38 protein-coding genes (1 of these 38 running past the window's edge) are annotated in these 57,671 nt (G+C 58.6%); 7 read left to right on the top strand and 31 right to left on the bottom strand.

The genetic code is table 11. The features are described from left to right. The 5 genes from IEX36_RS16745 to IEX36_RS16725 form a co-directional block, all read right to left on the bottom strand. A protein-coding gene (locus IEX36_RS16745) for an SLBB domain-containing protein (RefSeq protein WP_188760725.1) crosses the window boundary here: on the bottom strand, positions 1-753 show its start. The gene continues 2,037 nt to the left of window position 1, outside the view; the window shows 753 of its 2,790 coding nt (coding positions 1-753); it begins with the start codon at positions 751-753; its stop codon lies beyond the left edge, outside the window. A gap of 208 nt (positions 754-961) precedes the next feature. Beyond that, positions 962-2,404: an Asp-tRNA(Asn)/Glu-tRNA(Gln) amidotransferase subunit GatA gene (gene gatA / locus IEX36_RS16740; RefSeq protein WP_188760765.1), complete on the bottom strand. Its 1,443-nt coding sequence runs from the start codon at positions 2,402-2,404 to the stop codon at positions 962-964. A gap of 11 nt (positions 2,405-2,415) precedes the next feature. Beyond that, a complete protein-coding gene (gene gatC / locus IEX36_RS16735) occupies positions 2,416-2,742 on the bottom strand; it encodes an Asp-tRNA(Asn)/Glu-tRNA(Gln) amidotransferase subunit GatC (protein WP_188760724.1) in 327 nt (108 codons plus the stop codon). Further along, complete coding sequence (locus tag IEX36_RS16730; protein WP_229669088.1) at positions 2,739-3,065, bottom strand: DciA family protein; 327 nt, start codon at positions 3,063-3,065, stop codon at positions 2,739-2,741. The genes gatC and IEX36_RS16730 overlap by 4 nt, the downstream gene beginning before the upstream one ends. Positions 3,066-3,121: 56 nt before the next feature. Then, positions 3,122-3,859: a sugar transferase gene (locus IEX36_RS16725; RefSeq protein WP_229669087.1), complete on the bottom strand. Its 738-nt coding sequence runs from the start codon at positions 3,857-3,859 to the stop codon at positions 3,122-3,124. Positions 3,860-3,973: 114 nt separating this feature from the next. Between IEX36_RS16725 and rfbC the strand changes: the two genes are divergently transcribed. Then, entirely contained in the window at positions 3,974-4,813 is an 840-nt protein-coding gene (rfbC, locus tag IEX36_RS16720; RefSeq protein WP_308422331.1) for a dTDP-4-dehydrorhamnose 3,5-epimerase, read from the top strand. A gap of 47 nt (positions 4,814-4,860) precedes the next feature. On the opposite strand, the gene IEX36_RS16715 is transcribed toward rfbC, so the two are convergent. From IEX36_RS16715 to bglX, 8 genes are all read right to left on the bottom strand, one after another. Beyond that, the gene (locus IEX36_RS16715; protein ID WP_188760723.1) at positions 4,861-5,418 is read right to left on the bottom strand and encodes a D-glycero-alpha-D-manno-heptose-1,7-bisphosphate 7-phosphatase; all 558 of its coding nucleotides are present in this window, start codon (positions 5,416-5,418) and stop codon (positions 4,861-4,863) included. Next, positions 5,415-6,326 carry a dTDP-4-dehydrorhamnose reductase gene (gene rfbD / locus IEX36_RS16710; protein WP_188760722.1) on the bottom strand — a complete coding sequence of 304 codons (912 nt, stop codon included), beginning with the start codon at positions 6,324-6,326 and terminating at the stop codon, positions 5,415-5,417. Before rfbD ends, IEX36_RS16715 begins: the two co-directional genes overlap by 4 nt. After that, positions 6,327-7,202 (bottom strand): glucose-1-phosphate thymidylyltransferase RfbA, encoded by an 876-nt coding sequence (gene rfbA / locus IEX36_RS16705; protein WP_188760721.1) that lies wholly within the window; start codon positions 7,200-7,202, stop codon positions 6,327-6,329. It abuts the gene before it with no gap. Continuing rightward, a complete protein-coding gene (gene rfbB, locus IEX36_RS16700; RefSeq protein WP_229669086.1) occupies positions 7,199-8,314 on the bottom strand; it encodes a dTDP-glucose 4,6-dehydratase in 1,116 nt (371 codons plus the stop codon). Before rfbB ends, rfbA begins: the two co-directional genes overlap by 4 nt. Positions 8,315-8,435: 121 nt before the next feature. Next, complete coding sequence (locus IEX36_RS16695; RefSeq protein ID WP_188760719.1) at positions 8,436-11,432, bottom strand: glycosyl hydrolase family 28-related protein; 2,997 nt, start codon at positions 11,430-11,432, stop codon at positions 8,436-8,438. 14 nt (positions 11,433-11,446) lie between these two features. Further along, positions 11,447-12,847: a glycoside hydrolase family 30 protein gene (locus tag IEX36_RS16690; RefSeq protein WP_188760718.1), complete on the bottom strand. Its 1,401-nt coding sequence runs from the start codon at positions 12,845-12,847 to the stop codon at positions 11,447-11,449. A 111-nt stretch (positions 12,848-12,958) separates the two neighbouring features. After that, positions 12,959-14,182 (bottom strand): glycoside hydrolase family 5 protein, encoded by a 1,224-nt coding sequence (locus IEX36_RS16685; RefSeq protein WP_188760717.1) that lies wholly within the window; start codon positions 14,180-14,182, stop codon positions 12,959-12,961. 182 nt (positions 14,183-14,364) lie between these two features. Then, positions 14,365-16,677 carry a beta-glucosidase BglX gene (gene bglX / locus IEX36_RS16680; protein ID WP_188760716.1) on the bottom strand — a complete coding sequence of 771 codons (2,313 nt, stop codon included), beginning with the start codon at positions 16,675-16,677 and terminating at the stop codon, positions 14,365-14,367. A 330-nt stretch (positions 16,678-17,007) separates the two neighbouring features. Between bglX and IEX36_RS16675 the strand changes: the two genes are divergently transcribed. Then, complete coding sequence (locus tag IEX36_RS16675; RefSeq protein ID WP_229669085.1) at positions 17,008-18,069, top strand: LacI family DNA-binding transcriptional regulator; 1,062 nt, start codon at positions 17,008-17,010, stop codon at positions 18,067-18,069. Between the two features lie 9 nt (positions 18,070-18,078). Here IEX36_RS16675 and IEX36_RS16670 read toward each other — a convergent pair whose 3' ends face one another. From IEX36_RS16670 to IEX36_RS16630, 9 genes are all read right to left on the bottom strand, one after another. Further along, positions 18,079-19,845 (bottom strand): CRTAC1 family protein, encoded by a 1,767-nt coding sequence (locus IEX36_RS16670; protein ID WP_308422330.1) that lies wholly within the window; start codon positions 19,843-19,845, stop codon positions 18,079-18,081. A gap of 2 nt (positions 19,846-19,847) precedes the next feature. Then, positions 19,848-21,032: a tetratricopeptide repeat protein gene (locus tag IEX36_RS16665; protein WP_188760715.1), complete on the bottom strand. Its 1,185-nt coding sequence runs from the start codon at positions 21,030-21,032 to the stop codon at positions 19,848-19,850. A gap of 88 nt (positions 21,033-21,120) precedes the next feature. Next, positions 21,121-24,534, bottom strand: a complete 3,414-nt coding sequence (locus IEX36_RS16660; RefSeq protein ID WP_188760714.1) for a TonB-dependent receptor — start codon at positions 24,532-24,534, stop codon at positions 21,121-21,123. 457 nt (positions 24,535-24,991) lie between these two features. Next, a complete protein-coding gene (locus IEX36_RS16655) occupies positions 24,992-26,092 on the bottom strand; it encodes a VWA domain-containing protein (protein ID WP_188760713.1) in 1,101 nt (366 codons plus the stop codon). After that, positions 26,076-29,225 (bottom strand): hypothetical protein, encoded by a 3,150-nt coding sequence (locus IEX36_RS16650; protein ID WP_188760712.1) that lies wholly within the window; start codon positions 29,223-29,225, stop codon positions 26,076-26,078. Before IEX36_RS16650 ends, IEX36_RS16655 begins: the two co-directional genes overlap by 17 nt. Before the next feature lie 367 nt (positions 29,226-29,592). Continuing rightward, positions 29,593-32,682, bottom strand: coding sequence for an efflux RND transporter permease subunit (locus tag IEX36_RS16645; RefSeq protein WP_188760711.1), 3,090 nt, complete (start codon positions 32,680-32,682; stop codon positions 29,593-29,595). Positions 32,683-32,709: 27 nt separating this feature from the next. Continuing rightward, positions 32,710-33,888: an efflux RND transporter periplasmic adaptor subunit gene (locus IEX36_RS16640; RefSeq protein ID WP_188760710.1), complete on the bottom strand. Its 1,179-nt coding sequence runs from the start codon at positions 33,886-33,888 to the stop codon at positions 32,710-32,712. Next, positions 33,885-35,204, bottom strand: coding sequence for a TolC family protein (locus tag IEX36_RS16635; RefSeq protein ID WP_188760709.1), 1,320 nt, complete (start codon positions 35,202-35,204; stop codon positions 33,885-33,887). The genes IEX36_RS16640 and IEX36_RS16635 overlap by 4 nt, the downstream gene beginning before the upstream one ends. Positions 35,205-35,276: 72 nt before the next feature. After that, the gene (locus tag IEX36_RS16630; protein ID WP_188760708.1) at positions 35,277-35,612 is read right to left on the bottom strand and encodes a hypothetical protein; all 336 of its coding nucleotides are present in this window, start codon (positions 35,610-35,612) and stop codon (positions 35,277-35,279) included. 224 nt (positions 35,613-35,836) lie between these two features. Between IEX36_RS16630 and IEX36_RS16625 the strand changes: the two genes are divergently transcribed. From IEX36_RS16625 to IEX36_RS16615, 3 genes are all read left to right on the top strand, one after another. After that, complete coding sequence (locus IEX36_RS16625) at positions 35,837-39,331, top strand: TonB-dependent receptor (RefSeq protein WP_188760707.1); 3,495 nt, start codon at positions 35,837-35,839, stop codon at positions 39,329-39,331. Between the two features lie 273 nt (positions 39,332-39,604). Further along, positions 39,605-40,687 (top strand): transporter, encoded by a 1,083-nt coding sequence (locus IEX36_RS16620; protein ID WP_188760706.1) that lies wholly within the window; start codon positions 39,605-39,607, stop codon positions 40,685-40,687. Positions 40,688-40,847: 160 nt separating this feature from the next. Next, entirely contained in the window at positions 40,848-41,375 is a 528-nt protein-coding gene (locus IEX36_RS16615) for a TlpA family protein disulfide reductase (protein WP_188760705.1), read from the top strand. Positions 41,376-41,446: 71 nt separating this feature from the next. On the opposite strand, the gene IEX36_RS16610 is transcribed toward IEX36_RS16615, so the two are convergent. The 5 genes from IEX36_RS16610 to IEX36_RS16590 all read right to left on the bottom strand — a co-directional run bounded on the left by IEX36_RS16610 (position 41,447) and on the right by IEX36_RS16590 (position 50,359). After that, entirely contained in the window at positions 41,447-42,601 is a 1,155-nt protein-coding gene (locus IEX36_RS16610; RefSeq protein ID WP_188760704.1) for a phosphatidylinositol-specific phospholipase C1-like protein, read from the bottom strand. 148 nt (positions 42,602-42,749) lie between these two features. After that, the gene (locus tag IEX36_RS16605) at positions 42,750-46,214 is read right to left on the bottom strand and encodes a TonB-dependent receptor (RefSeq protein ID WP_263365015.1); all 3,465 of its coding nucleotides are present in this window, start codon (positions 46,212-46,214) and stop codon (positions 42,750-42,752) included. A 701-nt stretch (positions 46,215-46,915) separates the two neighbouring features. Beyond that, entirely contained in the window at positions 46,916-47,785 is an 870-nt protein-coding gene (locus IEX36_RS16600; protein ID WP_188760703.1) for an inositol oxygenase family protein, read from the bottom strand. A 174-nt stretch (positions 47,786-47,959) separates the two neighbouring features. Then, positions 47,960-48,976, bottom strand: coding sequence for a LacI family DNA-binding transcriptional regulator (locus IEX36_RS16595; protein WP_188760702.1), 1,017 nt, complete (start codon positions 48,974-48,976; stop codon positions 47,960-47,962). 90 nt (positions 48,977-49,066) lie between these two features. Further along, positions 49,067-50,359: a GRP family sugar transporter gene (locus IEX36_RS16590; RefSeq protein WP_188760701.1), complete on the bottom strand. Its 1,293-nt coding sequence runs from the start codon at positions 50,357-50,359 to the stop codon at positions 49,067-49,069. Between the two features lie 386 nt (positions 50,360-50,745). On the opposite strand from IEX36_RS16590, the gene rpmB reads away from it, so the two are divergent. Continuing rightward, positions 50,746-50,934 (top strand): 50S ribosomal protein L28, encoded by a 189-nt coding sequence (rpmB, locus tag IEX36_RS16585; RefSeq protein WP_188760700.1) that lies wholly within the window; start codon positions 50,746-50,748, stop codon positions 50,932-50,934. Positions 50,935-51,001: 67 nt separating this feature from the next. On the opposite strand, the gene msrB is transcribed toward rpmB, so the two are convergent. Then, positions 51,002-51,415 carry a peptide-methionine (R)-S-oxide reductase MsrB gene (msrB, locus tag IEX36_RS16580; protein ID WP_188760699.1) on the bottom strand — a complete coding sequence of 138 codons (414 nt, stop codon included), beginning with the start codon at positions 51,413-51,415 and terminating at the stop codon, positions 51,002-51,004. A 32-nt stretch (positions 51,416-51,447) separates the two neighbouring features. Further along, positions 51,448-51,981, bottom strand: coding sequence for a RidA family protein (locus tag IEX36_RS16575; RefSeq protein WP_308422329.1), 534 nt, complete (start codon positions 51,979-51,981; stop codon positions 51,448-51,450). Here IEX36_RS16575 and IEX36_RS16570 point away from each other — a divergent pair. After that, positions 51,980-52,387: a YidB family protein gene (locus IEX36_RS16570; protein WP_188760698.1), complete on the top strand. Its 408-nt coding sequence runs from the start codon at positions 51,980-51,982 to the stop codon at positions 52,385-52,387. The genes IEX36_RS16575 and IEX36_RS16570 overlap by 2 nt on opposite strands. A 70-nt stretch (positions 52,388-52,457) precedes the next feature. Here IEX36_RS16570 and IEX36_RS16565 read toward each other — a convergent pair whose 3' ends face one another. Further along, the gene (locus IEX36_RS16565) at positions 52,458-54,821 is read right to left on the bottom strand and encodes a glycoside hydrolase family 31 protein (protein WP_188760697.1); all 2,364 of its coding nucleotides are present in this window, start codon (positions 54,819-54,821) and stop codon (positions 52,458-52,460) included. Between the two features lie 129 nt (positions 54,822-54,950). Then, positions 54,951-57,671, bottom strand: a 2,721-nt coding sequence (locus tag IEX36_RS16560; protein ID WP_188760696.1) for a beta strand repeat-containing protein, incomplete at its 5' end; no start/stop codon positions are given.

The following is a 57,671-nucleotide window of genomic DNA, read 5'->3' as shown; positions in this document are numbered from 1 at the left end:
GCTCAGCGCGCTGATCGTATAGCTCCCTGGCTGCCGCGCCTGTCCTACGACAAACACCTGAATGGAGCGCAACTGCCCCATGCTCACGCTCAGGTCGAAGTTGCGAAAGATTCTTCCGAACTGCGCCTTCAGATAATCGTGCAACTGCGCATACGTCAGCCCCGCAACATGCAGCGTCCCAACCTGGGGAATGTAGATCGTTCCCGAACGATCGACCATATAGCGGCCATCGAGCGTAACCTGCCCCCACACCTGCACCAGCAACTGGTCGCCTGGCCCAATAAGATAATCAGGCGTCACCGGCGCTGAATTCACCGGGGCGAAGGTCGAAGGCGGGGTCCGAAACAGGCTGGCTCCGTAGATCGGCAGCATCTTCCCGATCGAATTGGCGACCACCTGCTGAAACTCAGTTGGCGCATCCAGCGGAAGAGGCTTCCGTTGCACCAGCCGATTGCCATTCTGCTCCGTGTTCTGCTGCGTATTATTCTGATTGTTCTGCTGCTCCTGGCCAGGAATAACCACGCCCTTCACCGACTGCTGCGGCACCGACACCGCAGGAGTCCGGCCGGCCTGGCCGGCCTGCTGGCAGGTCGGGTCATCCGCACCGCACGGCAATTGGTCGTTATTACTCGAAGGCGAGAGGACCTGATCGTACTGAGAGAATTGCTGCCCAAACACCACGCACCCGCCCAACACGGCGAGGCATAGCGCAAACCCGAGTCTGAAAGCTCTGGCCGAGTTACTGAACTGCATTCGCTCCGGTCCTCTTCAATCTTCCCGCAGCGCTGGCACACTCCATGCACAGGACTGCCTTGGTGAACACGCTGGCGCAGCCTTGCTACAACCAGAAATGCATTGAAATCGTGAACTCAGCATACCCGAATCCCGGTCCATAAGAGAACGCGATGAGATGCTATTGCCCGCTTCGTTAACTCAAAGTGCGGCAAAGGCCGCCCTCAACTCAAGCCTTACCCTGACCCGTCTCCACTGCCTGCGCCACACGCAACATGGTCGCTTCGTCAAAGTGGCGTCCCATCACCTGTACCCCGATCGGCAACCCAACCTTAGTTTCACCACATGGCACGCTGATACCGCAGATACCTGCCAGGCTGGCCGCTACGGAATAGATGTCCTCCAGGTACATCTTCACCGGGTCATCGGTCTTCTCGCCCAGCTTGAACGCAGGCGTAGGTGTGACCGGTGCAACCAGCACGTCAACATCATGGAAAGCCGCAAGAAAATCCTTCGTCAGCAACGCCCGTACCTGCTGCGCCTTGCGATAGTAGGCGTCGTAGTATCCGGCAGAGAGCGCATAGGTCCCCAGTAGAATACGGCGCTTCACCTCGGCTCCAAAGCCGGCATCGCGCGTCTTGCGGAACATCGCTGCAAGCGTCTTCGCCTCCGCGTCACGCAGGCCATAGCGCACGCCGTCGAACCGTGAAAGGTTCGACGATGCCTCCGCCGTCGCAATCACGTAGTAGGTCGGCACCGCGTATTTCGTGTGCGGCAGACTCACCGGCTTGATCACGCACCCTGCAGCCTTCAACCCAGCCAGCACACCTTCAATCGCCGCTCGAATCTCCGGGTCCAGCCCTTCGCCAAAGTACTCCTCAGGAACGCCAACGCGCAGGCCCTCAACCGGCTTTTGCAGCTCAGCTGCATAGTCCGCCACAGGACGGTCCGACGAGGTGGCATCCATCTCGTCATGTCCGGCCAGCACCTGCAACAAAGCAGCAGCATCCCGCACATTCTTCGCAAAAGGCCCCACGCGGTCCAGCGACGAGGCGAACGCAATCAGTCCATACCGGCTGACACGCCCATACGTTGGCAGCACGCCCACCACTCCGCAAAAAGCCGCAGGCTGGCGAATCGAACCGCCCGTATCCGTGCCCAGCGTCGCCACTGCAAAGTCAGCCGCCACTGCCGCAGCACTGCCGCCACTTGAGCCTCCCGGCACGCGGTCCAGCGCGCGCGGATTCTTCACACTGCCATAGGCTGAATTCTCATTCGAGCTTCCCATGGCAAATTCATCGCAGTTCAGCTTGCCCAGCAGCACGGCACCCGCAGCTTCCAGCCGCTTCACCGCCGTCGCATCGTAAGGCGGCCTGTAACCCTTCAAAATCAGCGACCCAGCAGTCGCCGGCGCCCCCTGCATGGTCAATACATCCTTGATGCCCACTGGAACTCCAGCCAGCACAGGCAGCGGCTCACCCTTAGCTACCATCTGGTCAATCTTCTCCGCCTGCGCAAGAGCGCGCTCGCGGCTCAACGCCAGATAGCTATTGATCGCGCCATCCTCGGCTGCAATCCGCGCGTAGTGCACCTCAGCCAGCGCCGTTGCCGTCACCTTGCCTGCGGCAACCGCTCCACGCGCGCCTTCAATCGTCAGGTTCCTGATCTCCACCGCCTCTGAACTCACCTTTCAATCACCTTCGGGACCTTGAAGAACCGCCCGTCCGTCTCCGGTGCGGCAGCCATCACCGCGGCGCGATCCAGACATGGCCGCACGGTGTCCACGCGCAGCGCAGCGCCGGCAGCATCCGGACCCGCCCCAAGCATCTCGCTCACCTGGGCCATCGGCTCGACACCGCTTGTATTCAACTCATTCAACTGTGCGATATATCCCAGAATCGCGCTCAAATCCCGCTGCATGCGCGGCTCTTCTTCCGCTGTCAGCTCAAGATTTGCCAACTCCGCGACCCGCCGCACTTCTTCCAGCGTCACGCCGGACAGTTCACTCATCGCCTGTTCTTCCTCGTGATTTCAACGCGAATCTCTTTCACCGGAACCCCCGCCAGCCGCGTCAACTCGACTGCAAGCCGCTCCTTCATATTCATCATCTCACGCATCCACGCGTCATCCACAGCCCCCAGCCGCAAGACTCCGTCTGCATAGCCCAGGACCACCCCTCGCTCGGCCATCATCTTTCCGCTAGCCACAATCCAGGCTGCTGTCAGCCTGTCCACCTCGCTGAGCGCCTCAAGGCTCCGACCCAGCGAGCTGCGCAACACCTCGCGAATACCTTCCATCGGTCGCTCCATGCAGGCCACAAACGCGTCCGGCATGCAACTCAGCATGCCGGCACACAAACCATACCTTATTGTGAACGATTACGCCGCGATCAGAAGGCTCCGTCCTGGTTTACAACCGAGGAGAAGGTCTTCATCAGAATCAGCATGTCCCTGCGTAGCGACCAGTCCCCGACGTACTTGCAGTCCAGGGCCACGCGCTCGCCATAGGTGAGCTCGCTCCGCCCAGAGACCTGCCACATCCCCGTCAAGCCCGGAACCACCCTGCGATAGCACTCAAAACAATCGCCGTACTTCTCCACCTCGGCTGCGACGATCGGCCTCGGCCCCACCAGGCTCATCTGGCCCCGAAACACATTCCAGAGCTGCGGCACTTCATCCAGGCTGTATCTACGCAAAAACGCACCAATCTTTGTCACACGTGGGTCATTGCGCAACTTATGCGTCTTGTTCCACTCTGTCCGAGCGTCGGGATTCTGCTCCAGATACTTCTCAAGCAGCCCCGCCGAGTCCACGCACATCGTGCGGAACTTCCACATCGAGAAGAACGTGCCGCCCCTGCCAATCCGCCGGTGCGAATAAAACACCGGGCCCTCCGAGCTCATCTTCACCAGCATGGCCACCACGGCGACCAGCAGCAGGATAAGTGGAGAGAATGTAATCACCAGGGCAACATCAAGGAACCGCTTCAGAACGCGGTACCGGAAAAGCTCCGCCGGCTTGTCGGACGCACTCTGCACGCGCCCGGCGGTATGGCTCACTGCCGGAGCGTATGAGTAGGAATCGTCAATAGTCGCTATTGGCGACTGGGGAGATTGGTATTCCGTCACGATCTAAATCCGTGTCTGTATGGCTATACGTGCGCTTTATTCAGCGTCACGCCGGCCATACCGGTTAAACCTGCTCACTCAACTTTCGCGGTGTGATGTATTCGTACCCGTTCCATGCCGGAACGCCGCGTCTTGCTTTTCTTCCGTCTTGTACTGCGTAACCTTCTCTGCTCAACACGCCTGCCTCTCGCTTGGGCCGGCTCCTATAAGTTCATCGACAACCTGGGAAGAAAATCCAGTCGCGTACTACAGTTTCTTCAGTCTACTAAATTACTTCTTCGGCCAACTGTGCCAAATCACAAAATTATCTTCATTTTGTCCCGATTTGAAGTCATTCCAAGTACAACTTTCATGGAAGTTCAATCGCGATACACTGCCCAAATGCGACTCCTCGATACCCCGCTATCCCAAGTTAAACTGGTTCAACCCCAAATTTACAAAGATAGTCGCGGCTGGTTTACAGAAGTATTCAACCAGTCAACTTTTGCTGCCATCGGACTACCCTCCGGCTTCATTCAGGACAATCAATCCTATTCCTCCCAAGGGGTTCTCCGAGGCCTTCATTACCAATTAGTAAAGCCCCAGGGCAAGCTCGTGCGCGTTCTCTCCGGTCACATCTGGGACGTCGCCGTCGATCTCCGGCCAAACTCTCCCGATTTCGGCAAATGGGCCGGCTTTCACCTCAAACCACTGACCTCCACCGGCGAGCTACAGATGCTTTGGATTCCCGAAGGCTTCGCCCACGGCTTCCTTGTGTTGTCTGAATCTGCTGAAGTCCTCTACAAAACCACGAATCCTTATTATCCGGAAGGCGAACGCACCATCCTCTGGAACGACCCCACGCTCAACATCGGCTGGCCGCTCGATGCTCTCCATGGAAGCGCGCTCATCGTCAGCACCAAAGATGCGCAAGGCTCTTCCTTCGCTACAGCCGAGCTTCCCCCGGCAGAGTAAAACCACTCCAGCACATTTCGCCTGAAGGCTTCTATGCAAATCACTGCCTACTTGCCGACAGGCTCCTGCATCAACCACCGTTCCACCTCGGCCAGCGAGTCCACCTCGATGCAACTCCCTGCACACTCAGCCGTCTCCGTGCCCCGCACGAAGAACGCCTGCCGCAGTCCAGCCGCATTGGCTGCCGCAATGTCACTGCATCGGTCGCCCACCAGCACCGACTCCTCCAGCGAGACGCCCAGCTCGCTCGCGCCGCGCAGCAGCATCCCAGTCCCAGGCTTGCGGTCCTCGTGCTCGCGCTTGTATCTGCCAATGCCATGCTCCGGGTGAAACGGGCAATAGTAGACCGCATCCAACTCCACGTCCTCTGCGCGAAGCGCCTCGCGCATCCACGCCATCAACCGCTCAAAGTCCTCTTCGGTGTAATAGCCACGCGCAATCCCAGCCTGATTCGTCACAACAATCAACCGGTAACCCAGCCTCCGGGCCGTGCGGCAAAGCGAAAAGATGCCATCGACAAACCGCACGTCTTCGACGCGGTGCAGATACCCCACCTCCACGTTCACCACGCCATCACGATCGAGAAACAGCGCACGCCCGCTCATAGCTCCGCCACCACTTTCCTGAGCGACTCGCGCCAGTCCGCCATCCTCCAGCCAAAGCATGACGCAAGCTTGCTTGTATTCATCCGCGAGTTGGCCGGCCGTCGCGCCGGGGTAGGATACTCCGCCGTCGTAATGGCCTCGAGGTCTGCAAGCTTCACTTCAGGCTCGCGCTCACGGACAAGCCGTACCGCCTCCGTAGCAAATCCATGCCATGTCGTCTCGCCCGAAGATGTCGTGTGATAAACCCCGCCGAGCTGCACCAACACATCAGCGACATCACCAATGGCCTCGCACTGAGACATCGCGTGCGCCGTCATCACGGCAAGATCGCGGCTCCACGTCGGCGCACCGTGCTGATCAGCAACCACGCGCACCACCTCACGCTCACGCGCCAGCCGCAGAATCGTCAGCAGAAAATTCTTCCCCCGCGCACCATACACCCAACTCGTGCGAAAGATCAGGTGCCCCGCGCCGCTCTCTGCCAACGCCCGCTCGCCCGCCAGCTTACTCGCTCCATACACACTCACCGGATTCGTAGCATCCGTCTCAACATAAGGCCGATCGCCCGCACCATCAAAAACATAGTCGGTCGAAAAATGAATCACGCCCGCGCCAATCGCCCGCGCCTCTTCACCCATCACGCGCACAGCATCACGATTGATCGCATAGGCCAGTTCCGGTTCACTCTCCGCCTTGTCCACCGCAGTATAAGCAGCCGGATTCACAATCCACCGCGGACGCACCGCGCGAATCACCTCGCGCACCGAAGCCACATTCGCCAGATCCATCGCATCGCGCCCCGGCGCAACCACCTCGCCGAACTTTGAAAGCCGCGGAAGCAGTTCGCCGCCTACCTGCCCCGTCGAACCAGTCAGCAGTATCTTCGCCTCGGGCGCCGCAGCCGCCATCTAAAACACCGTCTCTTCCAGCAGCCGCAGCAGATACTGCCCGTAGCCATTCTTCTGAATCTTTTCCGCCATCGCCCGCAACTGCCCAGCGTCGATGTAACCAAGCCGGTATGCAATCTCCTCAGGGCACGAGACCTTCAGCCCCTGCCGTTTCTCGATGGTCTGGATAAACGTCGAAGCCTCCAGCAGCGAGTCATGCGTGCCAGTATCAAGCCACGCCATACCGCGCCCCAGCAACTGCGCCCGCAACTGCCCCAGCTCCAGATACCAGCGGTTTACATCCGTAATTTCCAACTCGCCGCGCGGCGAAGGCTTCAACCCCTCCGCCACACTCACCACCTGGTTGTCGTAGAAATAAAGCCCCGTGACCGCATAGCGCGACTTCGGCTTCGCGGGCTTCTCTTCAATCGAAATCGCACGCTTCTCCGCGTCGAACTCCACCACACCATACCGCTCCGGATCGAGCACAGGATAAGCAAACACCGTCGCTCCTGCCCGCCCCGCCGCAGCCTCGCGCAGCATTGGAGCAAGATCGTGGCCATAGAAGATGTTGTCGCCCAGCACCAGGCAGCACCCATCGCCTGCCAGAAACTCCCTGCCAATCAGAAACGCCTGCGCCAACCCATCCGGCGAAGGCTGCACCGCATACTCCAGCCGAATCCCCCACTGCTCTCCCGAACCCATCAGTTGGCTGAAGCGCGGCGTGTCCTCCGGCGTCGAGATGATCAGGATCTCCCGAATCCCCGCCAGCATCAGCACCGACAGCGGATAGTAGATCATCGGCTTGTCATACACCGGCAGCAGTTGCTTCGACACCGCCCGCGTCGCCGGATGCAGCCGCGTCCCCGAACCACCAGCCAGAATAATTCCCTTCATCGCGAAGCCTCCGCAGCCGCACGTCCCGCATAGTTCTCGGCAACCCACTGCTGATACGCTCCACTCGTCACATGCTCCACCCACGCCGCGTTCCCGAGATACCACTCCACCGTCTTGCGCAGCCCGGTCTCAAAGCTCTCCTCCGCGCGCCAGCCAAGCTCGCCTTCGAGCTTGCGCGCATCGATCGCATAACGGCGATCATGTCCCGGACGGTCCGTCACGAACTGCACCAGCCCGAAGTGCGGAGCAAACTTCGACCCCGGCGCAAGCTCATCGAGCAACGCGCACAGCGTCTTCACCACGTCAAGATTGCTCCGCTGGTTCCCGCCGCCGACGTTGTACGTCTCGCCCACACGTCCAAGCTCCAACACCGCACGCAGCGCGCGGCAGTGGTCCACCACATAAAGCCAGTCGCGCACCTGCTGACCATCTCCATACACAGGCAGAGCCTTGCCCTTCAGCGCATTCGCAATCATCAGTGGAATCAGCTTCTCCGGAAACTGATACGGCCCATAGTTGTTCGAGCAGTTCGTAATCAGCGCAGGCAGCCCATACGTGTGCACCCACGCCCTCACCAGATGGTCCGACGCCGCCTTCGACGCAGCATAAGGACTGTTCGGCGCATACGGCGTGTCCTCATGAAACGCAGGATCGTCCGGCGCCAGCGTTCCGTAAACCTCATCGGTCGAGACATGCAGAAAGCGAAACCTCTCGCGCTCCTCGCCCGTCAGCGTTCCGTAGTACTCCCGTGCAGCCTCCAGCATCGCAAATGTGCCATCGATGTTCGTGCGCAGAAACGCCTCCGGCCCGGCTATCGAGCGGTCCACATGGCTCTCCGCCGCAAAGTGGACCACAGCACGTGGTCTATGCTCGCGCAAAAGCCTGTCCACTAAAGCACGGTCGCGGATATCACCATGCACAAACGTGTAGTCCGCGCGCGCCTCGACCGAAGCCAGATTCTCCAGATTGCCCGCGTAGGTCAGCTTGTCCAGATTGATCACCGGCCCGCAGCCTGAACCAAGCCAGTCCAGTACAAAATTAGAGCCGATAAATCCAGCCCCGCCCGTTACCAGAACAGGCGCGGCACCGCCGCTTAAAGTCTTATCACTCACTGCCATCTCTCTATCTTTCCGGCCCTACACAGCAGGACCGCATCAGATACAGTCTATTGGCAAGCGCGACTACCGTAAATCCAATCTGCGCCCTCGGTTCTCGATCTGGAACCCGAGGCTCTCACTGAACGCCGTTCATCCCACCCACCTTCGTCCGCACCGAATACAGCGCCCCGCGCGCCAGAATAAACAACGTCCTGTCGTCTTTACCGCCGAAGACCAGATCAATCGGCCTGTCCGGCACATCGATGGTATCGATTAGCCGCCCTGCCGGGTTGTAGACATAGATCTCGCCCGCAGCAATATAAACATTCCCCGCCGCATCCTGCGCCACGCTCTCGCCGCCCTGCTCGGCAAACAGCCTGATATCAGTCAACGTGCCGTCCGGCGCAACCTTCGCCGCGTAGGTCTTCTGCTCCGACTCATCGCTCACATAGAACGGTTTGCCCGGCACCGCACGCACCAGCCCAAACGCACGCAGCACATCCGCCATCTTCGTGCCGTAGTAAAGTTCGCCCTTCACAAAATCCTCACCTGCAGGAATAAACGTCGTCCCATCCGGCGAGACATACTGGTACGGCCTCGGCACAGGCACCGCCTTCACAAAATCATTCTCATTCCGCCAGTAGTTGTCGGGCAGCACCGCCGTCATCCCGGGCCGCGCCTGCGCAGACTGCGGCTTCAGCAGCGAAATCGAATCATCCTTCGCATCAGGATTGAAGCTGTACACCGTGCCATCGCCGTCATACGAAACCACCATCAGATCGCCGGCTTTGTCGAACACCAACTGCACCGGCGAAAGCGGCGCATCCCGCACCAGCGAGAGCATCTTCGTCTCCGGCGACCACCGATAGATCCGCTGCCAGTGCGCGTCCACAAAATAAAGCTGCCCCGCCTTGTTCACCGCCGCGCCCGAGATATTGAAGAAGCCATCGCGCAACTTCTCCACCTTCGCGCCCGCAGCCAGCACAGAATGCGTCACCGGCTTCTGCGAAATCATTGCGTCGGTATCAATCGTCAGCGAAGCAAACTCACGATGCCTCACCAGCACATCCGCCGGACGATGAATCACAACCGAGTTATCAAACGAAACCTTGTTGTCGCCATACACATGAATATTGCGCAGCCGAATATCCTTCGAGTTCGACACCTCAATCGCGCGCAACCCCGGCTGATAACTGCTCACTACGCGATAGCTGTGATAGTTCGCCACCGTCACATTGCTCGAATTGCGAATCGACAGCGGCAGCGCAAACCCGCTCTCGCCGCGCTCCTCCTCCGTCTGCAGCGCATAGATCTGCCAGTTCGAAACATTGTTCAACTCCACCTCATTGCGAACATGATGCTCACACGAGAGCTCATAAATCCGCCCGCTCGTCGAGGTGTTCGAGATATACAACCCGGCCTGCGCAAACGTGCTCGGCGTCCAGATATCCGCAAACGTGCCTCCCCCGCCATTCGTAATCCACAGGCTCGGATACTGGCTGTCCCATTTGCGCCGAATGTCAGCATCCGCCGTGTGCGTGTTGTTGTAGATCGTGTCCCACGAAACGCCCGGATAGTTCGTTCCATGCCCGCCCAGAAAACGCACATCGTCCATCAGCGAGTTCGTGCCCGCCATCCACTTCGCCGCCACCGCGCGGCTGTTGATGCCGTTCGTATATAGCCCAATGCCGGTCACAATATTCGTCCCGCCCTGAGGCGCCTCCAGCAGAGGCTTCGGTGCTCCCGGCCCCTGAAATCCCGGCGTCGAATCCGGCAGATCAAACTGCGTCGTCGTCGGGCTCAACCCAATCAGCACCGTATCCGGCTTCAGCCGAATCGTGTCGGTCACAATATAGTGCCCAGATGGAACATAAATCGTTCGGTGCTCCGCAACCGCCCGCTGAATCGCAGCCGTATCATCCGTCACACCATCGCCCTTCGCGCCGAGGTCCTTCAGATTCACCCACGTATCCTGCGCCGGAAGATGCGGAATATCCGAAGCCACCGGAGTAGGAAGCGCACTCAGCGCAGCCGTGTCAAACGTCGTCTTAATCACCGGCGTCGATCCGATCCCGGCAAAGGTCAACCCATGCGTGAACGCCGCAACCCGATACATCTCGCCCTTGCCGTCCACTTTGTTGCCGCTATCTCGGAAGCTGGCAAACTCCGGTACATGTCTGCACACAATGTCTTCGAGATTGATCTCCGTCCGATTGTTGTTCTCATTGCTGATCACAACCGCAGGCCCCGAAATCTCCTCAAACCTCGCATCCTTCACCCAAAGCTCGTCCGCATAACCCGCATCAATCGCAATCGCCGAAGGCACATGCCGGAACTCGTCGCGCACCAGCGTCAACCCAGCCTCATGCTCCTTGATCGCCGCCTGGCTCTGCCCCTCGAAGCTCGAATCCAGCAACGTAAACTGCCACCCCGGCGAAGGCTTGCGCGTCATGATGCCATACTGGCCACCGTAAAAGTGCAAGTCCTCAGCTTCATTGCCGACATCGTGCAACGCCGCCAGCCCCGACCCGATATGAAAGTCCATGTGCGCCAGATAACAATGCTGCGCCACATGAAAACGAATCCCCACTGCCGCAGGATTCCCATCCTCAATATCGAAATCAATATTGCTCATCGCCGAATAGAACGTCCCCGGATTCGCATCCGGAATATTCGCGTTCGGCGGCACAATCCCCGGCAGCGACGCAGCCGGCCGCCGCCGAAACCGCGCAGCACCCACACGCGGACGCCCGCCCGTAAACATCACCATGTAGCCCATGCCAGCCTGATAGCCGGGCGTATCTTTGCCCAGCACAAAGACCGGCCTCTCCGCGCCATAGCCAATCAGCCGAATCCCCGGCCACACAAAGATCGTCCTGCTGATGCGATACCGCCCCGCAGCAATAAAGACGATGCCCTGCTCCGTCGTCTCCTGCACCTTGTCGATAGCCTGCTGCAGCGCCGCGCTGTCGTCACCAACGCCGTCGCCATGCACGCCGTCCGTGCCCGGAGCCACATAGACAGCCTTCACATCATTAGGCCGAAGCGTGTAGTAAGACGCTCCCCACGCGGGAGCAATTGCACATCCTGCAATCGCTCCCGCCAACAAACACACTCCAAGCTTCAGCCTCATGCCGTTCTCCCGCGTTACCAGATGTAAGTAGCCACCGCTCCAGCTCCCAGCGAAGCACTGAATTCACGGCCACCATCACGCACACTGAAGCTCTGGTCCGCGCCGCTCGTGTTGGCCACAACCAGAGCCTTCTTTCCATCTGGCGTCCTGAACGCGACATTCGGCAACTGCTCCAGATCGTTCGACCCAATCCGCACCGAACCTGCCGGAACAAATTTCGACACCTGCGCAATCACGTAATAAGCCAGATTGAGCTTCACATTGTCGCCGTCAATCGTCAGTGCTCCCTGGCACTCCGTGCATCCTCCATCATTCGTGTGCGGACCATCCTGCGAATCGGCGGCCAGGTTCCACAGCAGCACATTCCTGCTCCAGTTCCGCGTCGCACCAATCACCACCCACGCCTCCGGCTTCGCAACCGGCTCCTTCCCGCTCGGGTCCGTAATCGACTGCTCGGTGAAGTAGAGGTTCTTGTTGGGGAAGGCATTGTGGACTTCGGTCATTGCATCAATCTTGCCGCCGTACAAATGAAATCCCGTGCCATCTATATACTTGTTCGCCGCCGGGTCCTTCAGAATCGAGAGCGGATATGCCGGGTGGTCCAGGTTGTGGTCATACAGAACAATCTTGGTTTTGATACCGGCCTTCTCGAACGCAGGCCCAAGATAGTTGGCGATGAAGTCCGCCTGCTCCGGCGCGAGCATCACCATGCTGGGCGTGTTCTTCTCGTTCAACGGCTCGTTCTGCACAGTCAGCGTGTCGATATCGATGCCTGCTGCCTTCATACCCTCGATGTACTTCACAAAGTAAGTCGCGTACGAGCCGAAATACTGCGGCAGCAGAACGCCTGCCTTCGGCTTGTCCGTCGTCTTCATCCACGCAGGCGCAGACCACGGCGAAGCCAGAATCTTAATCTTCGGATTGACCTTCAATACCTCCTGCAGCACAGGAATCACCGTGGTCTCATCCGGACCGAAGCTGAACTTTTCAATCTTGGGATCGGTCTCACCCGCAGGCAGATCGTCGTAAGAAAAAGCATGGTCGTTCATATCCGACGACCCCACACTCACCCGCAGATAGCTCACACCAATGTCGTCGCCACCCGTGCCAAACAGCTCCTGAATCAGCGCCGCGCGCTTCTCCGCACTCATCTTCATCATCAGCTCGGCGCTGCCGCCGGTCAGCGCAAACCCGAAGCCATCGATCGTCTGGAACGTCTGCTTCCCATTCACATCAATCACCAGCCCCGCAGCCGCGGCGGCCTTCGAAAGCTCAGGATGCGTCGTCTGCAACTGAAGCAGCTCGGACTGATTCCGGTCCGTCACCCACACCGAAACATTCTTCTGCGCAACCAAAGACACCGGAGCCGCAATCATCGCAGCCAGTAACAACGAGCCTGTCAGCTTGTAAGTCATCCTCTCCTCCATTCACCTAACCCTTTGCAGTCATTCTGAGCGAAGCGAAGAACCCCCGCATTTTGTTCTGAGCGGCACCGATCTTTGCTTCAGAGCAAACGCACGATAGCCCTACGGAAGCGCCACCTGCTTCGCACCCAACGCATCCAGATAGCCGGCATTCACATGGCAGTTGTGCAGTTGAATGTTCTGGAGCAGCCCATCAAACGCGCGGTCGATCACATCCTGCGGAGGCCGCGCCTTCACGCGATCCTCGGTATGCCCCATATCGCGCGGCAACTTGGCAAACGCCACAATCTGGTCCCAGCCCGCAGGCGGCGCATACGACACCATCGCCGAAGTCTTCTCCATCTTCTTGTAAGGCCAGAAGGTCCACCCGATGTGGTTCGCGTCCAGCACCGCGCGATACTTCGCGATCCAATCGTCCGTGTTCTCGCCCGACTCACCCAGCCACACCGGCACGTTGTACTTGTCGCGGAAATCAACATACTTCTGCACGGCCTTCTGGTCCGGAGTCATCCAGTACTGGTGAAAGGTGTACGCCGTATTCGAATCAAACGGCGGCCCGAAGACCGAGAAGTTCCCATCCCACTGCGCGCCGCCGAGGAAAATAATGTGGTGCCTGTCCACCTGCCGCACCGCCGCAGTCACTTTCTTATAGACCGGCTCCAGCTTCGCATTGAAGCTCTGCGCCAAACCTGGATAGGTAGGAATCGGCTCATTCAGCAAGTCGTATCCCATCACGGTCGGATTGTTGCGATAGTGCCGCGCAATCCGCTGCCACACCGCCACAAGATGCGCCTGCTCCATCGGGCTGTCATACAGCCACGGATAACCATAGCCATCATCAATGTTCGCGCCATTCTGATGCCCCGGAGCGGCGTGCATATCGAGAATCACATACAGTCCCTCGTCATGGCTCCACTTCACCACGTTGTCCAGCAACGTGAACCCCTCCGAAGGATCGGTCTCGAAGTACTTATAGTCGAGCGGCACGCGAATCGTATTCAAACCCGCCTCGTGGATCAGGTGAATGTCCGCCGCCGTAATGTAGTTCTCGCGGTATTGCTTCCAGAATGTCTCCGCCTTGTCCGGCCCGATCAACTCCTCCACCAGGTCCCGAATCTCGCGCGGGGCCTGCGGCCCTCCATCGAACAGCCACATATACCCCTCAGGCAAAAACCAGTTCCCCAGGTTCGTGCCATGAATCAGGAATGGCTTGCCGTGCCCATCCACAATCTCTTTCCCCTGCGTGTGCGCGTACTGCGCATACAGGTTCAGCGGCACCAGGCAAGCAAGCAGAACGGCGAAACCAACCAGACGGCGGAACGACATCGGTCCAACTCCTCTCCAAAGGCAAGTCGTAAATCACCACGGCATTTCTTATTGCTATCCCTATCACCAACCAGCGGTCTGCCAGCCAACGGTCATTCTGAGCGAAGCGAAGAACCCCCGCATTTTGCCAGTACCGGCACAAATCCTCGTTTCAAAGAACAACGATGCAATCACAAAACGTTCTACGGCAACACTGTAAATTCCGCGTGCTCCTTCGCATTCGAGTCCGTCCCAACCCACAGGTCAAACTTCCCCGGCTCAATCGCCCACCTGTGCGTCGCCGCGCTCCAGAAGCCCAGCTCCTTCGTATCAAGCGTCAGCGTCACCGTCTTCTCTTCTCCCGGCTGGAAACTCACACGCCGAAAGCCTTTCAGCTCACGCACCGGACGCGACGCCGACCCCGCGCGCTGATGTGTATAAAGCTGAATCACCTCATCGCCGGCAGCCGCGCCGGTATTCTTCACATCCACCGAAACCGTCAGCGCCCCACCCGACTTCACATCAGGCGCACTCACCCGCAGATTGCTCAGCGCAAACGTCGTGTAGCTCAACCCATAGCCAAACGGATACAGCGGCGCGCTCGACCCGTCCCAGTACATCGTGTCGCGGTCATGCGGAATCTGCGTCAGGTAGTGCGCGTAGTAGATCGGCACCTGCCCTACACTGCGCGGCCACGTCACCGGCAGCTTGCCGCCGGGGTTCGCATCTCCCGCCAGCAACGCGGCAATCGCATCGCCGCCCTCGGTCCCCGGATACCACGCCTCCAGAATCGCTGGCACATGTTCCGAAGCCCACGTAATGTTCAGCGGACGAGCATTCAGCAGCACCAGCACCACCGGCTTACCCGTCGCCACCGCAGCTTCCAGAAGCCGCTCCTGCTCGCCCGGCAGCTTCAGCGACAGCCGCGACGCCCGCTCGCCGCTCATATTCTGCGCCTCGCCCAACACCAGCACCGAAACATCCGCCTGCTTCACCAGATCGATCGCATGGTTGAACTCCGCCTCCCGCGCAGCCGCCGTCTTCAGTACCGGATCAGGGCTCCAGAACTGCGAATCAAAGATCGAAGGCTGCCCGCGCTCGATCTCCACACCTTTCGTCGAAGTGATCGCCGCCGTCGCGCCAAATCGCCTGCGGATCCCGTCGAGCACCGTCACGGTCGCGTCTTTATCTCCAGCCAGGCTCCACGAGCCCATCGTGTCGGCCTTCGAGTCCGCCAGCGGCCCGATCACGGCAATCGACTTCACGCTCTTCAGCGGCAGCAGCCCGCCCTCATCGCGCAACAGCACCGCAGTCTTCTCCGCAGCAGCCTTCGCGCCATCACGCTCTTCCGCCGACTCCTCTACCGCGCTCACCCGCGCCAGATCAACATAAGGATGCGCGAACAGCCCGAGCCTGTACTTCATCAGCAGAATCTGTCGCACCGCCGCGTCAATCGTGGACTCCTTCACCAATCCCTTCTTCACCGCATCGGCCAGATTGTCACGCATCACATGGCTGGTCATCTCCATGTCCACGCCCGCATTCACCGCGCGCACCGCCGCATCCTCCGGTCCCGAAGCAAACCCATGCGTCGTCAGGTTGAACACCGAATCCCAGTCACTCACCACAAACCCATCAAACTTCCACTTGTCCCGCAGCACATCGCGCAGCAGAAACGTATTCCCCGTCGCCGGCACCCCATTCAAATCCATATACGCCGACATCACCGACCCCGCGCCCGCATTCACCGCGGCCTCAAACGGCGGCAGATACACATTCCACAGCTCATTGTCCGAGATATCCGACGAGTCATAGTCGCGCCCGCCCGCCGCCGCGCCATAACCGGCAAAGTGCTTCACGCAAGCCAGTATGTGATCCGCCGAACCAATCTCCGGCCCTTGAAATCCGCGCACCTCCGCCGCAGCCATCTGCGAGCCAAGATACGGGTCCTCGCCCGCTCCCTCCATAATCCGCCCCCAGCGCGGATCGCGCGCAATATCCACCATCGGCGCAAACGTCCACCTCACGCCCACAGCACTCGCCTCACGCGCGGCCATGCTCTCCGCATTCTCCGCCACCGACGGGTCCCACGAAGCCGCCAGCGCCAGCGGCACCGGATAGATCGTCCTGAACCCATGAATCACATCGAACCCAAAAATCAGCGGAATATGATGCGGCCCGCGCTCCACCGCCAGGTGCTGCAACCGGTCAATCTCCTTCGCGTCCGTGACGAACAGAAACGACCCCACCTGCCCCTTCAGAATCCGCTCGTCCGGCGTAACGTCTTCCTTCTGGTTCAGAGGAATCTGGCTCATCTGCCCCAGCTTCTCCTCCAGCGTCATCTTGCCCAGCAGGTCATCGACGAACCGTTCCGCCTTCGCCCCCGCAGGAGTCTTCTCATACACAGGCGCCGCGGCCAGCAAAGGGGCCGGAGCAAATCCACCCACCAACGCAAGCGTCAGCCCGCACACTGCAAACGGCCTCAGCCAACCGCGCAACAAAGAATCAAACGACATCGAAAGCTCCATCCTGATGGAGCGGCCTGGGCCGTTCCGCACAGATTAATTTCTACGAAGTGGAATCTGACCGCCCGGGCAAGCTCTCGCGGCCTAAGCGTCTCCGAAATATTCTGCGTCGCTCCGCGGCAGCGCAGAATCCTTCTTGTTCACTGCGAAACAAAGTGTAGACAAACGTTTGTCTTTTGTCTACAGAAATCCTCCCGTTGCCTGTCCTTCCATCACCTCCAGCATCTCAACACAAAAAGCTCCCGGCGCCAAAGCAGTTATTGATATGCTTTGTAAACGAAGAGCCCCACTCTCGCGAGCCCTCGAAGCTGACTCCAGCCAATGCCGAAACCAGTCTCGTCGCCCCACCAAACCGGCCGCCACGCCAGCCTCAAGATGCTGGCCGAGTACCTCGGGCTCAGCCCCTCCACCATCTCCTTCGTCCTCAACAACACCCCCGGCCGCTCCATCCCAGAGTCCACCCGCGCCCGCGTCCGCGCCGCCGCCGCCAAGTTCAACTACCAGCCCAGCATGATCGCCCGCACCCTCCAGGGCAAGCGCATGAAGACCATCGGCGTCCTCGTCCCCATCCTCGGCGAAGGCTACCACTCACAAGTCCTCTCCGGCCTCGGCGACTACCTCATGCGCGAGGAGTACTTCTACTTCACCGTCCACCACCAGCACAAAAAGGACCTCATCTCCGCCTACCCCGATCTCCTCCGCACCCGCGGCGTCGACGGCATCCTCGCCATCGACACCCACCTCTACACCCCACTCCCCCTGCCCACCGTCCTCGTCGCCGGCCACACCGAGCTGCCCAACATCACCAACGTCGTCCTCGACCACGAGCGCGCCGCCCACCTCGCCCTCGGCCACCTCCACAAACTCGGCCACCGCCAGATCGCCTTCATCCAGGGCCAGCCCTTCAGCTCCGACTCCGACTCCCGCTGGGCCGCCACCCTCAAGGCCGCACAGGAGTTCGGCATCGAGGTCCACGAAGACCTCGTCGTCCATCTCTCCGTCGACTCCACCTCACCCGAAATCAGCTACCCCGGCATCCGCAAGCTCATCCAGACCCGCCGCCCCTTCACCGCCGTCTGCTGCTTCAACGACGTCTCCGCGATGGGCAGCATCCGCGCCCTGCACGAAGCCGGCCTGCACGTCCCCTCCGACGTCTCCATCCTCGGCTTCGACGACATCCAGTCCTCGGCCTACCAGGTGCCCAGCCTCTCCACGATCCGCCAGCCGCTACGCAAGATGGGCGCCACCGCCGCGCAGATGCTCCTCAAAAAACTCTCCGGCGAACAAACCCCCGACCTCATCCACGTCGAACCCGAACTAGTAGTCCGCGAATCCACCGCCCCACCCCGTACGCCACCCAAGAAACACAAACTGTCCAAGTAGAACGGCCCGTTACCGCTGCGGCGATGGATGCGTATCGACCCGCCCGGCAATCGCCTCAGGCTCCAGCTTCCCACCCTCCGTCAGGTGGTAGAAGCGGTCTCCGGCGACGTTCTCGAAGACCTGCGGCGGCCCGTTCGGCCACAGCACCTCCACCCTGTCGATCCGCGCCGCATCCCCCAGCCCGAAGTGCAGCCGCACGTCGCTCTGCGAAAGATAACTCCCGCCGCTCCGCACCTCGCCCAGCTGAGTCAGCTTGCCCGTCGTCACCCGAACCCGCGCATTCAGCGCCAACCGGTTCTTCGGACTACCCTCCAACTGGAAGCTCACCCAGTGGTGCGCCGGATTGCTCTTCGCCTCCAGAATCATCGGCCCACCCGTCAGGTTCTCGACCACCACATCCAGCCTGCCCGTGTTGAAGAGGTCGCCCACCGCCAACCCGCGGCTCACCTGCGGCTCCCGCACCGCCGGCCCACTCTCCGCGCTCACGTTCCGAAACGTGCCGTCGCGCCGGTTCTGGAAGACCAGCTTCGGCTCCTTGTACGCAATCCCCAGCTTCGCATCATCCACCTGCGGATAGACATGCCCATTCACCAGCATCAGATCCAGCCACCCCGAGTTGTCGAGATCGAGAAACGCATCCCCCCACCCCACATACGGCGAGCTCGGCATCGCAATCCCCGCCATCCGCGACACATCCGTGAAGCTCAGGTTGCCGTCGTTGCGATAGAGCGCGGCGTATTCGTCGCTGAAGTGCGTCACCGCGATGCTCATGCGGCCAGTGTTCATGTAATCGCCGACAGCAAGCCCCATGTTCGCCTGCTCGACACCGTCCTCGCTCATCGCCACGCCCGCATCGAGCGCCATCTCCTTGAAGTGGCCGTTCCCCTCGTTGTGGTAGAGATAGTTCGGCTCGCCATCGTTGGCGACAAACAGGTCCAGCTTGCCGTCGTTGTCGAAGTCAGTCCAAACCGACCCCAGCCCGAAGAAGTGGTTCGGGTCATCCACACCCGCCTGTTTCGCTACCTCGGTAAACGTGCCGTCGCCATTGTTCCGATAGAGCGCGTCCGGAGACCCCTTCAACCCGCGCGGCCCACACTGCACCGCGACGCCGTGGTACTGGCACGTCTTCAACGAGCCAAACTTCGGCAGATCGTGCAGATCGAGATCCACATAGTGCGGCACGAAAAGATCCGGAATGCCATCGCCGTCGTAATCACCAAACGAGACGCCAGTCGCCCAGCCCGTGTCTTTATCGAGCCCTGCGGCCTTTGTCACATCGGTAAACGTACCGTCGCCGTTGTTGCGATAAAGCACCACGCCGCCAAAGCAGCTCACAATCAGGTCCGGACGCCCATCATTATTGAAGTCGCCGACAGCCACGCCCATCGCCCAGCACGGATACCCAACGCCAGCTTTATCGGTCACGTCGGTGAACGTACCATCGTGGTTGTTGTGGTACAGCGCACCACGAGCTTTCTTGCCCGCCAGCGCCATCGAGACACTCGGAGCATTGGTGAAGTAGATGTCCGGCCAGCCATCGCCGTCATAGTCAATCAGCGCCACGCCGCCGCTCATCGACTCAACAATGTACTTCTGGTCAGGGCTTGCCAGATGCTCAAAGTGAATTCCAGTCGAAGCCGTAATATCCACCAATTGCGGCACATGCTCAGGAGCAGTCGAGTGAGCAGCCTGCGCTCGCATTACCGCTGAAAACAAAATAGCCGCACAGCCGAACCGCATCAACCAGCCAAGACCCCGATGTACCGCACGCGCCATCTCTACTTCACCGCATCATCCTGCGGACCCTCAGGACTCTCAATCCGCATATCTTTGTAGACGACCGCGAGCTTCGCCTTTAGGTCTCTGTACTTCTGATATTCCGCGAGCTCGCGTTTCGCATCTTCAGGTTTATGCAGCTTACGATAGACCGCCGCCAGCCGAAAGTGCGCCAGAACATTCGATGGATCAGCCGCAATCACCTGCTGCAAAAGCGGAAGCGCCGTCGCATCATTCCCCTGCTCCGAATAAACATGAGCCAGTCCAATCAACGCATCGGCATCGCCCGGCAGCAGCGCCAGAGCTCGCTTGTAATATGCCTCCGCATCCTTCAAATCGTTCCGCTCGGCAACAACATCGCCCAACCGCGCCAGCGCTTTTTCGTCGGTGCTGCTCTGCGCGACTGCAAGCCTGTACTCGGCCTCTGCCTGAGCCTTGATCTTCGGATCATCAGAGCTATGGAGAGCTTCGGCCAGCTCAAAATGAATTCCCGGCAGCTTTGGATCCGCCGCAATCGCCTTGCGGAAGCTGGCAATCGCGCCATTCGTATCACGTGCGCGCGCCAATTCATGTGCGATAGCCTGATGCATCTGCCCCGAATCAGGAGCAGCCACCGACAAATCCAGCAACGCCTCGCCTGCAAGGTCCGTATAAATCCGATACGCCGGATAAAGCACACGCGGGTCCGTCGGCGAGCTCTTCCGTAGCGTCTCAATCACGCCGGAAGCCTTCACCAGGTCATGCTCAGCCGTATAAATCTCAACCAGCTCCAACCCAGCCTGCACCTGAACCCCAGGCTCTTTCAGCAAAGGCACTGCCGCAGCAAGATCAGCCTTTGCCTGATCCATCTTCCCCAGATGCCGCTCACACATGCCGAGCAATGCTTGAATCTTCACGAGGCTAGGCTGCGCTTCGACCGTCGCCTTCAAATGCGGCTCCGCGTCAGCATAGTTGCCTTCAAAAAACAGCAACACGCCCAGGTTTCCCTGTGCATCGATATCGCTCGGATCAAGCGCAACAACAGACGCAAACTCTTTTGCCGCCAGCGCAGGCTTCTTCTCGCTGAGCAACTCATGGGCCCGCCGCTCATGCGCCGCAACCTGCCCGGCCGTGGAGCCGCCAGCCGATTGCGCCATCAGGGCCGAGCCGCTCAAGCCAAACAATAAGAGAAGACAAAACAACTTCATGCAACAACCATCTGGCCCCACAAGAGACCGAATCAAATTAAAAAGCAATGGGATGGCGGAGCGTACCCCGCCATCCCGTTGGAGTGTATCAGAACGAGAGCCGCGCACTCACCTGCATCGTACGGGCTGGCACAGTCAAACCGGAGATCGAAGATGTACCGGTCTGAATTGCGCCATTGAAAGCCGAGCAACCAGCGGGCGGCTGATCGCCGGGCTTTGCAGGTGCCGTCGGACATACCGATATTCCGTTAGCAGGCAGCCCATAGCTGGGATGATTGAATGCGTTGTCGGCATCAGCGCGTACTTGCAGACGAACCTGCTCCCAGATTGCAAACGTCTTGCTCAAGGACAGGTTTGTCGTTACAAGGCCTGGTCCGGTCAACTGATTCCGCCGTTCGTTACCGAAAGTTCCTGCAGTCGGCACTGCAAAGGCAGTCTCATTGAACCATTGATTGATACCGCGGCCCGAAAGTTTCGGATTCCCGACCACATTGGGGTACCAGTTGTAATTGCTTCCAGCCAGCGAATAGGAACCGTCTGCACCGCTCATGGTCGCAGTAAACGGCTGACCGCTCTGCATCACAAGCGTATCGGAAAGCTGCCATCCACCGATGACCGTATCGAGAAATGCATTGCTGTTCAGGAACTGCCTGCCGCGGCCGAAAGGCAACTGATAGAGAATGTTCCCTTTGAACGCGTTCCTTACATCGAAGTTGGAATTACCGTAGTTTGCAGACGGATTGAAAGCGTTCTGATAGTTTGTGGTGCCGGAATGGCTTCCCCATCCTGCCGAGTCGATATCGTCCAGGAAGTGGGACCAGACGTAACTGAAATTGAAGTTAAGCCCATGGCTCAGCCGCTGCTGAATCGTGGCCTGCAATGAGTTGTAGTTCGAAATAGCGTTCAAGTTTGGTATCGAGCCAGAAACAGCAATGGTTCCATACTGCGGATAAGGCCGGGACTGCTGATCATTTGGCGCGAGCTTGCCCTCAGGAACCTGATTCATGTCCACGGGCCAGGGCAAATTGTGTCCGTGACTGGCCACATAAGCCAGCGACCCCACTATGTTGTTATTCAGTTGCCGTTGCACCTGAATGTTCCACTGATAGGAGCCGCCTACAGGTTGATGATACGCGGCGTAGCTTACATTGGATCCGTTATAGGCGGTTGGGTCTGTTGAAGCTCCTACATAGGGAAGGTTCGATCCAGTTCCGCCGAGCACGACAACCGGTGTAATGCCATTGGTACTATCGGTAACGTTGCCCTTTGACCCAAAGGCCGCTCCCATGACCCCGCCGTTGTAGGTATCGTTGCTCCAGTTATAGGCATAAAGCCCGAATCCGCCTCGTACCGTTGTATTCGGATCCATAAGCCATGCGAAACCGACACGCGGCAGGAACGTATTGTAGACGCTGCTTTGGGCGCGAGAACGACCGCCTGCTTTTGTCGACCCATACCACATGGCGCCCAACGTACCGGACGCGGTGTTCTGCAAGGTCGGATCGAACGACGCCATATTGCCCTTGACTTCGCTCCAGCCAGTCTGAATCTGGTAACGCAAGCCGAGATTCAGCGTCAGGTTCGGACGCACCTTATAGTCGTCCTGGACGAATATCTGCGGCAGTTTCAAACGGGCACCGAATTCCGGGGTTTCGTTTGCTTGCCACTGTTGTGTTTGACCAAGCAGGAAGTCAGCATAACCGGAACCAGTCGAGCTATCACCCTGCGTGGACGTGGTGTAAACCCCGGTATAGGTCATCTGCCCCGCGTTCAGGTTACCCCATGCCGTAGAGTTATTCTCGTAGATCAGGAACTCGCCGCCAAAGTGCAGAATGTGCTTTCCGGTAACGAGAGTAACTACATCAGACGGATCGAAGGCGTGTTCTTTATAGACGGAGTTGGACTGAGAGCACAGTACCGTGCTTCCATTGCAACCCTGGTTGAACCCATTAATCTGGATGTCCGGGAAGTTGTCAGATTTGGCAAACTGCCATCCCAGCTTGGCTGGCCATCCCTGGCCGAGCGTGTAAGGTTCGAAGAAGTTAAGCTGATTGGTATAACCTAGCCTCAGTTCGTTGGTCAGGCGCGCGCCGATGCTCCACACGTCTGAAATCTGAGCATTGTTTTTGCTCACATCGTTGGTCTGGCAACCAATGGGGCAGATACCCGCGCCAAGGTTTACACCAGGGTTGTCCCCCTCACTCTCAGTAACAGTGAGCCGATTGTTCGGCGTGATCTGGTAGTCAAGGCGGCCAAAGTACTTGATAAACCTGGTCGTAGAAGGTGAAGTGTAAGTGTAGTTGCCTGGAATTACGCCGTTTGCCGCCGTTCCGCCCGGGGCGTTGGCCTTCGGGAAGTTAGCCTGAATTGTCTTTGCAACGGGATCAATCCGGTTCGCTGGAATCTTGTTGCCGTTACCATATTCCGTAGCAAACGACACCCTGTCATAGCAAGGGCAGGTTTGGGTCTTTGAAGTATCAGGCGGGAAAGGGCGTGTTCCGGTCGCTTGTGTAAGTACGGTCGTGGCCGGATCGTAAATCGTGTTCGCACCCGTAAAGTCGCCACCCAGGAAAGCGGCAGTGGGAACCGAATAATACCCCGCTGACGCGCCGCCATGCTGGATCGTCTTGTCGTAATTGAAGTAGAAAAATAGCTTCTGCTTGAGGATCGGCCCGCCGATGGAACCGCCAAAATTGTTATACCGAAGCACCGATTTTGATCCGGCACCATTTAAGAAGCCATGGTTTATAGCATTGAGCGCATCATTTTGAAAATAGTCATACGCCGAGCCATGGAACTGATCGGAGCCACCTTTGCTGATCTGATTGAACATGATGCCGCCGACACCATACTGCGCGGAAAAGGCGGAGGCGCTGATCTGGACTTCCTGAATCGTCTCCTGGGTATAAATGTCGGAGTTCGCGCTCGCCGGCAATGTCGTTTCAGCACCGTCCGCGAGTACCGTGCTGAACGGAAGATTGCCGTTCACCGCAAGCATCGTGCCATTGGAAGTACCCGTGCCCAGGGACCCTTGCGCACCCATTGGAGCGCCAGCAGCACCTGGTAACAGGATATCGAAGCTAGACCAATCCTGTCCTACCTGCGGAAGCTGCGACAAAGTCTCGGCATTAAGAGTAGTGGTTTGCTCGCCGTTCTCGGTCTTCAACAGAGGAACGTCTGTATTGACCACGACCTCCTGCGTTACAGCACCGGTCGCAAGCTGAGCATTGACCGTCGTGTTGCCGACGACGACCGTGATCGAAGACCTTACCAGTTTTGTAAACCCGGTCATCGAGAAGGTGATCTTGTAAGTTCCCGCAACGATGGAGGACGTGTCGTACACGCCCGCACCATTTGTCACATAGTCCTTGGATACACCCGTGTTGACATTCAGAACGGTTACAGTCGCTCCGGGTATTGCAGCGCCGGTCGTATCGGTTACCGTGCCGCTGATGTCGCCTGCGTTCGTACTCTGCGCAAATCCCGCTCCAGCGCAACTCATCCACAGCACAGCCGCGAATGTTACTGCTAGCCATCTCCATCTCATGACTTGCCTCCCAAAAAGTTCTTGCAGTTGACGTCTGCCTTTCGTCTTCCAACCTCAACTTCAGGCTGTCATCCAATAAGACAAACGTTTGTCTTTAAAGTTCAAACGGATGCCACACCACTTGTCGGCTCATCCGCCACTTCACCAAAACAAATGAGTTATTACAGCGCTACTATTTCCAGTCCGATTGGCCTCTTCGCAGACGGTCAGATGTGCACCCGCCTTCGAAACAACCCGTCGCCGTATGCCGCAGAAGATATGCCACAACAGCGCTTAACGCATTGCGTCAGTCAAAAACAAAGACAAACGTTTGTCTTTAGCGGCTACACTAACGCGTTAGTAATTAAGCATGACTGCCTGCACACTAGTCAAGATAAAAATTCGCACGCCTGTAAAAAACGCGCTCCCGGCGTTACTTCGATGCTGATTCAGGACCAGTCTCACCAAGACTCGTCATCGTCGTCGGGTTCTGCTTCAGCAATCGGTATCCATCCCGCGTCCGTATGTGATACTTCTGCAAGTCTTTCCCCACCAGCTTCACCGTAATCGACCGCCAGCCGCCGTTCGGGTTCGGCGCCGGGTAATAGCTCAGCGAATACAGGTGCGCCAGGTCATCGCGGATCGACATAAACGCCTGCTTCTCGTCCTGCCAATCCTTGGCAAAGTAAGCTTTGCCGCCCGTCGCTTTGCTCATGCGCTCGAACACCGCCGTCGACACAGGCTCTTCTTCAGCCTTCCGCGTGCTGATCATATAGATAATCGTCCCCGTCGACTGCGCCAGCTCCGCCACGTCCTCCGGAGGAACCAGGCTCGCATTGTCCGGCCCATTCGAGAAGACCACAATCGCCTTGCGTCCCGTCAGGTTCGCCGCATCTTTCACCGTCAGCAGCAGCGAGTTATAAAGCGCCGCATCGTCCCCGGCAACCGTGCTCCGCACGCTCCGCAACACTTTGGCGCGGTCTGTCGTCAGTGTCGATACACGCGACAAATTGCGGCTATAGGAGTAGAGCGCGACACGGTTCACGCCCACCAGCGATCGCACAAAATCCGCAATCGCATCCTGCGCATACACAAACCCGCGATACATATAGTTGCTCGTATCGAACAAGATGAAGACATTGGCGCCCTCCATCCATGGCTGCGCCGAAACAACCGGAGGGCCGCCACCCATCTTGCTCATCGTGGCAGTCGCACTGGCAGGGTCTTCCGCTGCAGGGCCACTCGACGAAGACCCGAGATTGATCAGCCTGCGCGTAGGTTCATTACCCTCCTCAAACGTCGCCGTCTTCTCCGGAATTTTGTCTTCGTAAATAGCAAAGTCCTCGGGACGCAGCCCGCTGATATAGTTTCCCTTGTGGTCCGTCACCGCGACGTTCAACTGCACCAGCACGACATTCACGTGAATGCTCGACGAATCGTCCTGCGCTACCGTCCCCACGCCGCCAAAGAAGGCAACCGCGAAGAGCGCGGAGAACAGAACGTACTGCCTGGTCACTCTATTGCGCGTTCGCATTTTTAGTCGTCTCCTCTAACAAAGCGTTGTGCTGTTCGGCCGTTGGCCGCAGCGTAATCTTGCCATCGCGCAGGTCGGCGCCAGCCTCGTGCATAGCGCGCAACATCGCTGGCCAGTCGTCCAGATCGGTAGCAAATATCTTCGTCGTCATGTGCAGCGTCAGCATCGGGACCAGACGATTCAACATCACTGGCTGATAGTTCATCTCATCAGCCAGTCGCGCCCAGTAAAGATTGCTCGACTCCCACGACTCGCCGAACAGCCGGCTCGAGTATCCAGCAAAGAACGGAAGCTGCTTAATATGCAATAGCTGCAAAGCATCCGTCTGAGCCAGCGTCGGATGAGGCACGCCAAAGTCACGCGATATACGTTCTCTCGTGGTATCAGCAGGATCTTTCTTGCAGAGCTCATCTAGCTGCTTCCCTTCTGGCCCCCACGAAGCTGCCTCATCGGGGTATCGCTGACGAAACTCAGCAGCCAGATAAAAGGTGTCCGACGGCATCAGCCTGGGCAGCATCGCAGTCATCGCATCCGCGTTACGCATCGCCTCTTCCGTCTCTTCCATCCGCTGCGGGGACATGCGGTCCGAAAGTATCCCGATGACCTTATTCCGCAACGCATCATCCTTCACCGAAGCCGTCAGCAGCTCCTCTCCTGCTCGCTGATACAAATCGACCGCATGCAGCTCGTCCGGAGTCACTCGCCACCAGCGCGGCAGCGTCGCATTCACCAGAAGCTGCGGCACCAGCTCTTCCCAGATCAATGCCTGAACATTCTCCGGCGCAATAAACTCCTGCTCCGCCGTCGCAAGCGCATACGGCAGGTCAGCCAGCGAACCCATCAGATACGCACCACCGCCTGCCGGCGTCCCCACACCCAGCAGCATCGGTGCGCGCCACGGATCATCCACACCTACCACCGAGATCCCCGTAAAGTCATGCGAGCGCACAAACAGCGGATTGTTATGCAGCATCTGCGCTCCCGGCGGCTCATAATACGCATAGTTCAGCCCCACCAGCGTGTCGCGCAGAAACGGCGCAAGCTGGCCACGCGCAGCTTCCAACTGCGCAGACGATCCCGTCTTAATCGTCTTCGTCAGGTCAGTCTGCACCTGAAGCTCAGCGTGGTGGCTCCGATAAATCCCCGGCGCCCAGGTAATCTTTTCGTTCTCGGTAAAGATCGGCCGCGGCAGCTCGAACTCGCGCAGTTCACCAGCCAGCCCCAGCAGCGAGCTATCGCGCGCGCTACCTTTCGCCATCTTGCCCAGCCCATCATTCAGCGCAAACAGCGTATCCAGCGAAACCAGCCGCTGATCATCGAGCACTGCGCGCATCCGATTAGCAATCTGCTGCTGCACCCAGTCGCCGTCTGCGCTCGACTGATGAGGTCCAGCGAGCAATTCAACAATCTGCTCCTGAGGATCACTCGTACTGCTCCCAGCAGCCACCAGCAGCGCATCCAGCGAGTTGCGCGCCGCATCGAACAGCTTGATCGACGATGTCGCCGTCGCAAACGGTGTAATCGTCTTCGCCCACGATTCATTCAACGCGTCTGTTGGAATCTCGCCCTGCCGCGCAAGTATCTCCCACAAGCCAATATTTGCCTGAAACGAGCCCATCACATTCGCGCGCAGGTTCTGGTTCGAGATCTTGTCGATCGTCTCGGCCGTATGCAAAAAGCTCGCAATCGACGCATCCGTCAAGGTCGGATAATCCGAAAACACCAGGTACCAGTTGCTGTACTCCGAGTACTTCTTCGCGAGCAGAGTTACCGTCTCCGGACTCATGTAGTTGCCCGGCCCGCGCCTCGCATCGATCTCGCTCATCATCAGGTAAATCTGCAGCGGACCCTCATCGGTCACGACGCGCGACATCGCCGTCAACCCCTCCAGCAGTTGGTCCGGACGCTTCCACGCATGCGCGGCCTTGCCCCAGTCCCGAGCGTCCTTCTCGTCATACTTTTGCTGAAAGATCTGTTTCCATACATCAAGTCCGCCCGGAACCAGCGGCTGCCCCTGCGCGTCCCACTCCAGCCGCGTGTCCAGCACCAGCAGGTCCGCGGCTTTGCGAAATGCACCCTTCGACGCATCAGGATCGGATTCCGGCTCACGAAAGGCCTCATAGAGATTCTTCAAACGCGGCGACTGAGTCAACCGCGCCTGCTGCTCGCCATCTAGTCGAGAGAGCACATCGAAGTATGCCGACAGCCACCCTTTGTCGCGCTCCATCAGGTGCATTACAAACTCGCCCGGAGACCCCGGACTCGCACCCACAAGCTCATGCCACCCGGACTCCGCCGCACGTCCGCCCGGAACAGAGACTCGACCGGACTGGATATTGATCTGGCTGCCATAAAAGTCCAGCGTCGCCGCATACGGAAGCAGCCTGTGCAGCCCAGGCGAGCGCTCCAGCGCAACCTGCGTCGTCTGGTCCTGCTTCGAGAGCGCCCAGTACAGCCGCGCAATCTGCGGGTTGTACAACAGCACATCCACCAGATTGCCGCCGCCGAAGCCCCGCTGCTTTGTCGTGCTCAGCGAGATCCAGTCTCGCTCTTTCAGAATGATTGGCACACGCGTCGGCGCGTACACAAGCGTAAACGGCTCGTTCTTCTGAAGCGCCTCTTCCAGCTGCTCCAGCGGAAATCCCGAATCGATCGTCAAAAATGCGCGGTCCGCGTTCGCCGTCTCCAGCGAGAAGTTGCTCGTGCCGCATCCCTGTCGCAGCCGATAGCCAAGAATCTGCACCAGCGTGCCCGCATCATCGCAGCCCTTCACGCTGATCGTGTTATGCGCGCCAGCCAGTATCTGTAACTCTGTCGCCTGGTCCAGATACCGGTCCAGTAGCTTCAGGAACTCCGTCTCCTGATTGCCGTTCTCATACCCATGCGAGTAAACGTTGCGCGCCAGCAACGGCATCACGTCTGCATTTGAGATCTTCTGGCTGATTCCGGCCATCCGCAAAAACGACCGCAACGGCCCCGGAATACTAATGGTGTCTTCCACCACCGGAGCAGGCAAAGCGTCCGCATGGGCAACCTGCTTGTCTGCCCGCGCCGCCGCACAAGCCAAAGACCCCACGCACAGACACACTGAAAAACCAGCAACAACGGGCCGCAGCCGAAGAAGAGACTTCATCGCACGACACCTCTTGAAGAGCCTTCGGAACCTGCGGTGGACATCCTCCACTCCGGATGCCAGCTCCACAAACAGATGGAGCAATCAGGCTGGAAAGCCGCAAGTCAAGCACTGCTTTGGCTTACGCCGACGCAAATGCCTTGCCGACTGGCTCTTAACTTTCGCCAAACAGGATTTGGTGTCCAGCCTCCAACCCAAACGTTTCAAGCACCGCAAGGAACCAGAGATCGAATCGTTACTATCTTGATTCGGTGGCGAACACTCTACGCCCTTCCGCTACGCTTGGCTAGAGAGGTTGTCAGGATTTTGTAAAAAATTACATGACACCACTTCAACTGAAGGTTGGCCACATAATTAGGACCGCGATTCAGACCTGCAGCACGTCCCCATCCCGCGCCACCATCTCATACAGCACCGGGTTGACGAAGAACCCCAGAAACAGCCGCGAAACCAGCCCCGCGACTACCACAATCGCAAACGGCCTCTGCGTGTCCGACCCGATCCCGGTCGAAAGCGCCGCCGGCAGCAGCCCCAGGCAGGCCACCAGCGCCGTCATCATAATCGGCCGCAGCCGCAGCAACGAAGCCTCCCGCGTAGCCGTGCGAATGTCCTTGTTCTCCAGCCGCAGCTTATTGATATAGGAGACCAGAATCACCGCCGTCTCCACCGATACCCCCATCAGCGCCAGCAAGCCCAGCGCCGACGACACACTAAACGGCGTCCCCGTCAGCTTCAGCGCCAGCAGCGCCCCCACCGGCTCCGTCATAATCACGCCCAGCGCAATCGTCACCGGGAATTTGATATTGCCGTACAGCGCAAACAGAATCATGAAGATAATCAGCACCGCCATTGGCCCGATGAACTCCATCTGGTGCTTCGCCTCCAGAAACTCGCCGTACTCCCCACCCCAGGCCAGCCGGTACCCCGGCGGCAGCGACTTCTGAATATCCGCAATCGACTTCTGCCCGTCCGCAACCGCCCGCTCCAGGTCGCGCCCCTCGATGCTGTACTGCACCCCGATATACCGCGAATTATTCTCGCGATAGATAAACGAAGCGCCCGCAGCCTCATGAATGTTGGCCAGCTCGCTCAGCGGTATCTGCTGCCCCGAAGGCGTGCCCACCAGCAGATTGCCAATCTCATGCGCGCTCTCGCGGAACTCCGGCTTCATCCTCACCACCAGATCAAACAGCTTCTCGCCCTGAATTACCTGCGTAGCCGCCTGCCCGCCCACCGCTGCCTGCACCACCGCCTCCACATCGGCGACATTGATGCCATAGCGCGCAATCTTGTCGCGGTCCACATCAATCTGCAAACTCGGCTGTCCAAGCTCGCGCACCACCGTCAGCTCCGTAAACCCGGGCACCTGCTGCAACCGTCGCTTAATCTGGACCGCTGTATTCTGCAACACGTTCAGGTCCGGCCCATAAATCTTCACCGCGAGCGCGCTCTTCAGCCCCGTCAACGCCTCATCCACCGCATCCTCAGCCGGCTGCGTGTAGTTGAAGATCACCCCCGGAAACGCCTTAAGCTGCTTCTGAAGATCATCCACCAGCTCCTGCTTGTTATGAATCGGCCCCTGCTTCCACGAAGCATCGTTATACGGCTTCAACCCCACATAAAACTCATCATTGAAGAACCCCGTCGGGTCCGTGCCATCATCCGGCCTGCCAAGCTCCGATCCAACATCCGTCACCATCGGATACTTCATTAGAATGTCGCGCACCTTCGGCGAAAACCTGCTCGCCTCATCGAACGAGATCGTGTACGGCATCGTCGCCCGCACCCAAAGCGCGCCTTCATCCAGATGCGGCATAAACTCGCCGCCAATAAACGGCACCAGCAGCAGCGTCGCCAGAAAGATCACCGACGCCACCACCATCGTCGTCTTCGGATGGTCCAGGCACCAGTCGAGCTCAACCGCGTACTTCTCCTTCAGCCACTCGAACGGCCTGTTCACCCGCTCATGCACGCCGCGCCTGAACCAGTACGAGCACATCACCGGCACAAACGTCAGCGTAAGAATCAGCGCGCCAATCAGCGCAATCGCCACCGTGTCCGCCATCGGCCGGAACAGCCGCCCCGAAGGCCCCGTCAGCGCATAGATCGGCAGATAGCCCGCGATAATCACCGCAACCGAATAAAACACCGGGCGGTCAACATCACGCGCGGCCTCCAGAATCACATCATCCAGCTTGTAATCCTGTCCCTCCCGTTCGCCCAGCACGCGGAAGATGTTCTCCACCATCACCAGCGTGCCGTCAATCAATATCCCAAAGTCCACCGCGCCAATCGAAAGCAGGTTCGCCGCAACCCCGCGCGCATGAAGAAAGATAAACGCAAACAGCAGCGACAGCGGGATGGTCAGCGCCACGATCACCGCCGCGCGCACGCTCACCAGAAACGCCATCAGCACAATCAGCACCAGCGCCATGCCCAGCATCAGGTTGTGCTCGACGGTATCGATCGTCAGCTGCACCAGATCGCTGCGATCGTAGTAAGGACGCACCTTGATATCCGGCGGCAGAATCTGCTCATTCAACTGCTGCGTCTTCGCCTCAACGCCCTTCAGCACATTCTGCGTCTGCTCGCCGCGCCGCATCATGATGACGCCCTCAACCGCATCATCCCGCTTGTTGAAGCCGAACTCGCCCAACCGCGGCGCGTTCCCTATCGTCACATCTCCAATATCGCGAATGCGAATCGGTACACCATTCTGCGAGCCGACAACCACATCGCCAATATCCTCGGTCGTGCGAATCAGCCCCAGCCCGCGCACATAATAGAACTGCCCACCCTGCTGATAAAACCCTCCGCCCGCATTCGAGTTATTCACCGAGAGCTGCTGCAAAATCGTCGGTACCGTCAAGTGGTACGCATAAAGCTTCGCCGGATCGAGCAGCACCTGATACTGCATCACCGTGCCGCCAAAGCCCGAGTCGTCCGCCACGCCCGGCACCTGCTTGTACTCGCGCTCAATCACCCAGTCTTCGTAAGTCTTCAGCTCCTGCGGCGTGCGGTCCGGGCTGTCAATCACATACCGATACACCAGTCCCGAAGGACTCGCCAGCGGAGCCAGCGACGGCGTCACACCCGTCGGATACGTCACCTCGCTCAGCCGCTGAAACACCTGCTCCCGCGCAAAGTAATCGTCCGTGCCCTCATTGAAGGTCAGAATCACATCCGACAATCCATACAGCGAGATCGAACGCATCACCGACATTCCCGGCACGCCGTTCATCTCCACCTCAGTCGGCACCGTCACCAGCCGCTCGACCTCTTCCGCAGCATGCCCCTGCCACTGCGTAATGATCTCCACCATCGTCGGCGCAAGATCGGGATACGCATCCACCGGCATATGGTGAAACGAGATCGTCCCGCCAACAACAATGAAGACCACCATCAGCAGAATCAGCAACCGCTGCCGCAGTGCGAATTGAACGATGTGATGAATCATCCGGCCCGCCTCTCCCCAATTGCTTCCTCAGTGCTGCAACGCATTGGCAAACTGAAGAAACAGGCTGCCATCGCCCACGACCTTGTCACCCGCCTGAACGCCCTTCAGGACCTCGGTCACCCCATTCTGCCGCTGTCCCATCTCGATATCGCGTCTGCCAAACTGGTCGTTGCCGACGGCCACATACACGAACGGCTGGTTATCGTCGTCGCGCAACACCGCCGCATCCGGCACCGTAATCGCGTTCGCCATCGCGCCCGCCGTCACCGCAACCGTGCAGTACATGTCCTTCTTCAGCTTCTCGCCGGGATTATCGACAACGATGCGCGCCTGCAACGTCCGCGTATTTGGATCGAGCGCCGGCGACACAAACGAAATCTTCCCGTGAAAGCTCTGCGGATAAGCATCCGTCTGCACGACGACATCATCCCCCGGATGCACATGCGCCAGGTCCGACTGATACACATTCGCCAGCACCCACACCGTGCTCAAATCCGAAATGGTGAACGCCTGCGTCTGCCCCGCCTGCACCACCTGTCCCGGCGAAACCAGCCGCTCCACCACCTCGCCCCCAATCGGCGCCAGCACTGGAATCTGCGCCGACGAAGGAGACTTCGCCAGATTCGCAGGGTCCTTGATCCCTAGAATCTTCATCCCCTGTTCAGCCGCGTTCAAATCCGCCCGCGCCTGCGTCCTGTTCGATTCAGCCTGCTCCAGATCGCTCTCCGCAATCGCGTGATGCTGATACAGGTCCTGCGCCCGCGCATAAAACTTGTCCGCCAGCCTGTACAAATCCGACGCCTTCAAATACGAATCCAGCAGCTGCGAGTAGTCCGGACTGCTCACATCCAGCATCGGCTGTCCAGCCTTCACATGCTCACCCGGAACAACCAGAATCCTGCTCACCGGCCCGCCCACCTGCGTAATCACCGGCGTCGTCTTGAACGCGTTGTACGCCACCGCACCCGTCAGCCGCAGCGTGCGCGTCAGCGACGTCGCCGCCACCGTCACCACCTGCACATGCGACATCTGGTCTTCAGGAATCGTGAACAGCTCCGGCGTCGCCGACTTCGATGCCCGCGTCGAAAACGAAGTCATCTGGTTCGCCTTCTCGCGGTCCGAAGAGTTACAGCCCACAAGGGCGAACACTAGACCAAGGGCCGCCCCATACTGCAATCCGCGCAGCAACATCCTTCTCTGTCTCATGGAATGCTCCTGGTTCCCACTGCTTCCCTCAGTTGCTCCAGCGACGTCAGGTACGCGGCCAGCGACTGCCTGTAGCCAAGCTGCGTAGCCCTGTAGCTCCGCTCCGCATCCAGAAAGTCCAGCAAACTCGCAGCCCCGCGCTTATACGCGTACTCCGAGATATCGCGCGACTCCTGCGCCTGGTCCAGATACCCCGAGCGATACAGCTTCACAATCTCATCGTTCGCATGAAGCCCCTCATACGCATCGCGCACATCGGTCAACACCTGCCCATTCGTAAACCTCATCTGCTCCTGCGCCTGCGTAATCGCAATCCCCGACCGCGCAATCTCGCCCTGGTTGCGATCAAAGATCGGCAACTCAATCGACCCGAAGAGTGAGAGATTGTTGATCCCCGTCAGGTGTGTGTAATTCACCTGCCCCGTCACGTCGCGCTTGCCGATAGCCTTCTGCAACTCGTGCTGACTGTTCGCAGCCGTCACACCCAACTGCGCCTCCCGCAGGTCCGGACGGTCCTGCAGCGCCATCGCCTGAAAGTCCTCAACCGTCCCGCTCACCGGCACATACTGAAACGCCCCGGCAATGTCATAATCGGGCGCAACCGACTCATACCCCAGCATCTGCCGCAGATCCGACAGCCCCTGCGCCCGCCCCAGCTTCGCCTGCGACACATCCATCTGGAACTGAAGCAGTTGCAGCTTGATCTTCAGCAGGTCGCCCTCGCTCATGTCCCCGGCCTTGTACCGCGCCTCGCTGATCCCCACCGTGTTCTCAAAGCTCTTCAGGTCTTCATTCGCCAGCTCCAGCGTCGACTCGGCCAGCTCCACCGTAATGAACTGCGAAGCCACGCTGAACGTAAGCGTCCGCTCATTATCTGCAACCTGGGCCTCGCTTACCGCCGTCACATCGCGCGCGGCCTGCAAGCGGTGCTGCCGCTTTCTGCCGCGCTCAAACAGATAGCTCACACCCAGATCAAACTGCGCCACCTGGTCGAGATAGTCCGAAGTGAACTGGCTAGGATTAAACACCGGCAGAAACTGCGAGTCACCCATCAGCACCGGATCGGGCCGCAGGTTCGCCGTAATCTCTTCAGCCTTGTTCTGCTGAATCACAGTCCGCGCGGCCTGCAACGTATGGTTATGCTGAAGCGCCAGCTTAATCGCGTCGTCCACCGTAACCAGCGAAGCCCCAGGCGCCTGCGCCAGCGAATTCGCCTGGGGAGCCGGCGCAGACGCCGGTGCGGACTGCGCACCCGCAGTCACGGGCAAACACGCTGCAATCAGCAGAGCAGGAAGATACAGACGTTCGAACCACATGAGCAGCCAGCCTATTCAAGCAGGGAGATACACTGCGTTGCCGTGCCCGAAAGCACGGAGGACATGCGACTGCTATACAGGAGGACCACGCGCAGGAACATCACGCGGAACCGAATCATCCACCAGGTGGCCCGCCTGAGGCTCAGGCCCGGCGCCCGTCTGCGCCAGCTGACAATTCCCCACATGCGCAACCGCAGGCACCACCGTCTGATGGCTCAGATGACAGATAGGGCAGTTGTCCGCAGCCGCACCAGCATGATGATGAAACACCACCCCAGCCGTCGTCCCCAGCAGCACCGCGAACAGCGCAATCGGCAGCACCAGACACAACCATCGGCGATGAGAGAGCATCTTCAGCACGCGGGCAAGCCCTTCAACCTCTGCCGCGCCAGTGTAGACCACAACCACGCCTCTTGAACATCCCTCGCACCAGATTGGCCACGTCTCCGCTTGTTCACATTCCACATCGGCGATGTCCCGAACACTCTAAAAGCGCCCACAGAAAAACACGCCATTTACTTAAGCTTTGCTTAATTTTGTTGACTTATTGCTTCTCGCCCTAGTAACGTTCGTTCGTTGTTCAAACTATAAACAGACCTACACCTGAAACCGCTTTCTGGAGGAATTCCGTGATGCTACGCAAATCTCTCAGGCTCCTTTGCATTCTTTTCTCGCTCGCCCTCTTCCCAAGTCTTGCTCCCTCTGCCTTTGGACAAGCCGTCAACGCTACCTTGCTCGGCACCGTCACCGATGCAACCGGTGCAGCCGTGGCCGGGGCCAGCATAACCGTCACCCATACGGCAACCAGCACCTCCTACGCCGCCATCACCAATGAAAGCGGCAACTATACCGTCCCAAACCTGCCGCCCGGCTCGTACTCCGTCACCGTCCAAGCCAAGGGCTTCAAGAAGGACACGCACCAGAACATCTCAGTGCTCGTCAATACCTCCACTCGCGTCGACGTCTCGCTCGTCCCAGGCAGCGTCTCCGAGAGCGTCGAAGTCACCACCGCGCCTCCACTGCTCCAAACCGACCGCGGCGACATCAGCACCAAAATCGAAGCTCATCAGCTTGAAAACCTGCCCCTGAGCACCAACCGCAACTTCCAGTCAATCCTCAACCTCGTCCCGGGCGCTGCGCCTGCGGTCTACCAGCACTCCCAGTTCTTCAATTCCGCAAGCTCCCTGCAGACCGAAGTCAACGGCCAGGCCCGCCTCGGCAATCTCTACCAGATTGAAGGTATCGACGACGACGAGCGCACCGGCTTGCTCCAGATGATCATCCCGCCCGCCGAGTCCATCCAATCCGTCGACGTCTCCACCAACAACTACGACGCCGAGCTCGGCCGCGCCACCGGAGCCGTCACCAACGTCACCCTCAAATCCGGAACCAACACCTTCCACGGTTCGGCCTTCGAATACATTCAAAACAACGCCGTCAACGCCCGCTCCTACTTCGGCGGACCCCTCGGCCATCTCTCCTACAACTACTACGGCGGCAGCATCGGCGGCCCAGTCCTCAAGGACAAGCTCTTCTTCTTTGGCGACTATCTCACTACGTCCGACCATGAGTTGACCAGCGGAACCTATACGATCCCCGACCCGCGCTATTACACTCCAAACGCGAACGGCTTCATCGACCTCAGCGCCGCGCTCACCGGCACGCCCAACGCAAACGGCTACCAGACCGGCCAGGTCTTCAATCCGACAACTGGAGACGGCACTGCGGCGCATCCCCGTACTCCATTTGTGAACAACCAGATCCCCTTCTCCATGGTCAATCCGGTCTCGCTCGCCATTCTGCAAAAGGTGGACGCTGCTGCTCCCGCGCATGGAACCCTGAATCCAAACGCGCCACTGAGCAATCCCGCGAACAACTACACCGACACGCTTCCCTTTACCAAAGGCGCAAAGAGCTTCGACGTCAAAATGGATTTCGCCATGAACGAGCGCAACCATCTCAGCGCTCGCTACAGCTTCCAGCGCGTGAATGTATTCCAGGCGCCGGCCTTTGGCTCGTTCCTCGGAGGTCCCGGCGGCGGCGCCTTTGAGGGTACAGGCGTCACCACTGGTTACAGCACAGGCCTAAACTACGATCACGTCTTCTCGCCCACCCTCTTCACCGAGGTGCGCTTCGGCGTCGGCCACGTCCGCAACGTCGCCCAGCCCAGCGACTATGGCAACAACGATGCGACGACGCTCGGCATCCCCGGAGTGAACATCGCTGGCCAGCCCTTCACTGCCGGTCAGGTAGGCATCACCATCAACGGCGGCTTCACCGGAACCCTCATCGGATACTCCGCTTCACTGCCCTGGATCCGCGCCGAATCCAACATCGACGCCGTCAACAACTGGACGAAGATCATCAAAAACCACACCATCAAATTCGGTGGTGACGTTCGCCGCGTCCGCGACGATCTTCTTCAGGACCAGACCTTCAGCCCACGCGGCGTCTTCAACTTCTCCGACGTCCAGACCTCCGACGCAGCCGCCGCCGGAAAAACCAACATCGCCAACGACATGGCCAGCTTCCTCTTCGACATCCCCAGTTCCACTGGTCGCGACCTCAACACCTTCTTCCCGGCCTATCGCCAGTGGTGGATCTTCGTATACGGCACCGACAAATGGCTGGTCAGCCCCAAACTTACCCTGGACCTTGGCGCTCGCTGGGAGTTTTATCCTCCGGCAACACCACGTAAAGCCGGTGGCTTCTCCAACTACGATCCGGCCAACAACCAGCTCATCCTCGCGGGCATAGGCGGCAACCCCTCCAACCTCGGCCTGCCCACCATCTACCACTACTTCGCGCCTCGTACTGGCTTCGCCTACAGAGCAACAGACCAGATTGTCCTCCGTGGCGGTTTCGGCATCAGCTACATGCCATTCGGCGACAACACGTACGCTTACAACTACCCAATCCGCGCCAACAACTCCTATGGCTTGGTAGGAACCTCTCCTTACACCGGAACGGTTCTCGCCGACGGCGTTACACCAGCCACCTTCCAGAACGGCTTCCCTGCTCCTGTTCCTATTCCCATTCCTTCCAATGGCATCATCGCCACCAATACCCCGACCCTAATATCCCAGGTCTACACTTGGATTCCGAAGACATATAGAAATCCCTATGTTGAATCCTGGAACCTCGCAGTCCAGCAGGCGCTCCCAGACAACATGTCCCTGCAGGTTGCCTACGTCGCCAATCATGGCGTACACGCGTCTGTCAGCCAGAACATCAACAACCCCAGCACCTACGGCGGTGGCAGTGCATCTGAACCCGAATACCACTGCGTCGGATGCCCGTCAGGCGGCCCCTTCCGCACTGCGGCAACCAATGAATACTTCATGGGCTTCTCGTCGAACTACCAGTCCCTGCAGGTGCAGCTCGTCCACAGAACCTACAAGGGGCTCTCTTTCACCAGCGGCTTCACTTGGGCCAAAGGCATGGGCTATGCCACAGGCGGCGACGACAACGGCAGCCTGCTCTTCTTCGCCAACTTCAAGAGAAGCTACGGACCCAACGACTTTGACCGCACCCTCAACTTCGAGCAGAGCTTTACCTACGAACTGCCTTGGGGTATAGGTCACAGCCACCTCAGCTCAGGCATTGGAGCAGCCGTCCTCGGCGGCTGGAAGCTCTCCGGTGTCATCTCCGCCGTCACCGGTACGCCATTTACCGTCGCTACCAACGGTGCAAACCTCAACACACCCGGCACCACACAGACAGGGCAACTGATCGGTGCATATAGCGTAAGCCACGGCGTCGGTTCCAAGACCACCTGGTTCAACCCTGCCGCATTCACTACTCCGTCTGGCTGCACCAACCAGAGTCCCTGCTCCAACCCCGGCGTAGGCAATACGGGCAGAAACGAATTCCGCGGCCCCGGCTACATCCAGGACAACTTCTCCCTCTTCAAGAGCTTCAGGATCTTCCGTGAATCCTCTCTGACGACGGGCATCCAGGCCACTCAACTCAGCAACACACCGCAGTTCGCCAACCCAACCAGCAACAACTGCTGCTCCGCCACCAGCTTCGGCCAGGTCACCAGCACAGTCGGTAGCGGCCAGGGCAACGTCAACGGAATCGGCGGTGGACGCTCACTGCAAGCCTCCGCTCGCATCTCCTTCTAAAACTCAACGCCAGCAACCCCAGAAGGGCCGCCCATCATCGGGCGGCCCTTCTGCTTTGCACAAAATATTTGTCTCCCCCAAAAACATCTCTCAATTTACTGCTGAAATAACCATCCTCCGATGCACCAGAAATTCAACCTACTGGTGGATTCATTCCGCATCGAGCCTTGCTAATCTCTCCTCACCATGCACACATATCAGCGCGAGACGCAGCCGTCTGCTGCGCCTGCGCCGTCGTGTGCAAACTTGACACCAACTCATCGAGGAAACTACATGGCTGCATCGATTCGGAGACCGTTTTTGCTTCTTGCACTCATCGCACTGCTTTCCGCACTCCCTAACCGCGCGCACGCACAAGGCTGCATCCTTGCCCGTTCGCCCGAGCAGACAGGACTTCCCACCAGCCAGGGCGGCATCCTTCAGCCCGGCCACTTTCAGGTCACCATCGGCGAGCGTCACCAGTTCTCCTACCAGCACTACGTCGGCGACGTCTATCAGGAGTACCGCGCCCAGGCCGGTACCGAGGTCGAGAACCGCATCAACCTCGTGACCGTCAACCTCACCTACCAACTCACTCCGCGCATCAGCCTCGCCATCGACGCCCCTTGGCTCTGGGCTTCGCGTAAAACGCAAAACTCTCCCATCAAATACCAGTCATCCGGCTTCGGCGACACCATTATCTCCGCCAATTCCTGGATCCTCGATCCCGCACACGCCTCGCGCTGGAACGCATCCATCGGACTCGGCCTCTATCTCCCCTCGGGCAACGATGACCTCAAGAACAACGTCAACACCAACACCACAGGCGTTGGCCCCGCCGTCGAAGTCGTAACGCCAGTCGACTACTCCATCCAGCCCGGTACCGGCGGCTGGGGTGGCGTTCTTGAGTGGTCAGCCTACTCGCGCGTCGGACAGAATCTCACCTTCTACACCGACGGCAGCTACATCGCCATGAACGGCGGCACCAACGGAGTGCAGCGCAGCGCAACACTCAGCACCACGCAGCCGCTCAACAACTACGATGCCATCGCTGACCAGTACCTTCTCGAAGCAGGCGTTGAGTTCCCCATCCCACACGTGCAGGGACTCTCCGCAACTGTGGGCCCACGCTGGGAAGGTGTCCCTGCCTACAACGTCCTTCCCGTCAGCAATGACGGCTTCCGCCGTCCTGGTTACGCCGTCACCGCAGGCCCCGGTCTCCAGTACGCCCGCAACCAAAACATCCTCTCCGCCGGTGTCTATAAGGCCGTCCGTCGCGATCGCACCGTCAGCTATCCCGACAGCGTATACAACTCTCACGGCGACGCCGCATTCGCCCAATACGTCTGGCTCGCCAGCCTCACACATCGCTTTTAGGGAACCCTCTGATTGAGTCTTCGTTTTGAAGGGGCGCGACTTCAGTCGCGCCGTAACCTCTCAGCTTCATCGCGGTTTCAGCCGCTGAGGGATGCTTGCAGACTTAATCAGACTTTCCTTAGATTCATGAGTGCTGGCCGCCCAAAGAAAGCCGCCCAACATGCGCCCATTCCGCAATCTCCTGATATCCAGCGCCCTGCTGCTCGCCTGCGTTCAAACCGTAGCAGCAAAGCCGCTCCCCGACCTCGCCTTCAAAGACCTCAACGGACACCCGCAGCGCCTCTCCAGCCTGCGGGGTTCCATCACTGTCATCAACTTCTGGGCAACCTGGTGCGGGCCCTGCCGCAACGAGCTTCCTCGCCTCGCAGACCTCGCCCATCGCTATGCCGCTAAAGACGTGCGCTTCATCGCAATCTCTGTAGACGAGCCAAAAGATCAGAGCAAAGTCGCGCCTTATCTCTCCACCAACCACCTCACTATCGACGCATGGCTCGGCGCCGACATCGACACTCTCGGACGCCTGCATCTCGGCAACATCGTACCCGCCACCATCATCCTCGACCGCGACGGCACTCCTATCGGCCGCATCGAAGGCGAAGCCCAGGACACCGACATCACCACCTACCTCGACTGGCTCCTCAGCGACCGCAAGGCCACGCCACCCAAGCCGCTCATCCGCCGCTTCTAACAATCAGCAATGGCGGAGACGAGCAATGCCCACCGCACTACTCGTCTCCGCATGAAGAGAGCCAGTGACAATTACTTCACCGGAACCTGCCCCAGCAACCCATCCACACACCCAGCAGGCTTTGTCACCGGATTGCATCGCGCCACAAGTCCCCCCGGAAGCCCCACCACAAACGTCGTCCACTGCGAAGGCTCCGACATTGGATAATCCGTACTCACAATCTGTGCTCCGCTGGCCAACACCTCATCGCGCCGCCGCGTATCGTTCGTGCGCGCCTCTTCCGTCCCTTCATCCGATCGCGTCCTCACCAGATATCCCTGCTTCACCAGTGAATTGATCTCCGCAGGTGACCCCTCATTCTGCTCCGTGAACGCCGCATCCGGCGCGCCCGGCACAGCATTGGTGAACAAAATCCGCCCACGCAGCGAAGGATGCCCCTGCGTATACCGGTCCTCCTCATTCCGCTGGTCCATCAGGAAGACGACCTTGCCCCGCGCGTCTGCCAGCGTAGGCCAGTTGCCCGCGCGCACCGCCTCCACCAGCGTCGCGTACTTCCCGCGCACATCGTCCGGCGTAACGATCTCGTCCTTCGGAAACACCGACAGAATCTCCTTATCCATCGCATCGAGCAGCGCCGGCGTAAACTGAATCGCCTTCGGCGCGTCTGGTATCTCCTTCACATCGCCTTCCTTCGTCTCGACCAGAATAAAAATCGGCAGGTGCTCCGGATGCGCCTTCGACCACTCCCTCACCTCCGTCAAACACACCACAAACCGCAGGCAGTTACTCCGCTGATCAAACCCTTGCATATGAAACACCTTGAACCCCGGCATCCCCATCTCATGGTTCGGGTCAAAGCTCGGGTCCGGCGCCAATCCCGCCTTCTTCACCGCATCGTCCAGATAGAGATGCGAGTATCTTCCGCCATCCGGATCCGCAAAAATATCCAGCTCAATCTGCCTCACTCCACCCGAAAGCTGGTCCCCCAGCGGAGCATGGTGATAGTCCAGGCCATGCAACGCCTTCGGAGCATGCACCTCCAGCCACTTCCGTTCACTCGGCGCAAACCCCGCGTGATAGCTGTTGTGCGAGCCAATCACCTGAATCTGGTTCAGCCGCACCACCTTGTCCTGCGCCGCCGAACTCGTCTGCTGAGCCATCGCCACAGCGCCCGCACCCACAAGTGCCGCGCCCACGGAAACACACACTACATCACGAAGAGTCATAGCTTCCCCAAACTGCATCTGCGGCACTGCGCACGCGGCCTCACAACCCCGCGCCACACATGCCCGTTAACGTTGCACACGGCGCCACGCAAAACCTCGCATGACGCCGTGTGGTTGAGCTCGCACGTCCTTCAGAATATCTCCGTGGTCAGAAAATAATCTTAGCCGCCACTTGCAACTGCCGTGCCGGAAACGCCGACGTAATCGCACCAAACCCCGAGTCACTGATGTTCGGGTCTGGATCCTGATAATTCACCTTGTTCAAGACATTGAACGCCTCCGCGCGGAAGTCGAAGCTCGTGCCTTCCTTCCACAGCGGAAACGCCTTATGCAGTCCCAAATCTGTCTGGAAGAATGCATATCCCACGACCATGTTTCTCTGCGCATTGCCAAACGGGCTACCCGTCGTCGGCACAAACACATTCGCCTTGTTCAGATACCCATTCAACGCGCTCGCCGTCTTCACCCGCGCCGAAGCAGGCGACTTCGGGTTCCCCGACACACTCGGCCGGAACGTGTAGATGTCCGTCACCACCGTTCCCGCCGAAGTCGGCAGCGTGTAGTTCAGGTTCATCGGCAATCCACTGTTCATGTTGTTGATCACCGTCACCTGCCATCCACCCAGCAACTCCCGCACGGCCAGCGGTGCGCCGCCACCCCATCTGCGTCCCGCCCCGTACGGCAGGTCGTAGATGATCGAAGTCGTATTATTCAGCGGCTGGTCATAGCCCGACCGCCCATAATCGCTCGACGGATTGTAAAAATTCACACGCGAGTTATCGCCGTTGCTCGTCTCCAGGTGGCCCGAAGACAAATCAAACGCCCGCCCCCACGTAAACGAGTTCAGCAGATAAAGCCCATTCCCATAGCGCTTCTCCAGCTTCATCTGCAGCGAGTTGAAGTTCGAGGTCCCTGCGCTCTCCGCAATCTCAATCGTCGCAAACGTCGGAATCGGCCGCCGCGCCGCCAGCGTTCCACCCGGGCACTGCGAAGCCAGCGCCTGCGTGCAGATCGCCGCCTGGTTGTAATCCGCCAGAATCTGCAGGTGCGTTCCCTTGTTCCCCACGTAGGCAATATCCATCGCCACACCGCCCGGCAACTGATGCTGCACACCCACGAAGTAGTTCTGGATATATCCCGTCGGCGAGTTCGCAGGAATATATCGCGACTCCACCAGCGCCGGGTTGAACGCCGACGAAGCCGTCAGATTCACCGAGTAACCCTGCTGCGTCTGCCTGAAGCACTGCGCCTGGTTCTGCGTATCGTTCACGCAAAGATCCGTGGTCGTAGGCGCCGGATTGTTGATCGTCGCATTCACCACGTTCGGCCCGTTGTACGTCAGGTTGTTCTCGCCTCCCGCGCGATTGAACTCCGTATACGTGATGCCGTATCCCCCGCGAAACACCGTGTTCTGGTCCGCGCTGTAAGCAAAGCCCAGCCGCGGCGCCACATTCTTGAGCGGCATATTCACCAGCGCGCGGTTGTAAATCGACCCATTCGACGCCTGAATTAGCGTCTTCGTCGCGGGATTGAAGTTCGCCAGCTTGTTATTCGCCTCATACTGCGGCGTCGCCAGCTCATAGCGCAAGCCTGCATTCACCGTCAGGTTCGGCATCACCTTGATGTCGTCCTGGAAGTACATGAAGTTCATCCGCTGCCGCACGCTCGCAATAAAGAAGTTCGTCAGCGAATACGAGTTCCGGTTGCCGAACAAAAAGTCCGCCAGGTTCTGCGCCTGCGCAATCTGCGCCGAAGCATTGTTCCCCGCACCTGTATCCGTCGGCGAACCCGTCATCGCCGAATACTTCCCGCCGTAGTTGTCCTGCCCATAGCTCGGGTTGTAGTCGTTGATCGCCGTATTGATGGCCTGGAATTCATAGCCGAACTTCATCGAGTTCCGTCCATGCACCAGCGTGTAGTTCACCTTCGGGTTCACCACATCCGGGTTCTGGAACTGCGGGCTCGCAGGCTGTGTGCCAAACTGCGAGAAGCCCGTCACCGACTGCGCATTCAGAGACCGCACAATCAGCGAAGCCGTCGGAATCCCATTCGTAATTCCATTCGAAGTCAGCAAACTCGGCACGCCCGCGTTATACGGCGACTTGCCGCCCTGGTTCTTGCCAATCCCAATGCGAAAATCCACGAGCGAGTTCGGCGTAATGATGTACGTCACACCGCCCGCAATCTGCCGGTTGAAGATATGTACGTTCGCATTGCCATTGCCGCCCGCCGGCCCGCCAAACGGAGGAGGATCGAAGATCGTCGTCTGGTGCTCGCTGTAGACCGTGAACAGGCTCCACTTCGCATTGAATGTATGGTCCAGCCGCAGGTCGCCCTTGTCGTCATTGATCGTGCCACGCGGAAACGCCGCATAGTTGTTCGCAAACGAGTTTGGCGTGCCTGCCGCCGCGCTCGTATTCGTCCCCGGCAGCGCCGCAAGCACTGCCTTCGCAAACGACGTCTGAGCACCAGCCGGAATCACGCCATTCGCATACACCTGCCCTGTAATCGGGTTCTGCAGCGGAATCGGCGCGGTCGAGCCATCCACGCGATGCAGCAGGAACGTGCCCGTCCGCTGCTCTGCTGTCGGCAGTGTCGCCGTCTGAAAGCTCTTCGCAATCTGCCGCACGCCCTCATAGTCCGCAAAGAAGAACGTATGGTCTTTCCAGATCGGCCCGCCAAACGTCCCGCCAAACTGGTTCCGGATAAACGTCGGCTTCACTCCACCCGTCGGCGCAAACGGCCCCACCGCATTCAAATCTGTGTTGCGAATGTAGTCCCAGGCGCGTCCATGAAACTCATTCGTGCCGCGCCGGATCGACGCATTGATCACCGCGCCCGAAGCCCGTCCATACTCAGCGCTGTAGTTGTCCGTCTCCAGCCGGAACTCCGAAACCGCATCCGGCGAAGGAGGAATATTCTCATTCGCAAAACCCTGGTTCGACGTGCCGTACGAGTTGTTGTCCAATCCATCCAGCAGGAAGTTATTGAACGCGCTCCGCTGTCCATTCACATTGAACGAGGCCTCGCGGCTCGTCGTCGATTGGTTCTCCAAAAACGACTTCCGCACACCGGGAGCCAGCAGCGCCAGGTCCGCATACGACCGCCCATTCAGCGGGAGATCTTCAATCTGCCGCGTCCCAACCACCTGACCGCGCGAACTCGTCTCCGTCTCCAGCACCGTCGGCGCCGATGACACCGTCACCGTCTCGCTCACCGACCCCGGCTTCATTGCCACATCCACGCGCTGCCGCGAGTCCGTCGTCAGCTTGAACGCCGCCGTCTCCGTCCTCTGAAACCCACCCGCCTCAGTCGAGACCGTATAGCTGCCAATCGGCACGCTCGAAAACTCATACCGCCCGTCTCCATCCGACGTCGCCTTCTGCACAATCCCGGTCGCCGTGTTTGTCAGCGTTACCGTCGCATTCGGAATCGCCGCACCCGAGGCGTCCCTTACATATCCCAGCACCGAAGACGACTCGAACTGCGCATAAGCCGGCGCCACCATCATCATCACCACGGCAAGCGCCAGGGCCATCCATTGCCATCTCACGCGGAAACGGCTCACCGCCCGCACACCAACGGCGGCGTTTGTTTTCATCTCAGTCACCATCACAGCTCCTCGGACAAAAAAATCAACGTTATAAACTTGTTCAAAGTCGCAACCAATTCCGCCCTGGCAGGACGGTTCAGTCGACAACATCAACTCTGTAGATGGAGCAACACTACCCATCGGGCAATTGCTCTGTCAAGAAAAATCAACCTACGGAATCGGTAACGTAGTTCTCTGTTAATTTACAAATAAATTATTTATTTACAGTAGATTACATCTAATTTATCGAATATTTATCGTAAACTATAAATCACCAGGCCACGAGGCGCGCAAGCCCCTTTCATCCCCTCTGCAGGCTGTCAAAACAGAGATTTCCTTCGAAAACTCAACCCCTTCTGCCCGGCGCTCGAGCACAGAGGCCTCACCCTTCAAAAGTTATCGATTAAGTAATCCGCATCCCCAGAGCAAAATCCTGTCAAGTCCCCAAACCAACGCAAAACCGCGTAACCCATTCATCCTGTTCAGGATATTTTTCCGGAGAACTTGGCGGTTTAGTTTTCCATGGCTTGCTAGACTTAAATCAGCATCAGAAAAAGAAAAGGCCCCGCGAGCATATTCGCGGGGCTTTTCTCATGCAAAATCAAGACTTTACCAAACACCGACCCAGGAAAATCAGCACTTTATGCTAAATCCAGCCCGGAAGTCCGACCATAACTCAATCCGAATGAAGACTTTACCCAAAAACACGGGGGAGGGGGTCCCTACCACGCAACCTTCGCCGGAAGGAACTCCGCAAAGAGATCGTCGTAGTAAGGCTTCAACTCCGCCAGATTCGGCTTCGTGTGCCCCTTCGAGTAAAGGTCGTACGGGTTGAACTTATTCACCCACTCCAGCATCTCCTCATCATGCCCGTTCATCAGGTGCCGGTACGCCCCGTGACGGTGCCAGGAGTAGAAGCTGTGGTACCGCAACATCGCCAGCGCCGGCTCCGGCAGGTACGGCTTCATCACCTCGTAGATGTAGCCGTCATGCCCGAAACTCATATGTACGCTGTCGAGCCCACAGTTCGGCTCATAGATTCCGTACTTCGTACTGTAGACCGGGTGGTTCAAATCCGGATTCGCCTCGAAGTACTCCGGAAAGACGATCTTGTCCGAGTAAGCACACCCCACCGGAAACGTGTCGCCCACCACACCCCACTGCGGTTCACCGTATAAGCAGAGCACCTTGCCGAGGTCGTGGATGAAGCCAGTCAGCACAAACCACCGCGGATGTCCGTCCCTGCGGATGGCTTCGGAAGTCTGGAGCAGGTGCTCTATCTGGGTGAGATCCGTGTCAGGATCACTGTCATCAACCAGCGTATTCAGGAACTCCGCCGCCTCCCAAACACTCTTCTCGCCTTTTTTCAGTCCGAAGTATTCTTTTTCTTTGGTGATGACATAATCGAAGGTTTGGTGCTTGTGATTCTGTCGGTAGAACTCCGCTACACCTGGCGTTACCTTCTCATCGTACTGGCGAAACTCGGTCTCGGATTTGCCTTCCTTATAACGCCCACCGAGAAACTCATCCCATTCCTCCATGTCCTTGCCGAGTGGAGCTGGGTTTTCATTGACTGCCGACGACGTCGCCATGTTGTCTCCCTGTCAGTTATTGCACTGACACGTTACCGCTAACTTTATTAGGACTATAATCCTCTATTTACAACTTGGCAAGGAAATTTTCTGCGGTTACTCAAAAGCAAAAAGCTCCTGTCCCAGAGCAACGTTGCAGACTGGATGTGAACCGGTACGGATGAAAGCTACTCGCTACGACGTTTTGCTTGCAGAGGACTCGCGGACAACAAGCTTTGATTTCACCAGCATGCTGCGCGGGGACTGCTCGGGTTTGGCCGAGAGGTCCAGCGCGAACTCACCGGCCAGTTTGCCTAGCTCTGTTGTGTCATGGTCGATGGAGCTGAGCGGGATGCGAAGATAGTCTGCATAGCGGAAGTTGCCGCAGCCGATGAAGGCGATATCTTCCGGGATGCGAAGACCGGCCTTGAGCGTTGCGTCCATTGCTCCGACAGCAGTCAGATCGTTGTAGCAGAAGACCGCGTCTGGCCGTGGGTTGAGCGCGAGCAGCTCCTGCATCGCCTGAAAGCCTGCTTGGTCGCCCTTTTCCTCGACGCGCTCGCGCACGACAACGTAGTTCTCTGGCATCGCCAGGCCGCGTTTCTCAAGTGCATTGCGGTAGCCGCGCAGACGGTCAAAGGATGGGCTTGAGTTCGTTCCTGCAATATGCGCGATGCGCTTGCGGCCAATGTCAATCAGATGATTCGTCGCCATCTCGCCGACCTGCACATCATCGGAACCGATAAAGTGCGCAGCCAGGTGAGGAAAGTTTCTATCGAAGAGCAGGTATGGCGTACGCTCATCGCCCAGTTCGTAGAAGTTGCGGAGGCTGGGTTGGCACGAGGCAATCATCAACACATCGACACCACGACGCAGCAGAGTGCGAATCTCCTGACGCTCGATTTCGGGGTCTTCTTCAGATGAGGCCAAAATGAGAGCGCGGTTTGCGGGGCGGAGCACGCCACTCAGTGATTTGGCGAACTCAGCGAAGAACGGATGCACGAGGTCCGGTACGACGAGGCCGACGGTATAGGTGCGTCCGCTGGCCAACCCACGCGCCATCATATTCGGCTGATAGTTCAACTCCTTCATCCGCTTCAGTACGCGGCGGCGCGTCTCTTCGCCGATGTCCGCGTTGCCGCGCAACACTTTCGATACGGTGACGACGGACACACCAAGATCCCGCGCAATGTCTTTCAGCCTGACAGCCATACCTGCTCCCGTTGTTGCGCCTACCTACCGCCTACTCAGCCCGCAAGCGGTAGTCCTAAGACAATTATGGATGGAAACAGGCCTAGACTCTTAGGAAAATCTCGTTCTTCGCCATAAGCTCCATGTGCCGACAGTCAAGCTAATCAGCAATACACAACCAAGCACTGCAACCCAACCCGTATTCATCTGAAGCGGAGGCACAACTGCCCGTACGCCCAACCACAGGAAAACCGCGGTCGCGGACGCGAGGATGAGATAATCCCACCAGCGTTTGTGCTGGCTGCGATCGCTGAATTCGTCACCTCCCATTGAGGCGATGGTCTGGTTGTAGTCAAGCCCGTAGCGGTTGCACTCCCGCAGCACAGCCTCGTTGGTCGAAGATTCCTCGCGTGCGGAGGCTACCGCTGTGCTGATTGCCAGCGCACCGAGAATCATCACAAGCGAACCGGCCACGACCAGCAACTTGTGTGCGCGGTCTGCCGAAGCCAGTTCGCCGAAGACCAGCGCTCCCCAGGCGAGCCCCCAAAGTTGGTTGGTGTTGGAGAGCGGGATGCCGCGACCAATACCCAGATACTTCGTCGCAAACTGCTGGAAGAGGTCGCCGATGACCCAGACAAAGCCTCCGAGGAAAAGCCAGAAGACTGCTCCGCGAACATGCAACAGTTGAAACGCGGATGAGTGCCAGCCGCCGTCGAGCGCAAGGGTTAGTGCAAGCACTGTGCCTAGTTCTCCCACGGTAAATGCCGTCACGAACGAGAGCGGATTCATTCCGCTCAGATATGCCTTGCGATAGGGAACGTACATTGTGCCCCACATCAGACTTGCACCGATAGCAGCGATGATACCGCTGAGTGCATTGTGGCCCGCGGCAGCCGACCCGCCGTGGAGGGTACTGAAGCCAAGCATCACTGCAGCCAGCACAATGGCAATCGCGCCCAGGACGACCTTGCTGATGTTCTTCGCACTGGCGCCTTTCAGTTCACAGAAGAGAACGCGCCCCCAGATCAATCCGATGAGAGAGTTCATGTTCCAGAGCGGAAACGCGACGGCCAGGCCGACGTCGCGGATAGCGAAGACGGTCAAGGTATTGGCCACTGCCCACAACGCTCCTGCCAGCAGCGCCCAGACAATCAGGTGCTTACGTTCGAAGAGGTCAGTGAAAACATAACCTGTACCTTTGAGCAGCGTCGGAAATGTCCATCTTGCAGTGAAAACGCCTGCCACCATACAGAGCGAAATGGCAAACGGTGAGTAGCCTGCTGTCACCAGTTTGGTTGGAGCCTCTGCAGCCCCCAGCCATACCCCTGCAGTCAATCCGCAGATGACACCAAGGACATGAAGCGACATTCCCTTTTGTTCAACCTTTTTTACTACACTTGCCATCCCTGACTCCATCGTTCCTAACTCAAAGCAACCAATAGAGCTATCCCGACCAACAGCACCACGAACGGCACCCAGAAGTGGCTATCTCCCAGAATTTTCCCTGTCTCTTGGTTCATACCCATAAAGGCCTCTCAAAGCTCATCTAGTAAGCGGTAACGTTCGCTAAACCCTACGCGGGCAGCCGTGATGCTGTCAACGATAATTGAGCCACTACCCTCAGCATGGTATGATAAAAGTTCAGCAGGCTACCATAAGAACCGGTAGCGGCTCGGAGCGTTTTTTACCTCCTGGCCCGTCACTTCCACGGCTTTCCGGTTGAGATTCTTCATTCTCACTGTGCATAGCCCACGGGGAAGTTTCTGCGATTTGAGATTGGAGCAATTGTCATGGCACAGAAATGCGAACTCTGCGGCAAAGGCCCGCAGTTTGGAAACAACATCTCCCACGCCCACAATACGACGCGGCGTCGCTGGAACGTAAACCTTCAGTCGGTGAAGGCCAAAGCTGAGGGTGGCAGCAAGCGGATTCGCGTCTGTGCGAGCTGCATCAAGTCCGGCAAAATCGTTAAGGGCTAAGCATCAGGCTCATAGCTACAAAGAAAGCCCCAGTCGCCTCGGCGATCTGGGGCTTTTCGTGCTGTGGCTATTTTTTGCTGAAGTCAAGAGAAGTACTATTGATGCAGTAGCGCATTCCCGTAGGTCGCGGGCCATCAGGAAAGAGATGGCCCAGATGGGCTCCACAGCGGGCGCAGGTGACCTCAATCCGATGCATACCGTGGGAGTTGTCCTCGTGCGCCTCAATGGCTTCGGCTGAGACCGGAAGCCAGAAGCTCGGCCATCCGCTGCCAGACTCAAATTTTTTATCCGAGGTAAATAGAGGAGCGTTGCATGCGGCGCACTGATAGACACCCTCCTCGTGGTTGTCGAGCAGCGGTCCAGTAAAAGGGCGATCCGTTCCCTTCTCGCGCATGACATGGAATTGCCCTGGCGTAAGGAGTTCACGCCATTCGGCTTCTGTTTTGTGAATCTTTTCGATTTTGGCTTCCTGTTCCGCCATCGGACGCCTCCTTTATGTGAGATGCGTGACCGTTATCCGCGAGCTATAACTTCAATCTCGACCAAAGCATCCTTCGGCAGGCCTGCAACAGCCACCGTCGAACGCGCAGGTGGAACGACTCCTTCAGGCGCCAGATATCGGGCGTAGACCTCGTTCATCGCGGCAAAGTCGCTCATATTCTTAAGAAAGACAGTCGTCTTCACTACGTTTGACAAGTTCAGACCTGCCTCAAGGAGTACTTCCCTGATGTTCTCCAGCGCACGAGTGGTCTGCTCAACAACACTGCCGGGAACTAACTGCCCGCCCACTGGATCGAGTGCAACCTGGCCGGAAGCAAAGACGAAGTCGCCGGAACGGACCGCTTGCGAGTAGGGGCCAATGGCTACCGGAGCCTGTTTGGTGGAGATAGCTGTCTTGGATAAATCGCTCATAGGCATTAAGTCTATCGTCTTCTTCAGTCGCTGCTCAATGTTGCAGGATGTTGGTAAAAGCTGATAAAAATCGTCTTCGCCGTGCAGCACGCTCGCACGATACAACATCTCAGCGGGAACGAGGTAAACAAACATGGGACTTCTCGATTCACTTAAATCGTTGGCGGGCCAGGCAGGTGATGCAGCCGGCACTGACCAGGCAAAAGTTGCTGGCGGCTTTATCGAAGCACTCACTCAACATCCACAAGGGATACAGGGCGTCATCGATGCCTTCAACAGCAGCGGCATGTCACAGCACGTCAGTGACTGGGCCAATGGTCAAAATACGACGGCGACGCCGGACCAAATCTCGCAGGGACTCGCAGGTACGGGACTGATCGAAGCGGCTGCTGCAAAGGCAGGTGTCTCGCCCGAAACCGTGCAGTCCGCTCTGTCGACCATTTTGCCGATGGCCATTCAGCACTTTGCCCCAAATGGACAGGCAGCACCGCAGGGCTCGATGGCAGGCATGGCCCAAGGGCTGCTCAGCAAGTTCCTCTAAGAGTCTTGAGGCTGACGTTCCAAATAAGTGTCCGGCGGATTGAAGATATCCGCCGGTCTCTTTCGTGCGGCTAGTTCAGTGTGATATCAGCAGCACCCGCTGACGCAAGAATCGTCTTGCTGATCAACTTCGGAAGACCATAGGCTTCGATCCTGATCTCACTCCACCACGGCTTGAATGTACCTTCAGGTGCGTCGAGATGGACCTTGATTTGCCCTGTGCCGCTCCGTTCACAGGTAAAGTGCTGACGGAAGAATTCACCTTTAAGGTAGTTGAAAGTATGGCCATCATCCTGATAGATGTCGCCATGGCAGCTTGGTCCGGGATAGACGCGTAGAGTCAGTGGGCCTACAGGCCTCTCATCGGTGCTCTGTGTGAGCGGTGCGATGGGGATGATCGAACCCCCGCGGATATAGACAGGCAGCTTTGCCAGCTCGGGTTGAATGAGGATGTGTTTACTGCTGTCTACTGGCTGCCCAGTCCAGTAGTCGTACCAAGGGCCTGATGGCAGTGCCAAGACATATTTATCCAACTCATCGAAGTATGGAGGTGGTGCGACGAGCAGATCGGAACCGACAAGGAACTCGCTTGGTGCATCAAGATCAAGCGGGTGGCCGTCTTCCGTTGCATGGGGAAACTCCAGAAAGAGTGGGCGGTTAATAGGCAGGCCGGTGCGGGACATCTCTTCAGCAGTCGTATACAGATACGGCATCAGCCTGTATCGCTCCTCGATGAAGCGGCGGCGGATGGTTTCAGCTGCAGGCCCTCCAACCCAAGGCTCCTGGTCTCCAGTACCAACCGCAGTATGATCTCGGTCGATTGGCTGGAATGCGGCGACCTCGATCCATTTTGTAAGGAGGTCCGTCTGGGGAGTTCCCGCAAATCCGCCTACATCAGCGCCCGTCATGCCAAAGCCACTGAGCCCAAGATTGACGATCTGGGGGATGCACAGACGCAGGTGGTTCCAGGTGGAACTGTTGTCACCGGTCCAAGTTGCGGCATAACGCTGGCCGCCAGCATAGCTGGCACGCGTGAGGACAAAGGGGCGTTCGTTGGGACGAAGGGTAAGCAGGCCATCATGCGTGGCGCGCGAGTTTTCCATTCCGAAGACATTGTGAATCTCAAGGTGCGTCGCAGTGCGGGGCTTAAAACCAGGCTCGTCAATCCGATGCACGATGTCATCGGGCATGGTCTTGGTTGCAACGTTGAAGATGGACGGCTCGTTCATGTCGTCCCAGAAGCCTGCGATGCCATCGTCAACAAAGTTTTTATAGAGCGTGCCAAACCATTTACGGGTGGACTGCTGTGTGAAGTCAGGAAAGACGGCAGGCCCCGGCCAGACAGCACCCGTGTATACAGTGCCGTCGGGGTTCTTGACGAAGTGGTCGCCCGCGATGCCTGAATCATACGGGTAGTAGTTGTGGCCAGGGTAGTTGGCGATGTGGAGATCAACGATAAGAACAGTGTGGAAGTGCTCCTTCGTCAAGTCAGAGATCATCTGCTCGAAGTGCGGGAAGCGCTGTCGATCCACGGTGAATGGACGATAGTGGTCCTGATAGTCGATGTCGAGATAGATGGCGTCGGCGGGAATGTGGTCGGCGCGGAGATGATGGGCGATCTCCCTGACGCGCGACTCGGGATAGTAGCTGTAGCGTGACTGCTGGAAGCCGAGCGTCCAGAGCGGCGGCAGCGGCGTGGGGCCGGTGAGCCAGGCGTAGGTCTCAACGACGTGCTTTGGGTCGGGACCGTAGACGAGGTAGTAGTCCACTGGGCCGTCCGCTGCAGAGACGGTGTACCGGTGCGGGTCCTTGCGGCCGAAATCGAAGAAGGTGCGGAAGGTGTTGTCCAGCAACATTCCGAACGCGCGGCCATCGCGGTCTTCGATGAACCACGGTATCGCCTTGTAGAGCGGGTCGGTGGACTCCTGCCAGCCGAACGCGTCGGTGTTCCACAAGGTAAAGGCTTCGCCTGCGCGGTCGAGCGGGCCTGTCTTATCGCCGAGACCGAAGAAGTGCGAGTCGATGTGGTCCTGCTTCGCTATTGTGAACGCATGTCCCTGCCATGCGATGGGCGCGGCGTCCTGCTGGATGACGTTGCCGGCAAGATCAGACACTGTGACGCGAAGATCGGGGGACACGGCAACGAGGAGCGCCTTCGTCTGGAAGCCATCTGGCTCCGGCGTCACGGGAATAGAGGTTTCGCGCGCAGCGGACAGTACGGCCCAGGATGCGTCCTCTGGAAGCGGGCCATCGTGACTGGCGCGAACGCGGATGACGTCGTCGCGCAAAGCGGTTACCTGAAGGGTGGTCCCGCGCGACGACACCTGGATGCCATCTTTCAGCGCGGTCATGTGTGACCCGGCGGCTTGTGCCCATGCGAAGGAACTGAATCCAGCGACTACGACAACGAGGGAGAGCAGACGAAGACGGTCCATAACGTGAATCGATGGTATGGTCTTCGTCTATTCAAATGCAAAGCAATTACCCGTATATTGCCATATCATTCGACTTCGGCCGAGGGCGAGGGCGGAACACGACCGAGGGAGCGATGTGCTCCTTCGGTCTTATTTGGCATCGGTGTCCTGCGGGGACTTGTCGATGTGGTAGTTGATGGTGATGGTGTGCTGGATGCCGTTGCTGGTCGCGATGACCACGATAGGATCATCCACGCTCGGATAGCCGCTACCGCAGCCGGAGAGCGAGGTGATGCCGCCCAGCGTCAGCAACACCAGCGCGGCCATGCTGATAACCCGTGCCAGCTTGCGGCTGGAACGGCGGAAGCGTTTGGTGGATGCCAGCGGGAACAGGAACAGTCCCAGTGCAATCGACCCGATTGGGCCGACCAGACTTGCATGACGGTCCGACGGAGCCAGCAGGCGGGTCGAGACGGTCAGTGTAAGGTCCGCCTGCCCCGCATACATTCCCACCTTGTCCTGCGAGAAGGTGTACTTGGCGAGGATAGGCCCGTTGGTCCCATTCACCGTGAACACGACATCTCCCGGATAGCTTCCACCGATTGGGGCAACGTGGAACGTGTACGTGCCAGATGTGCCGTAGATACCGTGGAGCGTCGTCGGACTGGTAGACACGAAGCTGAAGTCGAGTGGTGTGACGAGCACCGATCCGCTGGAGGCTGTGGACCCTGCCGTCTGTGCGTAGAAGTTCTGGTCGCCGCTGTAGAGCGTGGAAATGACGTTGTTGCCCATCGGCAGCGGGCTGGTGAGACCTCCTGAGGTGAAGGTGGCCGTGTTGCCAACGACGGGTGAGGTGCCGATCAGGTTGCCATTGTCGTAGAAGCTGACCGTGCCGGTCGGCGTTCCGCTGGTAGCGGACTGAAGCGTAACCGTCATGGTTACGGGAATCTCATAGGGGACGTCGGTGGTGCTCAGGCTAAGCGAGGAGATGACGGACGCCTTGGTCACAGCCAGGGTGCCGTTGTTGATGGTCTGCGAGTAGTCGGCAATGTCCGTTCCAGAGGCGGACGGGACAATTGCATACGTGCCGACGTTCGACAGCGTCGTGGCCGTCGTGCTGAACGCCTCCGTGAAGGTGTCGCCGTTCTGGGCGCCGGTAATAGTGCCGGTAAAGGTCGGGTTCGCCGTACCGTAGACCTTCGTTGCATTGTTGGCGGTAACGACGAGGCTGGCCTGCGTCACGTCAACGGTCACGGTCTTCGTTGCCGTCGTGTAGTTGGTGGTGTCAGTCGGCGTGAGTGTCACGTTCAGCGGCTGCGTGCCGACACTGAGAACCGTTCCGGCAGCCGGGGTATAGGTGAACGCACCGGTCGTGCTGCTGGTTGCGTTCAACTGCGTCGAGCTGAGTGCCGTGCCGTAGACGATGGGAGCCGGATTGTTCCAGTTGATAACAGGGGTCGCAGCAATCACGGTCAGGTTCACCGAGGCAGTCTGCGTGGTGTAGTCCGTCGTGTCTGTCGGAGTAAAGGTCGCCGTCAGCGTGTTCGATCCAGTTGTCAGGACAGTGGACGCCGCCGGGTTGTAGACAAAGGTGCCGGGCACGCTGCCGGTTGCATCCAGCTGCGTGCTCGACAGCGCCGTGCCGTAGGTGATCGGTGAAGGCGTCGGCCAGGAAATGGTTGGGACAACTTTCGTAATGGTCAGGGTGCCGTTGACGTAGACCACCGTGTAGTCGGCAAGATCAGCGCCGGTCACCGACGGAACGATAGCATACGTTCCTGCAGGCGAGCTTTGCGTTGCCGCCGTGCTGCCCGAGACCGTGAACGTGTCGCCATTTACCACGCCCGTGTAGGTGCCGGTGAAAGCAGGGTTCGCAGTGCCATAAGACCGTGTGGCATCGGCCGCCGTAACCGAGAGGGTGGCCGTGTTGACCACAATCTGCGCCGAGGCCGTCGCTGTTGTGTAATTGCTCGTGTCAGCCGGCGTGTAGATCACGCTGAGCGTGTTCGTGCCGGCCGGCAGTACCGTGCCGGCAGCCGGTGAGTAGACGAAGGTTCCACCTGAAGGTGTCGCCGTCGCGTCCATCTGCACTGAGCTGAGCGCCGTGCCGTAGGTGATCGCCGCAGGGTTGGCCCACGTAATGGTTGGCGTTGCCTTGTTCACCACGATGTCCACCGTTGCTGTGGCTGTCGTGTAATTGCTGGTGTCCGTCGGGGTAAAGCTCACCGACAACGTATCCGTGCCTGCGGCTGGTACTGAACCCGTCGCAGGGCTGTAGGTGAAGCTGCCCGGGACATTCGCTGTCGCGTTCAGCTGGGTTGCGCCCAGCGCCGTGCCGTAGGTAATCGGCGCCGGCGCCGCCCAGGTGATCGTCGGAGTACCTTTGTTCACAGTCAGCTGGACCGTCGCCGTCGTAGTCGCGTAGTTGGTCGTGTCAGTCGGAGTAAAGGTCGCCGTTAAGGTGTCGAGGCCGGCCGCGGGCGTCGTTCCCAATGCTGGCGAGTAGGTGAAGTTGCCAGGAACCGAAGCAGTCGCGTCCAGCTGCGTTGTGCTCAATGTCGTCCCGTAGGTGATCGGGGCTGGCGCCGTCCAGGTGATCGTCGGGGTCGCCTGGCCTACCGTCAGCGTCCCGTTCACATACACCACCGTGTAGTTCGAGAGGTTCGCTCCCGTCACCGTCGGAACGATCGCGTATGTCCCCGCCGGAGAACTCGTCGTCGCCGTCGTGCTTCCACCTACCGTGAAGGTGTCGCCGTTGATCGCGCCCGTCTCCGTGCCCGTGAACGCAGGGTTCGCCGCTCCGTAGGCACGGCTCGCGTTCGCCGCCGTCACCGTCAGCGTCGCCTGGCCTACCGTCAGCGTCCCGTTCAC

It is taken from the genome of Edaphobacter acidisoli (assembly GCF_014642855.1).
Taxonomy (GTDB): domain Bacteria; phylum Acidobacteriota; class Terriglobia; order Terriglobales; family Acidobacteriaceae; genus Edaphobacter; species Edaphobacter acidisoli.
Note: the sequence above shows the minus strand (reverse complement) of the source record. Positions and strands in the feature narration are given on the sequence as shown.

Bases quoted from the DNA above. Each gene is read 5' to 3' on its own strand.
- IEX36_RS16650 (WP_188760712.1), bottom strand. From the start codon at position 29,225: ATGAAGTCTCTTCTTCGGCTGCGGCCCGTTGTTGCTGGTTTTTCAGTG.
- IEX36_RS16600 (WP_188760703.1), bottom strand. From the start codon at position 47,785: ATGGCGACGTCGTCGGCAGTCAATGAAAACCCAGCTCCACTCGGCAAG.
- rfbD (WP_188760722.1), bottom strand. From the start codon at position 6,326: ATGGCGGCTGCGGCGCCCGAGGCGAAGATACTGCTGACTGGTTCGACG.
- IEX36_RS16640 (WP_188760710.1), bottom strand. From the start codon at position 33,888: ATGAGACAGAGAAGGATGTTGCTGCGCGGATTGCAGTATGGGGCGGCC.
- IEX36_RS16595 (WP_188760702.1), bottom strand. From the start codon at position 48,976: ATGGCTGTCAGGCTGAAAGACATTGCGCGGGATCTTGGTGTGTCCGTC.
- IEX36_RS16625 (WP_188760707.1), top strand. From the start codon at position 35,837: ATGCTACGCAAATCTCTCAGGCTCCTTTGCATTCTTTTCTCGCTCGCC.
- IEX36_RS16565 (WP_188760697.1), bottom strand. From the start codon at position 54,821: ATGGACCGTCTTCGTCTGCTCTCCCTCGTTGTCGTAGTCGCTGGATTC.
- IEX36_RS16730 (WP_229669088.1), bottom strand. From the start codon at position 3,065: ATGCCGGACGCGTTTGTGGCCTGCATGGAGCGACCGATGGAAGGTATT.
- IEX36_RS16690 (WP_188760718.1), bottom strand. From the start codon at position 12,847: ATGACTTACAAGCTGACAGGCTCGTTGTTACTGGCTGCGATGATTGCG.
- bglX (WP_188760716.1), bottom strand. From the start codon at position 16,677: ATGTCGTTTGATTCTTTGTTGCGCGGTTGGCTGAGGCCGTTTGCAGTG.
- gatC (WP_188760724.1), bottom strand. From the start codon at position 2,742: ATGAGTGAACTGTCCGGCGTGACGCTGGAAGAAGTGCGGCGGGTCGCG.
- rfbC (WP_308422331.1), top strand. From the start codon at position 3,974: ATGCCGGAACGCCGCGTCTTGCTTTTCTTCCGTCTTGTACTGCGTAAC.
- msrB (WP_188760699.1), bottom strand. From the start codon at position 51,415: ATGGCGGAACAGGAAGCCAAAATCGAAAAGATTCACAAAACAGAAGCC.
- IEX36_RS16575 (WP_308422329.1), bottom strand. From the start codon at position 51,981: ATGTTTGTTTACCTCGTTCCCGCTGAGATGTTGTATCGTGCGAGCGTG.
- IEX36_RS16675 (WP_229669085.1), top strand. From the start codon at position 17,008: ATGCCGAAACCAGTCTCGTCGCCCCACCAAACCGGCCGCCACGCCAGC.
- IEX36_RS16660 (WP_188760714.1), bottom strand. From the start codon at position 24,534: ATGAGTTGCGCTGGAGCGGGATTTGCGCAGAGTACGAACGCAGGCGAC.
- IEX36_RS16610 (WP_188760704.1), bottom strand. From the start codon at position 42,601: ATGACTCTTCGTGATGTAGTGTGTGTTTCCGTGGGCGCGGCACTTGTG.
- IEX36_RS16635 (WP_188760709.1), bottom strand. From the start codon at position 35,204: ATGTGGTTCGAACGTCTGTATCTTCCTGCTCTGCTGATTGCAGCGTGT.
- rfbA (WP_188760721.1), bottom strand. From the start codon at position 7,202: ATGAAGGGAATTATTCTGGCTGGTGGTTCGGGGACGCGGCTGCATCCG.
- rpmB (WP_188760700.1), top strand. From the start codon at position 50,746: ATGGCACAGAAATGCGAACTCTGCGGCAAAGGCCCGCAGTTTGGAAAC.
- IEX36_RS16665 (WP_188760715.1), bottom strand. From the start codon at position 21,032: ATGAAGTTGTTTTGTCTTCTCTTATTGTTTGGCTTGAGCGGCTCGGCC.
- IEX36_RS16715 (WP_188760723.1), bottom strand. From the start codon at position 5,418: ATGAGCGGGCGTGCGCTGTTTCTCGATCGTGATGGCGTGGTGAACGTG.
- IEX36_RS16620 (WP_188760706.1), top strand. From the start codon at position 39,605: ATGGCTGCATCGATTCGGAGACCGTTTTTGCTTCTTGCACTCATCGCA.
- IEX36_RS16605 (WP_263365015.1), bottom strand. From the start codon at position 46,214: ATGGTGACTGAGATGAAAACAAACGCCGCCGTTGGTGTGCGGGCGGTG.
- IEX36_RS16655 (WP_188760713.1), bottom strand. From the start codon at position 26,092: ATGCGAACGCGCAATAGAGTGACCAGGCAGTACGTTCTGTTCTCCGCG.
- IEX36_RS16645 (WP_188760711.1), bottom strand. From the start codon at position 32,682: ATGATTCATCACATCGTTCAATTCGCACTGCGGCAGCGGTTGCTGATT.
- IEX36_RS16670 (WP_308422330.1), bottom strand. From the start codon at position 19,845: ATGGCGCGTGCGGTACATCGGGGTCTTGGCTGGTTGATGCGGTTCGGC.
- IEX36_RS16590 (WP_188760701.1), bottom strand. From the start codon at position 50,359: ATGGCAAGTGTAGTAAAAAAGGTTGAACAAAAGGGAATGTCGCTTCAT.
- IEX36_RS16685 (WP_188760717.1), bottom strand. From the start codon at position 14,182: ATGTCGTTCCGCCGTCTGGTTGGTTTCGCCGTTCTGCTTGCTTGCCTG.
- IEX36_RS16615 (WP_188760705.1), top strand. From the start codon at position 40,848: ATGCGCCCATTCCGCAATCTCCTGATATCCAGCGCCCTGCTGCTCGCC.
- IEX36_RS16570 (WP_188760698.1), top strand. From the start codon at position 51,980: ATGGGACTTCTCGATTCACTTAAATCGTTGGCGGGCCAGGCAGGTGAT.
- IEX36_RS16695 (WP_188760719.1), bottom strand. From the start codon at position 11,432: ATGAGGCTGAAGCTTGGAGTGTGTTTGTTGGCGGGAGCGATTGCAGGA.